General features: G+C 67.2%; 54 protein-coding genes, 1 tRNA gene and 1 pseudogene (1 of these 56 only partly in view). 33 read left to right on the top strand and 23 right to left on the bottom strand.

The window, feature by feature from the left end:
- The 3 genes in view from topA to L0C60_RS09470 are tightly spaced (at most 33 nt apart) and all read right to left on the bottom strand, a layout consistent with a single transcriptional unit that may run on beyond the window.
- On the bottom strand, positions 1–2,406 hold the 5' portion of the coding sequence (topA, locus tag L0C60_RS09480) for a type I DNA topoisomerase (RefSeq protein ID WP_234508412.1). Its footprint begins 66 nt before the window's first position; 2,406 of the gene's 2,472 nt are visible here — the first part of the coding sequence; its start codon is at positions 2,404–2,406; its stop codon lies off the left edge, out of view.
- 33 nt (positions 2,407–2,439) lie between these two features.
- Positions 2,440–3,768, bottom strand: a complete 1,329-nt coding sequence (locus L0C60_RS09475; protein WP_234508410.1) for an acetyl-CoA hydrolase/transferase family protein — start codon at positions 3,766–3,768, stop codon at positions 2,440–2,442.
- On the bottom strand, positions 3,765–4,826 hold the full coding sequence (locus L0C60_RS09470; protein ID WP_243092696.1) for an alanine dehydrogenase: 1,062 nt from the start codon (positions 4,824–4,826) through the stop codon (positions 3,765–3,767). Before L0C60_RS09470 ends, L0C60_RS09475 begins: the two co-directional genes overlap by 4 nt.
- An 86-nt stretch (positions 4,827–4,912) precedes the next feature.
- On the opposite strand from L0C60_RS09470, the gene L0C60_RS09465 reads away from it, so the two are divergent.
- From L0C60_RS09465 to L0C60_RS09415, 11 genes and pseudogenes are all read left to right on the top strand, one after another.
- A complete protein-coding gene (locus L0C60_RS09465; RefSeq protein WP_234508407.1) occupies positions 4,913–5,389 on the top strand; it encodes a DUF456 domain-containing protein in 477 nt (158 codons plus the stop codon).
- Positions 5,390–5,392: 3 nt separating this feature from the next.
- Positions 5,393–5,638 carry a glutaredoxin family protein gene (locus L0C60_RS09460; RefSeq protein WP_234508405.1) on the top strand — a complete coding sequence of 82 codons (246 nt, stop codon included), beginning with the start codon at positions 5,393–5,395 and terminating at the stop codon, positions 5,636–5,638.
- 15 nt (positions 5,639–5,653) lie between these two features.
- A complete protein-coding gene (lgt, locus tag L0C60_RS09455; RefSeq protein ID WP_234508463.1) occupies positions 5,654–6,493 on the top strand; it encodes a prolipoprotein diacylglyceryl transferase in 840 nt (279 codons plus the stop codon).
- A 9-nt stretch (positions 6,494–6,502) separates the two neighbouring features.
- Positions 6,503–7,864, top strand: a complete 1,362-nt coding sequence (gene glmU, locus L0C60_RS09450) for a bifunctional UDP-N-acetylglucosamine diphosphorylase/glucosamine-1-phosphate N-acetyltransferase GlmU (protein WP_234508403.1) — start codon at positions 6,503–6,505, stop codon at positions 7,862–7,864.
- 40 nt (positions 7,865–7,904) lie between these two features.
- Positions 7,905–8,129: a TatA/E family twin arginine-targeting protein translocase gene (locus L0C60_RS09445; protein WP_234508401.1), complete on the top strand. Its 225-nt coding sequence runs from the start codon at positions 7,905–7,907 to the stop codon at positions 8,127–8,129.
- Positions 8,126–8,869 carry a twin-arginine translocase subunit TatC gene (gene tatC / locus L0C60_RS09440; protein WP_234508399.1) on the top strand — a complete coding sequence of 248 codons (744 nt, stop codon included), beginning with the start codon at positions 8,126–8,128 and terminating at the stop codon, positions 8,867–8,869. The genes L0C60_RS09445 and tatC overlap by 4 nt, the downstream gene beginning before the upstream one ends.
- A gap of 33 nt (positions 8,870–8,902) precedes the next feature.
- A complete protein-coding gene (locus tag L0C60_RS09435) occupies positions 8,903–9,970 on the top strand; it encodes a bifunctional 3-deoxy-7-phosphoheptulonate synthase/chorismate mutase (RefSeq protein ID WP_234508397.1) in 1,068 nt (355 codons plus the stop codon).
- Complete coding sequence (locus L0C60_RS09430) at positions 9,970–10,914, top strand: 4Fe-4S binding protein (protein WP_234508395.1); 945 nt, start codon at positions 9,970–9,972, stop codon at positions 10,912–10,914. Before L0C60_RS09435 ends, L0C60_RS09430 begins: the two co-directional genes overlap by 1 nt.
- Before the next feature lie 24 nt (positions 10,915–10,938).
- Positions 10,939–12,575 (top strand): annotated as a pseudogene (locus tag L0C60_RS09425) (FAD-binding dehydrogenase).
- 4 nt (positions 12,576–12,579) lie between these two features.
- Entirely contained in the window at positions 12,580–12,972 is a 393-nt protein-coding gene (gene mce, locus L0C60_RS09420; RefSeq protein WP_234508392.1) for a methylmalonyl-CoA epimerase, read from the top strand.
- A complete protein-coding gene (locus L0C60_RS09415) occupies positions 12,972–13,310 on the top strand; it encodes a VanZ family protein (protein WP_234508390.1) in 339 nt (112 codons plus the stop codon). The genes mce and L0C60_RS09415 overlap by 1 nt, the downstream gene beginning before the upstream one ends.
- Here the strand turns inward: L0C60_RS09415 and L0C60_RS09410 are convergent.
- The 8 genes from L0C60_RS09410 to L0C60_RS09375 form a co-directional block, all read right to left on the bottom strand.
- Positions 13,264–13,947 (bottom strand): SDR family NAD(P)-dependent oxidoreductase, encoded by a 684-nt coding sequence (locus L0C60_RS09410; RefSeq protein ID WP_243092695.1) that lies wholly within the window; start codon positions 13,945–13,947, stop codon positions 13,264–13,266. The genes L0C60_RS09415 and L0C60_RS09410 overlap by 47 nt on opposite strands.
- Positions 13,948–13,951: 4 nt before the next feature.
- A complete protein-coding gene (locus L0C60_RS09405; protein ID WP_234508386.1) occupies positions 13,952–14,929 on the bottom strand; it encodes a hypothetical protein in 978 nt (325 codons plus the stop codon).
- A complete protein-coding gene (locus tag L0C60_RS09400; RefSeq protein WP_234508384.1) occupies positions 14,926–17,394 on the bottom strand; it encodes an LPS-assembly protein LptD in 2,469 nt (822 codons plus the stop codon). The genes L0C60_RS09405 and L0C60_RS09400 overlap by 4 nt, the downstream gene beginning before the upstream one ends.
- Positions 17,391–18,434 (bottom strand): LptF/LptG family permease, encoded by a 1,044-nt coding sequence (locus L0C60_RS09395; protein WP_234508382.1) that lies wholly within the window; start codon positions 18,432–18,434, stop codon positions 17,391–17,393. Before L0C60_RS09395 ends, L0C60_RS09400 begins: the two co-directional genes overlap by 4 nt.
- Positions 18,431–19,441 (bottom strand): LptF/LptG family permease, encoded by a 1,011-nt coding sequence (locus L0C60_RS09390; RefSeq protein WP_234508380.1) that lies wholly within the window; start codon positions 19,439–19,441, stop codon positions 18,431–18,433. Before L0C60_RS09390 ends, L0C60_RS09395 begins: the two co-directional genes overlap by 4 nt.
- Before the next feature lie 45 nt (positions 19,442–19,486).
- Entirely contained in the window at positions 19,487–19,897 is a 411-nt protein-coding gene (locus tag L0C60_RS09385) for a hypothetical protein (protein WP_234508378.1), read from the bottom strand.
- Positions 19,898–20,119: 222 nt separating this feature from the next.
- Positions 20,120–21,154 (bottom strand): alcohol dehydrogenase family protein, encoded by a 1,035-nt coding sequence (locus L0C60_RS12915; protein WP_234508376.1) that lies wholly within the window; start codon positions 21,152–21,154, stop codon positions 20,120–20,122.
- On the bottom strand, positions 21,151–21,543 hold the full coding sequence (locus tag L0C60_RS09375) for an SCP2 sterol-binding domain-containing protein (RefSeq protein WP_234508374.1): 393 nt from the start codon (positions 21,541–21,543) through the stop codon (positions 21,151–21,153). Before L0C60_RS09375 ends, L0C60_RS12915 begins: the two co-directional genes overlap by 4 nt.
- A gap of 53 nt (positions 21,544–21,596) precedes the next feature.
- On the opposite strand from L0C60_RS09375, the gene L0C60_RS09370 reads away from it, so the two are divergent.
- Positions 21,597–22,049: a hypothetical protein gene (locus L0C60_RS09370; RefSeq protein ID WP_234508371.1), complete on the top strand. Its 453-nt coding sequence runs from the start codon at positions 21,597–21,599 to the stop codon at positions 22,047–22,049.
- Here the strand turns inward: L0C60_RS09370 and hrpB are convergent.
- Complete coding sequence (hrpB, locus tag L0C60_RS09365; RefSeq protein ID WP_234508369.1) at positions 22,006–24,288, bottom strand: ATP-dependent helicase HrpB; 2,283 nt, start codon at positions 24,286–24,288, stop codon at positions 22,006–22,008. The genes L0C60_RS09370 and hrpB overlap by 44 nt on opposite strands.
- Positions 24,289–26,196: a DNA topoisomerase subunit B gene (locus L0C60_RS09360; RefSeq protein ID WP_234508366.1), complete on the bottom strand. Its 1,908-nt coding sequence runs from the start codon at positions 26,194–26,196 to the stop codon at positions 24,289–24,291.
- 129 nt (positions 26,197–26,325) lie between these two features.
- On the opposite strand from L0C60_RS09360, the gene L0C60_RS09355 reads away from it, so the two are divergent.
- Positions 26,326–26,712, top strand: coding sequence for a hypothetical protein (locus tag L0C60_RS09355; RefSeq protein ID WP_243092694.1), 387 nt, complete (start codon positions 26,326–26,328; stop codon positions 26,710–26,712).
- Positions 26,713–26,734: 22 nt separating this feature from the next.
- Here L0C60_RS09355 and L0C60_RS09350 read toward each other — a convergent pair whose 3' ends face one another.
- The 3 genes from L0C60_RS09350 to L0C60_RS09340 are packed head-to-tail and all read right to left on the bottom strand — an operon-like array spanning position 26,735 to position 29,903.
- Complete coding sequence (locus L0C60_RS09350; protein WP_235283817.1) at positions 26,735–27,496, bottom strand: TaqI family restriction endonuclease; 762 nt, start codon at positions 27,494–27,496, stop codon at positions 26,735–26,737.
- Positions 27,497–27,509: 13 nt separating this feature from the next.
- A complete protein-coding gene (locus L0C60_RS09345) occupies positions 27,510–28,715 on the bottom strand; it encodes a TaqI-like C-terminal specificity domain-containing protein (RefSeq protein WP_243092693.1) in 1,206 nt (401 codons plus the stop codon).
- Positions 28,716–29,903, bottom strand: a complete 1,188-nt coding sequence (locus L0C60_RS09340; RefSeq protein ID WP_243092692.1) for a glycine C-acetyltransferase — start codon at positions 29,901–29,903, stop codon at positions 28,716–28,718.
- Positions 29,904–30,010: 107 nt separating this feature from the next.
- Between L0C60_RS09340 and L0C60_RS09335 the strand changes: the two genes are divergently transcribed.
- The 9 genes from L0C60_RS09335 to trpD all read left to right on the top strand — a co-directional run bounded on the left by L0C60_RS09335 (position 30,011) and on the right by trpD (position 38,848).
- Positions 30,011–30,913: a DUF4032 domain-containing protein gene (locus tag L0C60_RS09335; RefSeq protein ID WP_243092691.1), complete on the top strand. Its 903-nt coding sequence runs from the start codon at positions 30,011–30,013 to the stop codon at positions 30,911–30,913.
- 186 nt (positions 30,914–31,099) lie between these two features.
- Positions 31,100–31,759, top strand: a complete 660-nt coding sequence (locus L0C60_RS09330; protein ID WP_234508356.1) for a CsgG/HfaB family protein — start codon at positions 31,100–31,102, stop codon at positions 31,757–31,759.
- A complete protein-coding gene (locus L0C60_RS09325; protein WP_234508354.1) occupies positions 31,731–32,537 on the top strand; it encodes a hypothetical protein in 807 nt (268 codons plus the stop codon). Before L0C60_RS09330 ends, L0C60_RS09325 begins: the two co-directional genes overlap by 29 nt.
- Positions 32,538–32,615: 78 nt before the next feature.
- Positions 32,616–33,278: a GntR family transcriptional regulator gene (locus tag L0C60_RS09320; RefSeq protein ID WP_234508352.1), complete on the top strand. Its 663-nt coding sequence runs from the start codon at positions 32,616–32,618 to the stop codon at positions 33,276–33,278.
- On the top strand, positions 33,275–34,198 hold the full coding sequence (locus L0C60_RS09315; RefSeq protein WP_234508351.1) for a proline dehydrogenase: 924 nt from the start codon (positions 33,275–33,277) through the stop codon (positions 34,196–34,198). The genes L0C60_RS09320 and L0C60_RS09315 overlap by 4 nt, the downstream gene beginning before the upstream one ends.
- A gap of 11 nt (positions 34,199–34,209) precedes the next feature.
- Positions 34,210–35,760: an L-glutamate gamma-semialdehyde dehydrogenase gene (gene pruA, locus L0C60_RS09310; RefSeq protein ID WP_234508349.1), complete on the top strand. Its 1,551-nt coding sequence runs from the start codon at positions 34,210–34,212 to the stop codon at positions 35,758–35,760.
- Between the two features lie 140 nt (positions 35,761–35,900).
- The gene (gene trpE / locus L0C60_RS09305; RefSeq protein ID WP_234508346.1) at positions 35,901–37,289 is read left to right on the top strand and encodes an anthranilate synthase component I; all 1,389 of its coding nucleotides are present in this window, start codon (positions 35,901–35,903) and stop codon (positions 37,287–37,289) included.
- Positions 37,290–37,868: an anthranilate synthase component II gene (locus tag L0C60_RS09300; protein ID WP_234508345.1), complete on the top strand. Its 579-nt coding sequence runs from the start codon at positions 37,290–37,292 to the stop codon at positions 37,866–37,868.
- Complete coding sequence (gene trpD, locus L0C60_RS09295) at positions 37,859–38,848, top strand: anthranilate phosphoribosyltransferase (RefSeq protein WP_243092690.1); 990 nt, start codon at positions 37,859–37,861, stop codon at positions 38,846–38,848. The genes L0C60_RS09300 and trpD overlap by 10 nt, the downstream gene beginning before the upstream one ends.
- Here trpD and L0C60_RS09290 read toward each other — a convergent pair.
- The 6 genes from L0C60_RS09290 to L0C60_RS09265 are packed head-to-tail and all read right to left on the bottom strand — an operon-like array spanning position 38,845 to position 43,656.
- Positions 38,845–40,071 (bottom strand): adenylosuccinate synthase, encoded by a 1,227-nt coding sequence (locus L0C60_RS09290; protein WP_243092689.1) that lies wholly within the window; start codon positions 40,069–40,071, stop codon positions 38,845–38,847. The genes trpD and L0C60_RS09290 overlap by 4 nt on opposite strands.
- Positions 40,072–40,081: 10 nt before the next feature.
- Positions 40,082–40,969 (bottom strand): aldo/keto reductase, encoded by an 888-nt coding sequence (locus L0C60_RS09285; protein ID WP_234508341.1) that lies wholly within the window; start codon positions 40,967–40,969, stop codon positions 40,082–40,084.
- Complete coding sequence (locus tag L0C60_RS09280) at positions 40,966–41,634, bottom strand: queuosine precursor transporter (RefSeq protein WP_234508339.1); 669 nt, start codon at positions 41,632–41,634, stop codon at positions 40,966–40,968. Before L0C60_RS09280 ends, L0C60_RS09285 begins: the two co-directional genes overlap by 4 nt.
- Positions 41,631–42,167: a hypoxanthine phosphoribosyltransferase gene (hpt, locus tag L0C60_RS09275; RefSeq protein ID WP_234508337.1), complete on the bottom strand. Its 537-nt coding sequence runs from the start codon at positions 42,165–42,167 to the stop codon at positions 41,631–41,633. The genes L0C60_RS09280 and hpt overlap by 4 nt, the downstream gene beginning before the upstream one ends.
- A gap of 5 nt (positions 42,168–42,172) precedes the next feature.
- Positions 42,173–42,868, bottom strand: coding sequence for a pseudouridine synthase (locus tag L0C60_RS09270; RefSeq protein ID WP_234508461.1), 696 nt, complete (start codon positions 42,866–42,868; stop codon positions 42,173–42,175).
- Entirely contained in the window at positions 42,868–43,656 is a 789-nt protein-coding gene (locus L0C60_RS09265; RefSeq protein WP_234508335.1) for an enoyl-CoA hydratase/isomerase family protein, read from the bottom strand. The genes L0C60_RS09270 and L0C60_RS09265 overlap by 1 nt, the downstream gene beginning before the upstream one ends.
- 45 nt (positions 43,657–43,701) lie before the next feature.
- Between L0C60_RS09265 and truB the strand changes: the two genes are divergently transcribed.
- From truB to L0C60_RS09225, 8 genes are all read left to right on the top strand, one after another.
- Entirely contained in the window at positions 43,702–44,640 is a 939-nt protein-coding gene (gene truB / locus L0C60_RS09260; RefSeq protein WP_234508333.1) for a tRNA pseudouridine(55) synthase TruB, read from the top strand.
- Between the two features lies 1 nt (position 44,641).
- Positions 44,642–45,751, top strand: a complete 1,110-nt coding sequence (gene ald / locus L0C60_RS09255; RefSeq protein WP_234508331.1) for an alanine dehydrogenase — start codon at positions 44,642–44,644, stop codon at positions 45,749–45,751.
- A 1-nt stretch (position 45,752) separates the two neighbouring features.
- Positions 45,753–46,094 (top strand): Asp23/Gls24 family envelope stress response protein, encoded by a 342-nt coding sequence (locus L0C60_RS09250; protein WP_234508329.1) that lies wholly within the window; start codon positions 45,753–45,755, stop codon positions 46,092–46,094.
- Positions 46,087–47,652, top strand: a complete 1,566-nt coding sequence (locus L0C60_RS09245; protein WP_243092688.1) for a DAK2 domain-containing protein — start codon at positions 46,087–46,089, stop codon at positions 47,650–47,652. The genes L0C60_RS09250 and L0C60_RS09245 overlap by 8 nt, the downstream gene beginning before the upstream one ends.
- A 78-nt stretch (positions 47,653–47,730) precedes the next feature.
- Positions 47,731–48,513 carry a hypothetical protein gene (locus tag L0C60_RS09240; RefSeq protein ID WP_234508325.1) on the top strand — a complete coding sequence of 261 codons (783 nt, stop codon included), beginning with the start codon at positions 47,731–47,733 and terminating at the stop codon, positions 48,511–48,513.
- A 195-nt stretch (positions 48,514–48,708) separates the two neighbouring features.
- Positions 48,709–49,134, top strand: coding sequence for a 3D domain-containing protein (locus L0C60_RS09235; RefSeq protein WP_234508323.1), 426 nt, complete (start codon positions 48,709–48,711; stop codon positions 49,132–49,134).
- Positions 49,135–49,147: 13 nt separating this feature from the next.
- Positions 49,148–50,263, top strand: coding sequence for an ABC transporter permease (locus tag L0C60_RS09230; RefSeq protein ID WP_234508321.1), 1,116 nt, complete (start codon positions 49,148–49,150; stop codon positions 50,261–50,263).
- Between the two features lie 40 nt (positions 50,264–50,303).
- A tRNA-Thr gene (locus tag L0C60_RS09225) sits at positions 50,304–50,378 on the top strand.
- Positions 50,379–50,418: 40 nt separating this feature from the next.
- On the opposite strand, the gene L0C60_RS09220 is transcribed toward L0C60_RS09225, so the two are convergent.
- Positions 50,419–51,543 carry a transposase gene (locus L0C60_RS09220; protein ID WP_008632315.1) on the bottom strand — a complete coding sequence of 375 codons (1,125 nt, stop codon included), beginning with the start codon at positions 51,541–51,543 and terminating at the stop codon, positions 50,419–50,421.
- 342 nt (positions 51,544–51,885) lie between these two features.
- Here L0C60_RS09220 and rpsL point away from each other — a divergent pair, with 342 nt between their 5' ends.
- From rpsL to fusA, 3 genes are read left to right on the top strand one after another with little or no spacing between them, the layout of a single operon-like run.
- Positions 51,886–52,299 (top strand): 30S ribosomal protein S12, encoded by a 414-nt coding sequence (gene rpsL, locus L0C60_RS09215; RefSeq protein WP_460414162.1) that lies wholly within the window; start codon positions 51,886–51,888, stop codon positions 52,297–52,299.
- 7 nt (positions 52,300–52,306) lie between these two features.
- Positions 52,307–52,777 carry a 30S ribosomal protein S7 gene (gene rpsG / locus L0C60_RS09210; RefSeq protein WP_234508319.1) on the top strand — a complete coding sequence of 157 codons (471 nt, stop codon included), beginning with the start codon at positions 52,307–52,309 and terminating at the stop codon, positions 52,775–52,777.
- 3 nt (positions 52,778–52,780) lie between these two features.
- Positions 52,781–54,856, top strand: coding sequence for an elongation factor G (gene fusA / locus L0C60_RS09205; protein ID WP_234508316.1), 2,076 nt, complete (start codon positions 52,781–52,783; stop codon positions 54,854–54,856).
- Positions 54,857–54,966: the final 110 nt, after the last annotated feature.

Raw genomic sequence — 54,966 nt, 5'->3', positions numbered from 1 at the left:
GGCCAAGGCGGCTTCCTCTGGGGAAAGCTTCTTCCCCTGGGCTAAGGCCTCCACCGCCTGGCGTTCTTCCTCCTTCAGGCTTGGGAGAAAAGCCTTTAAGGCCTCAAAGTCCTGGGGGAGTTTGGGGGCGCTTGGGGCCTTTCGCTTGCCCTTGGCGGGGCCTGGGGTTTTGGGGGCGGGAAGGAGCTTGGGGTCGTGCGCCGGGCAGCCCGGGTTGATGCAGGCGCCCTCCCCCTTTTTGACCAAAGGCCAGCCGCAGCTTGGGCAGGTTTGGTCCAGGAGGGGATAGAAGGAGAGGAAATCGCAGGCGTTTTCCTCGCACTTGTAGTAGGGCTTGCCCCGCTTGCTCCTTTTTTCCAGTACCCGGCCGCCGCACTTGGGGCAGGTGTGCCCCGTGGGCCGGCCATCGTCCCGGGTGTAGTCGCACGCCGGGTAGCCCGAGCAGGCGATGAAGCTCCCGTAGCGGCCTTCCTTGCGCAGAAGGGGCTTGCCGCACTTGGGGCAGGCTTCCCCTATGGGCTCCGCCTCCCGCTTTTCCAGGGGCTCGGTGTAGGTGCACTCCGGGTAGCCGGTGCAGCCCAGGAACTGCCCGTAGCGGCTCACCTTGAGCTCCAAGGGGCGGCCGCACCGGGGGCAGGTCTTCTTGGGCACCTGGGCCAGTTCCCCCAAGAAGGGCTCGTAGAACTCCCAGACCACCTGGGGCCAAGGGGCCTTGCCCTCCTCCACCTGGTCCAGGCGGTCTTCCATGCGGGCGGTGAACTCGTAGGCCACCACCTGGGGGAAGCGCTCCTTCAGGTAATGGGTCACCTCCCGGCCCAAGGGGGTGGGGAGGAGGGTGCGCCCCCTGCGCTCCACGTACCCACGTTTTTCCAAGGTTTCCAGGGTGGGGGCGTAAGTGGAGGGGCGGCCGATGCCCAGCTCCTCCATGGTCTTCACCAGGCTGGCGTCCGTGTAGCGGGGCGGGGGCTCGGTGAAGCGCTCTTCGGGGGTGATTTCCAGAAGCTGGGCCTCGGAGCCTTCCGGCACCGGGGGCACCGGGGGTTCCTCGTCCTCTTCCTCCTTGCCCCAGGCCTTCAGGTAGCCCTCAAACTTGAGCACCGAGCCCGAGGCACGGAAGAGGAGGCGGGGGGTTCCTTGGCCCTCGAGGACCACCGCCGTCTGCTCGTAGAGGGCGTCCTTCATCTGGCTCGCCAAAAACCGCCGCCAGATGAGGTCGTAGAGGCGGTACTCCTCCTCAGAAAGGTACTTGCGCACGCTTTCCGGGGTGCGCCTTGGGTCGGTGGGACGGATGGCCTCGTGGGCATCCTGCACGCCTTCCTTGCGGTTTTTGTAGACCCGGGGGGCCTCGGGGAGGAAGCTTGGCCCGAAGCGCTCGGCGATGACCTCCCGGGCCAGGGCCAGGGCCTCGGGGGAGATGCGCACCGAGTCCGTGCGCATGTAGGTGATGAGGCCCACGGTGCCCTCGGGGAGGTCCACCCCCTCGTAGAGGCGCTGGGCAATGCGCATGGTGCGGCTTGCCGTGTAGCCCAAGCGGCTGCTTGCCGCTTGCTGGAGGGTGGAGGTGGTGAAGGGGGGCGGGGGGGACTTGCGCCTTTCCTTCACCTCCACCCGGACCACCCGGTAGGGGCGCTTCCGGGCCTCCTCCGCCAGGGCCTTGGCCTCCGCCTCCGTCTTGAGGTGGAGCTTCCCCTCCTTCTCCCCTTGCCCCGCCCAAAGGCGCTTGCCGTCCACCTCGTGGAGGAGGGCGGGGAAGGTCTTTCCCGCCGCCTGGAAGAGGCCTTTGAGGAGCCAGTACGCCTCCCGTTGGAAGGCCTCAATCTCCTCCTCCCGCTCCACCACAAGCCTCAGGGCCACGCTCTGCACCCGGCCGGCGGAGAGGGCCCGCTTGCGGAACTCCAGGGAGAGGAGGGGGGAGAGGTTGTAGCCCAAGAGGCGGTCCAAGACCCGGCGGGCCTGCTGGGCGTCCACCAGGTTCTGGTCAATGGGGCGGGGGTGTTCCACCGCTTGGCGCACCACCTTGGGGGTGATCTCGTGGAACTCCACCCGGATGGGCTCTTGGGGGTTGCGGCCCAAAAGCCTCGCCACGTGCCAGCCGATGGCCTCCCCTTCCCGGTCGGGGTCGGTGGCGATGAGGAGGCGCTTGCCCTGGGCCGCCCGCTTGAGCTCCTCCACCACGGGCTTCTTGTCCTTCTTCACCTCGTAGGTGGGGGCGAAGTCCCGCTCCACGTCCACGCCCAAATCCCGCTCGGGGAGGTCGGCCACGTGGCCGCGGCTTGCCCGCACCTCGTAGGCGGGGCCCAGCATCTTCTGGATGCTCTTGGCCTTGGCGGGGGACTCCACCACCACCAAGGTGGTGGCCCCGCCCTTGGCCGGTGCGCTGGTCCCTTGCGTGCGCTTCTTCGGCATCGCCCCCTATTTAGGGGGGTGGGGGCGGGGTTGTCAAGAGTTGGGCCCGCTTTTGCCCTTCAGGTCGGCGCCGGGGTAGCTCCGGGGAAGGAGCTTCCTTTCCCAGGCGGCCCGGGTGAGCTCTTCCCGGAAGTCGGGGTGGGCGACCTCTATGAGGGCCTTGGCCCTTTCCCGCAAGGAGCGGCCGAAAAGCTCGGCGATACCCCACTCCGTCACCACGTAGTGCACGTCGGCCCGGGTGGTCACCACCCCCGCCCCTGGCCGGAGGTAGGGGACGATGCGGCTATGCCCCTTGGCGGTGGAGGGGAGGGCGATGATGGGCTTGCCCCCCTCGCTCCGGGCCGCTCCCCGGATGAAGTCCAACTGGCCGCCGAAGCCCGAGTAGATGCGGGTGCCGATGGAGTCCGCCACCACCTGGCCCGTGAGGTCCACCTCAATGGCGGAGTTGATGGCCACCATCTTGCGGTTTTGCGCCACCACGAAGGGGTCGTTCACGTAGTCGGCGGGGTGGAGCTCAAAGAGGGGGTTGTCGTGGACGAAGCGGTAAAGCCTTTCCGAGCCCAGGACGAAGGTGCCGATGATCTTGCCCGGGTGGAGGGTCTTCTTGGCCCCGGTGATGAGGCCCTTTTCCCAGGCCTCGAGGACCCCGTCGGAGATCATCTCCGTGTGCACGCCCAAGTCCCGCCGCCCCGAGAGGCTGGCCAAGACGGCGTCGGGGATGGCCCCGATGCCCATCTGCAGGGTGGCCCCGTCCTCAATGAGGCTCGCCACGTGCTCCCCGATTTTCCGCTCCACCTCGCCGAAGCCTTCCCGCTTTAGCTCGGGCAGGGGCCAGTCCACCTCCACGATGGCGGTGAGGCGGGACACGTGGACGAAGGTGTCCCCCAGGGTTCTCGGCATCCTGGGGTTCACCATGGCGATCACGATGGGGGCCGCCTCCACCGCCGCCTTGGTGGCGATCACCTCCACCCCCAAGGAGCAGAAGCCGTGCTCGTCCGGCGGGGATACCTGGATGATGGCGGCGTCCAGGGGCAGGATGCGCCTTTTGAAGAGCCAGGGCACTTGGTGGAGCATGATGGGCACGTAGTCCGCCCGGCCCTGGTTCACCGCTTCCCGGTCCGCCGGGCCCACGAAGAGGGAGCGGCGGCGGAAGTGCCCCTCCATCTCGGGGCTTGCGAAGGGGTCTTCCCCCATCTGGAGGAGGTGGACGAGCTCCACCCCTTCAAGCTCGTCCTTGCGGGCGGCGAGGGCCTTGAGGAGGGGCGTGGGGGTGGCGGCGTTGCCGGAAACGAAGACCCGCATCCCCGAGCGGATGAGGGTCACGGCGTCCTCGGGGGAGGTGAGCTTCTTGCGGTAGCTCATTCTAGGTGGCCTCCTTTCTGGCCCAGGAGGAGGTAGGCCCCTTGGCGCAGGGCGGGGACCTTAAGGGGGTCCTCCTCCACCTGGAGCAGGAAGGGAAGGAGCGTGGCGGTGAGGGCGTGGCTCGCCGTGCGGGGTACCAGGGCGGGGACGTTGGGCAGGCAGAAGTGGGTGACGCCGAGCTCCTGGTAGATGCCAAGTCGGCTCGTTTCCGCCACGCCCCCTTGGTCAATGGCGAAGTCCAAGAGCACCGAGCCCCGGCGCATGCGGGAAAGGAGCTCCCGGCTGAGGAGCACGGGGGCCCTTTCCCCCGGCACCGCCACCGCCCCCACCAGGACGTCGGCGAAGGCCACGTACCGCTCCAGGCGGCTTTGGGTGACCAGGGCGGTGATGGCCCCGGGGGCCTCCCGGCTCGCCTCCTCCAGGGCGGAAAGCTCCTTGTCCAGGAGGTAGACGGAAGCCCCGGCCCCCAGAAAGGCCCGGGCCGCCGCCCGGCCCAGGGTGCCCGCCCCCAGGATGACCACGTCCGCCGGGGGGATGCCGGGGAGGCCGGAGAGGAGCATGCCCGGGCCCAGGGGGGCCTCGAGGAGCCTCCCCGCAATCTGCGGGGCCATGCGCCCGGCGATCTCGCTCATGGCCTTGAGGATGGGGCGCTTGACGCCTTCCCCGATGAGCTCGTAGCCGATGGCGCTAAGGCCCTTTTCCGCCATGGCCTCCAGGAGACCCGTTTCCGCCACCGCCAGGTGCAGGAAGCCCATGAGGGTGGCCCCGGGGCGCAGGAGGGCGATCTCCTCGAGGGTGGGCCGCCCCACCTTGAGCACCACCTCGCCCCGGCCGAAGGCCTCCTCCCGGCTCACCAAGGTGGCCCCTGCCTCCTCGTAGGCCTCGTCCGGGAAGCCCGCCCGTTCCCCGGCCCCCCGCTCCACGTAGACCCGGTGGCCCCGGGCCACGAGCTCCCGCACCCCTTGAGGGGTGAGGGCCACCCGGCCTTCCCGCACCTCCTCCCCAAGCGAAGGGGGGATTTTTAGGCGCGTCCGTTCCTTGGGTAGGCCAAAGTCCATACCGCCTCCTACCCCTGAGCTTACGGCCTTTAGGGGTGGCGGATGTCCCTTGCCCTTCTCATCTCCCCTTGCCCTAGGCTTGGGCCGTGGAGGCCTTTGCGGACTGGCTCTTCGTGGTCCTTTGGGTGGCGGGGGTTCTCCTCACCTTCGTGCCCTTCGTGCCCGCCACCTTGGTGATCCTTTTCGCCGCCTTCGTGCACGAGCTCCTCTTGGGTTTCCGGGAGCTTTCCCTGGGGCTTTGGCTTGGCCTCGGTGCCCTGGCCCTTTTGGCCATGACCCTGGACAACCTGGCGGCCCTCTGGGGGGCCAGGCGCTACGGGGCGGGCCGGGCGGGGTTATGGGGGGCCTTTCTGGGGGGCGTCCTGGGCCTTTTCCTGGGGGTGGTGGGGGTCTTGGTGCTCCCCTTCCTCCTGGCCTTTTTCTTGGAGTACCTGGCGGGCCGAAAGCCGGAGGAGGCCCTGAGGGCCGCCTGGGGCACCCTGGTGGGCCTCATGGGGGGCGTGGTGGCCAAGGTCCTCGTCCACCTGGCCATGGGCCTCTTGGTGGTCCGGGCCGTCTTCTAGCGTATGCTTGAGGGCATGGAGCTTGTCTTCGTCACCCGCCAGGGGTGCGGGCTTTGCGAGAAGGCGGAAAGGGCCCTCTGGACCTTGGGAGTGCCCTACGTCCGCCGGGATGTGGACCAAGACCCGGAGCTTTTCCGCCTCTATACCTTCCGGGTCCCCGTGCTCCTCCTAGGGGATGAGGTGCTTTTGGAGGGGGCTTTTGGGGAAAAGGAGCTCGTGGCCCTGATAAAAGAGCGCCTAAAGGGGTGAGCCATGGACCCCACGATGATCCAGATCGGACCCTTGCGCATCCAGTGGTACGGCTTCCTCCTGACCCTCGCCATCTTTATCGGCTTTGAGCTCGCCAAGCGCCGCCTGAAGGCGTGGGGCTTGGATGCGGAGCGGTTTGAAACCGTGGCCTTTTGGGCGGTGGTCTTTGGGGTGGTGGGGGCCAGGCTCGGCTACGTCCTCACCTCCCCCGGCTACTTCCTGCAAAACCCCCTGGAGGTCCTTTACGTCTGGCATGGGGGGCTTTCCTTCCACGGGGCGGTTTTGGGCGGGGCGCTGGTCTTCTTCTACTACCACCGGAAAAAGGGCTACCCCCTTTGGCCCTACCTGGACGCCGCCACCCCCGGGGTGGCCTTGGGGATCATCGCCGGGCGGATCGGCAACCTCATGAACGGCTCGGACACCGTGGGCCGCCTGACCACCTTGCCCATCGGCTTCACCTGGCCGGAGTGGGCCAAGGGGTTTCCCGGGGTCTGCCCGGGGGTTGACGACATCTCCCAGGTCTACCGGTGCGCCGAGCTCTTAAGGGGGCCCGTCCACCTCACCCAGGTCTACGGGGCCTTGGTGGGGGTTATCCTCCTCCCCCTTTCCCTCTACTGGCTGCGGAAAAACCCCTTCCCCGGCTACGCCTTCTGGAACTTCCTCCTTTGGTATAGCGTCCTCCGCTCCGTCTTGGAAGAGCCTTTCCGCCTGAACCCCCTTTGGCTTCCCGTCTACCGCAACGACGAGCTGGGCATCGGCCTCTTCACCGCCACCCAGGTGGTGAGCCTGCCCCTCATCCTCTTGTCCCTCTACATGCTTAGGCGCCTGGGCCAGGGAAAGGTGGCCTCGGGGTAGCATAGCCTTATGCATGCGCACGTGATCCTGGCCGCAGGGCAGGGGACCAGGATGAAGTCCCGCCTGCCCAAGGTCCTGCACCCCCTTTTGGGCAAGCCCATGCTCCTATACGCCGTGGAAACCGCCTTGGCCCTGGGCCCGGAAAGGCTTGTGGTGGTGGTGGGCCACGGGGCGGAGGAGGTGGAGGCGGCCCTAAGGGGCTACCCGGTGGAGACGGTCCGCCAGGAGGCGCAGCTCGGCACCGCCCACGCTCTCTTGCAGGCGGAGGCTCTCCTTAAGGACTTCGCCGGCCCCTTTTTGGTGACCCAGGGGGATACCCCCCTCCTTTCCCCGGAAACCCTAAAGGCCCTACTGGCCAAGGTGGCGGAAGGGGCGGGGATGGCCCTCCTCACCGTGGAACTGGAAAACCCCACGGGCTATGGCCGCATCCTCAGGGATGGGGAAGACGTGGTGGCCAACGTGGAGGAGAAGGACGCTTCCCCCGAGGTCAGGGCCATCCGGGAGGTGAACGCCGGGGCCTACGCCTTTGACGGCTTCCTCTTCCAGGCCCTCAAGGAGGTGAAAAACGAAAACGCCGCCCAGGAGTACTACCTCCCCGACCTCATCGCCATCTACCGGGCCCACGGCAAGCGGGTGGTGGCGGTGCGGGGCGAGGCGGCGGAGGCTTTGGGGGTGAATACCCGCGAGGAGCTGGCCCGGGTGGAGGGGGTGCTCTTGGCCCGCCTGCGCGCCGAGTGGATGCGAAGGGGCGTGCGCATGGTCCTCCCCGAAACCATCTACCTGGAGCCCTCGGTGGAGCTCGCCCCCGACGTGACCCTCTGGCCTGGGGTGGTGCTTAAGGGGAGGACGCGGATCGGGGAGGGGTGCGAGGTGGGGGCGTACGCCCTCCTGGAGGACACCACCCTGGAACCCGGGGCCAAGGTCCACGCCCACACCGTGGTCCAGGGGGCCCACCTCTTCCCGGGAGCCGACGCCGGGCCCTTGGCCCGGCTCCGCCCCGGGGCGGTGCTCAAGGAGGGGGTCCACGTGGGGAACTTCGTGGAGGTGAAGAATAGCCTCCTCCACCCCGGGGTCAAGGCGGGGCACCTGGCCTACCTGGGGGATGCGGAGGTGGGGGAGGGGACCAACGTGGGGGCGGGGGTCATCACCGCCAACTACGACGGCAAGCGCAAGCACAAGACGCTGATCGGCAAAAACGCCTTCATCGGCTCCAATAGCGTCCTGGTGGCCCCGGTGCGGGTGGGGGATGGGGCCATGGTGGGGGCGGGGAGCGTCATCACCCACGACGTGCCGGAGGACGCCTTGGCCGTGGCCCGGGGGCGGCAGCGGAACCTCGAGGGCTACGCCAAGCGGAAGCGGGAGGAGGGCTAGGGCTTCATTCCTCCTTCAGGAGGGGTGCTAAACTGGGGCTATGAACCTGGGCATGCCGGAAATCCTGGTGATCCTGGTGGTGGCCCTCCTCATCTTCGGGCCCAAGAAGCTTCCTGAGCTGGGCCGCTCCTTGGGCCAGAGCATCCGGGAGTTCAAGCGGGGGGCGCAGGAGATCCGCGAGGAGCTGGAGAAGGCGGTGGACGTGAAGGAAGAGGTGAAGCCTAAGGCGGAGCCCGCCCCGGCCAAGGAGGAGCCCAAAGCTTGAAGGAAGCCCCGTTGGTGGAACACCTGGAGGAGCTTAGGGCCCGGCTCCTCTGGGCGCTTTTGTCCTGGGCGGTGGGCACGGGGGTGGCCTGGTCCTTCCGGGTGCAGCTTTTGGACTGGCTCAAGCGCCCCTTGGACCTGGCGGCCAAGCAGAACGGCATCCAGGTGAACCTCATCGTCCTGGACATCACCGAGCCCTTTTTGGTCTCCTTGAAGGTGGCGGCCTTCGGCGGCCTGGTCCTGGCCTTGCCCTTCATCGTCTACCAGGTCTGGGCCTTCATCGCCCCGGGGCTATACGAGCACGAGAAGCGCTTGGCGGGCCCTTTTCTCTTAGGGGCGGGGTTTAGCTTCGCCCTGGGGGCCCTTTTCGCCTACTACGGCTTCCTGCCCTTCGCCATCCCCTTCCTCTTGGGCTTTCTGGGGGATGTGGTCACCCCCCAGATCTCCATCGGCCGCTACATGGGCCAGGTCCTCATGATGATGACCGTCATGGGCCTGGTCTTTGAGATGCCCGTGGTGAGCTACCTCCTGGCCCGCTTGGGCCTCCTCTCCTCCGCCTTCCTGGCCCGGAACTGGCGGGTGGCCGTGGTCCTCCTCCTCAGCCTGGCGGCGGTCATCACCCCCACGGTGGACGTGGTTTCCCTCTCCATCGTCACCCTGCCCCTTCTCGTCCTCTACTGGGTTTCCGTCCTGGTGGCCCGCTTGGCCGAGCGGCAAAGGCCCAAGGAAGAAGCCGCTTGACACCCGAAGGGGCTTTGCCCCATAGAATAGCCCATGGACGAGCGCATCCTGGCCCTGCGCAAAGAGGTGGACCGGGTGAACCGGGAGTTGCTTCGCCTCCTTTCCGAGCGGGGAAGGCTGGTGCAGGAGATCGGCCGCATCCAGACCGAGCTTGGCCTCCCCCACTACGACCCCAAGCGGGAGGAGGAGATGCTTGCCTACCTCACGGCGGAAAACCCCGGCCCCTTTCCCAACGAAACCATTCGCAAGCTCTTCAAGGAGATCTTCCAGGCGAGCCTGGACCTGGAAGAGCGCCAGGACCAGAAGAAGTTCCTCTACTCCAAAAAGCACAAGCCCGAGCCCACCCGGGTGCGGGTGAAGGGGGTGGTCTTTGGGGAGAGGCCGCTCCTCATCGCCGGGCCCTGCTCCATTGAGTCGGAGGAGCAGATGATGGAAACCGCCCGCTTCCTGGCGGGCCGGGGGGTTAGGGTGCTCCGGGGCGGGGCCTTCAAGCCCAGGACGAGCCCCTACGGCTTCCAGGGCCTGGGCCTCGAGGGCCTAAAGCTTGGCCGCAAGGCGGCGGACGCCTTCGGCATGGTCTTCGTCACCGAGGTCATGGACACCCGGGACGTGGAGCTCGTGGCGGAGTATGCGGACATCCTCCAAGTGGGGGCCCGCAACATGCAGAACTTCGCCCTCCTCAAGGAGGTGGGCCGCGCCGGGAAGCCGGTCCTCCTCAAGCGGGGGCTTTCCGCCACCATGGAGGAGTGGTTCTACGCCGCCGAGTACATCCTTTCCCAAGGAAACGAGCAGGTGATCCTGGCGGAAAGGGGCATCCGCACCTTTGAGCGCTGGACCCGGAACACCCTGGACCTCTCCGCCGTGGCCTTGGCCAAGCAGGAGACCCACCTCCCCGTCGTCGTGGACGTGACCCACGCCGCCGGGCGCACGGACCTCCTCGCCCCCTTGGCCCGGGCGGCCTTGGCCGTGGGGGCGGACGGGGTGCACGTGGAGGTGCACCCGAACCCCAAGGTGGCCCTCTCGGACAACCAGCAGCAGATGGACTTCGCCCAGTTTGACCGCTTCCTGGAGGCCATCCGGGACCTCCTCCCCGAGGGCTAATGGGCCTTTTGGACAACCTCCTCAACGCCTTCCTCAAGGCCACGGACCCCAGGCCCCGCTACACGGAGGCCCGCTGCCTCCTCTACAAGAACAGCGTGGGGGGGTGCGACCGCTGCTACCAGGCCTGTCCCAAGGGGGCGGTGCGTTTGGAGGGGTGGCGGGTGGAGCTGGACGAGGTCCTGTGCACGGGCTGCGGCCTCTGCACGGGGGTCTGCCCCGGCCTCGCCCTGGAGTACCCCTTGGGGGCCATCCAGGAGGCCCTGATCCGAGGGAAGGGACAGCTTCGGTGCTCCAAGGCGGAGGGGAAGGGGGAGGAGGTCCTTTGCCTGGGCCGGCTCACCCCCGGGCTTCTCGCCGAGGCGGGAAGCCGTTTCGGCCGGGTGGTCCTCGCCCGGGGGGACTGCGCCCGTTGCCCCATCGGGGGGCCCTCGGTGCCCGAGCACCTTAGGCGGATGGCGGAAGAGGCCCAGCGCTACTTCCCCGTGGTGGTGGAGGTGCGGGAAGGGGAGCTTCCCGGGGAGAAGGTGGGGAGGCGGGAGCTATTCCAGGCCCTTTTGGGAAGCGCCAAGCGCACCGCCGCTGACCTCGTCCCCGAGCTTCCCCTGCCCCAAGCGCCCGAGGAGGAAAAGGGCCTGCCGGCGGAGCTTCGCCTTCGCCTTCTCGCCGCTTCCCGGGCGGAGGCGGTGGCCTGGCCCAGCATCCGGGTGGAGGAGGGGTGCACCCTCTGCCCGGTCTGCACCAACGTCTGCCCCACGGGGGCGGTCTACCGGGTGCGGGAAGGGGAGGAGTACGTCCTGAGGCTCAGGGTGGAGGCCTGCACCGGGTGCGGGGCCTGCGTGGAAAGCTGCCCGCCCCAGGTGATCCGCCTCGAGGCCGCCCCCAAGGAGGCGCTGGGCCAAGAGCTAGAACTTTTCCGGGGCAAGCCCCCTTGGTACGACCTTTGAACCTGGTATAATCCCCGCCAAGCTATGGATGCGGACGTGGTGGTGGTGGGCGGGGGGCTCGCCGGTCTGGTGGTGGCCACGGAGGTGGCGGCCCGGGGGAAGCGGGTCTTCCTCCTGGAGCAGGAGCCCCACCTGGGGGGGCAGGCCTTCTGGTCCTTTGGGGGGCTTTTCCTCGTGAACTCCCCCGAGCAACGCCGGCTCGGCATCCGGGACTCCGTGGAGCTCGCCTTCCAAGACTGGCTGGGCTCCGCCGGCTACCACCGGGAGGAGGACTACTACGGCCAGCTTTGGGCCCAGGCCTATTTGAGCTTCGCCGCCGGGGAGAAGCGGGCCTGGCTCGCCTCCTTGGGCGTCCGCTTTTTCCCGGTGGTGGGCTGGGCGGAAAGGGGCGGGGGCTTGGCCACGGGGCACGGCAACTCCGTGCCCCGCTTCCACATCGTCTGGGGCACGGGGCCTGGGCTTTTGGAGCCCTTTCTCCGCCGGGTGGAGGCCTTTGCCGCCGAGGGGCGCCTGAGGGTCTTCCTCCGCCACCGGGTGGAGGAGGTCCTGGTGGAAGGGGGGAAGGCGGTGGGGGTGGTGGGGGTGGTCCTGGAGGAGGACCCCAAGCCTCGAGGGGTGCCCACGAGCCGCAAGCCCCTAAGGGACTTCGCCTTCCGCGCCCAGGCGGTGGTCCTGGCCACGGGGGGGATTGGGGCCAACCTGGACCTGGTGCGCCGCTACTGGCCCGAGCGCATGGGGAGGCCCCCAGAGAGGATGCTCGTCGGCGTGCCCGACCACGTGGACGGCTCGGGCCTCTTCCTGGCGGAGCGGGCGGGGGCGCGCCTGGTCAACCTGGACCGCATGTGGCACTACCCCGAGGGGGTGGAGAACCACACCCCCATCTGGACGGGCCACGGCATCCGCATCCTCCCCGGTCCCTCGGCCCTCTGGGTGGACGCCACAGGCAAGCGCCTCCCCCCGCCCCTCTTCCCCGGGTTTGACGCCCTGGAGACCCTGCGCCACCTGCGCCATACCGGTTTTGACTGGAGCTGGTTCATCCTGGACCTGCGCACCCTGAAGAAGGAGTTCGCCCTCTCGGGGTCCGAGCAGAACCCGGACCTCACCGGCAGGCGCTGGCTCCAGGTGATCCAAAACCGCCTTCTGGGCCCCGCCGCCCCCGTGCGGGCCTTTTTGGAGCGGGGAAAGGACTTCCTCGTGGCGGACCACCTTTCCGACCTCCTGCGGAAGATGGACGCCCTGGCTCCCGGGGTTTTGGACCCCGTGCGCCTCGAGAGGGAGGTCAAGGCCCGGGACCTAGAGCTCCTAAACCCCTTCGCCAAGGACAGCCAGATCCTCGCCCTCCACGCCTTCCGCCGCTACCGGGGCGACCGGATTTTCCGGGTGGCCAAGCCCGCCCCCTTCCTTTCGGGGAAAAGCCCCTTGGTGGCGGTGCGCCTTTGGACGCTTACCCGCAAGACCCTGGGGGGCATCCAGACCGACCTCAAGGCCCGGGCCTAACGCCGAGGGGCGAGCCCCTTCCCGGGCTCTTCGCCGTGGGGGAGGCGGCGGGGTTCGGGGGCGGTGGGTTCCACGGCTATAAGGCCTTGGAGGGCACCTTCTTGGGGGGGTGTCTCTTCACGGGGCGCCAGGCGGCCAGGGCGCTTCTGGAGGGGCTAGAATAGCCCCATGCGGCTTCACCACGTGGGCATCGCCGTGGAGGACCTGGAGAAGGCCAAGGGGCGCTACCTCCTTTTGGGCTACCGGGTGGTGGCGGAAGGGGAGGTTCCGGCGCAAGGGGTGCGGGTGGCCCTCCTTAGGGGGGAAGGGGAGGCCCTTTTGGAGCTCCTCGCTCCCCTGGGGCCCGAAACCCCCGTGGGCCGCTTCCTGGCCAAGCGGGGGCCTGGCCTCCACCACCTGGCCTTCGCCACGCCCGATATTGAAGGGGAGCTCGCCCGGCTGAAGGCGGCGGGGGCGAAGCTTATTGACGAGGCGCCTAGGCCCGGCTTTGGGGGGCACAGGGTGGCCTTCCTCCACCCCTCCTTTGGCCTTGGGGTCCTTTGGGAGCTGGTGGAGGCCTAGTGCGCCCCCTTTTCCTCCTCTTGGCTCTCCTCCACATGGGCCTCCTCTGGTGGCTTTCGGACCAGCCCCAAACCGGGCTTGGGCTTCCCCACCCCTGGGACAAGGGGGCCCACTTCCTGGCCTACGCCCTCTTGGGCCTTCTCCTGCGCTTGGGCCTAGGCCGCTTTCCCTGGGCCTTTCTCCTGGGGGCGGCCTACGGGGTGGTGGACGAGTACCACCAAAGCTTCATCCCCGGCCGGGAGGCCTTCGGCCTAGACCTGGTGGCGGACGCCTTGGGGGCCTTTTTCGGGGCTAAAGCGGGGGGTAGATGGGAAGCTCCAAAAACCTCCCGCCCCTAGCCGAGGCGGCCCGCACGATGGCCTCCGCCACCAGTTCGGGGGCGATCCAGCGGCTCGGGTCCGCCTCGGGCATGGCCCGGCGGTTGGCCTCGGTGTCCAGGGTGCCCATGGGGTAGACCACGAGGAAGCGCACCCCCTCCACCTCCCCTTGGAGGGATTTCAGAAGGCTCGCCAGGGCGGTTTTGGCCATGGCGTAGAGGGCCCGGCCGGGGCCCGCCCCCGTCCAGGCGGGGCCGGCGGCGATGGCGGCGAAGAAGCCTTCCCCCCGCCTTTCCATGTAGGGGAGGACGGCCTTTAGGAGGTTGTAGGCGGTGCGGAGGTTGAGGTCTAGCATCCAGTCGTAGAGTCCCGGGTCGGAGTCCAAAAAGCGCCCGGCGGCGAAGCCGCCCACGGTGTGCACCGCGCCGTAGAGGGGGGCTTCCCGCTCCACGAAGCGGGCCAAGGCCTCGGCCTCCTCGAGGCGGGTGAGGTCGGCCACGAAGGTCTTAGCCCCCACCTTCTCCGCCCTCTCCGCCATGCGCTCAAGCCGGGGGTCGGAGAGGAAGAGCCTCGCTCCCGCCTGATGGAGGGCGGGGATAAGGGCCCGGGCCAGGGCCCCGCCCGCTCCCGTGACCAAGAAGGCTTTTCCTTGGAGCATGGCTTCATTCTACGGGGATGAAGGCGAGGGCGTTGGGGCTAAACCCCATGGAGGCGGTCGCTTGGGGATAGGTGGGGAGGGGGTTTTGCTGGAGATCGTAGACCTCCAGGAAGCTCCCCCGGGCCAGGTAGAGGTAGGCGTCCTGGCCCACGGCGGCGGCGGCGTAGGCGGTATAGGCGTTCCGCGCCCCCGAGTCCCGGGGGGAGAGGACCCGGAAGCCTTGGCCATAGGCCACCAGGCCCTGCACGGGGTCCAGGGCCAGGCGGACGGGGCCTGGGAAAAGCCCGAGGCTTTGCGAGGTGGGGTTTTCCACCCCGTTCCAGGCGAGGAAAAGGGTGTCCGTGGCCGTGCGGCCCGCCCCTAAAAGCCTTCCCCCCGGGTCCAGGCGGAGCTCGGTGGGGGTGAGGCTCGGGAGGGAAACCTCTTGGAAGGGGGTGCCCGTGGGATCTGCGGCGGGGCGGTAGCCCAGGGTCCCTTCCGCGAGGTAGGCGAGGAGGTCTAACCCCCCTTGGGGGAAGAGGGCGAGGCGCACCCCAGAAGGAAGCCCCGTGAGGTCGGCCTCCCTTGGGCTTCCCAGGTCGGGGAGGGCGAAGAGGAAGGCCCGGTTGGCCCCTGGGCAGTGGGCCAGGGCCTGGTTCGCCCCCAGGCGCAGGTAGCCCCCGGTGCAGTCCACCCCCAAGGAGGCCGTGGCCGGGGTGCCCTGGGGGGCGGCGCTTTCCGTGAAGCCCGCCGTGGGGTAGGCCTCGAGGCGGTCGGGGAAGAGGAGGAAAAGCCTTCGGAAGGCGTTGCTGTAGGCCAGGTCTTGGAGGTTCGGGGCAGTCCAGGTGGCCACGGGGCTTCCCGTGCCCCGTTGCAGGTCCGAGGCCTTATAGAAGTGCACCTCCCCGCTTCCTCCCGCCGCCACCAGGGCGGGCAAGGGGGGTTCTTGGCTTCCCGTGCAGGCGGCCAGGACCAGGGTTAGGAGGAAGAAAAGCCTTCTCACGGAAGACCTCCCAAGCGCACGCCCTCCTCGCCCATGAGGACCTCCGCCGCCTGGCCCCCGTAGAGGAAGGCCAGGCGCACCTCGCCCTTGGCGGCGTCCAGGGTGTAGCGCAAGGCCCAGCAACACCGGTCTAAGGTAAGGATAAACTTGGGCCTTAGCGTTTCTCCCGGCAGGTCCTGCGTGAGGAGGGCGGTGAGGTGGAGTTTGGTGTTCTCCCGGCCCAGGAAGGTGAGGGTGGGGCCGAAGGCCCTTAAGGCCAGGGTGTACCCTTCGGGCCTAGTGGGCTGGCGGAGGTAGCTTAGGCTTCCCGAGAGGGAAAGCCCCGGAAGCACCCCTTCGTCCAGGGGGATGGGTTGCCAAAGTTCCACGCCCCCGCTAAAGGTGGCGTCCTTCAGGTAAATCTCCCGATCCTGCACCTCCGGGAGGTGAAGGTTCGCCCCAAAGCGAAAGCCTGCTTCAGGCAGGGCCTGGGAGAGGGAAAGCCGGAGGTTGGTCCCTCGAGGCCCCTCCTGGAAGCGGCCCGAAAGGAGAAGGTCCAGAAGGGGCCCCGGGGCCACCCCCGTGCGGAAGCCCAGGGCGTAGCCCAGGGCCTCCCGGTCCAGGGTGGCCTGGAGGGAGAGGCTTTGGGGGCCCAGGATGGCCTGGCCTTGGAGGGAAAGGGTATCCTTCTGCCAGTCCCGCCGGCCCTGGAGGGTGTAGGCGTCCCCGCTTTCCCTGAGGGCGAAGGTGAGGTCGGTGGTGAGGGCTCCTTCCCCGTTTAGGCCGTGGCGGTGGGTGAGGGAGAGGCTTCCCGCCGGCAGGGCGTAGGCCCCCTGGAGGGTGAGGGGGTCAAAGCGGGCCTTGGCATGGTCGTAGCGGAGGCTTGCCCGGAGGGAGAAGGGGTAGGGGGTGAGGCTGGCCTCGGCCTGGGTTTCCAGGGGGCCTTCCTCCTCCAGGCCCCGCTTGTGGTAGAGCCGCAGGGCGTACCCCGGGTCCTGGAGCCTCGCCTCGGCCTCGAGGGGGAGGTACCTGTTCCCCTCCAGGTCCCGCCCCCCCTTGAGGCTTAGGGAAAAGGGCCTTTCCTGGAAGCCCAGGGCCAGGGTGGCCTGGTGGCTTCGCCGGGTGGGGAGGGCGTCAAAGCGGAAGGGGCTTTCCCCCTCCTGGACGCTCCGCCCGTAGGCCCCTTCCAGGCTAAAGCCCCCAAGGGTTTGGCGGAGGCTAACGCTTAGGCTCCAGTCCACCTGCCGCTCGTACTCCCCATCGGGGTTTTGCGTGGTGTAGTAGAAGCCCCGGAAGCGGCCCTCCGCCCGGAGCGCGCCCCCAGGCCAGGGGCTCAAGGCGAGGCTTTCCGCATGGGCAAAAAGGGCCCTCCCCGCCTCGGCGTAGGGCCCTAGGGCGCGGGCCGAGCGGTTTAGGGGGTTGGTCTCCGCCAGGTAGCGGCCCACCGTAAGGCTTGCCTGGAGGCTAAAGGGGCCTTCCCGGAAGGTGGGGGACTGGACCTCGAGCTCGGGGAGGCGTTGCAGGGTGCGGGGGGGCGGGGTGCTTTCGTCGTGGTCCAGGAAGCCCTCGAGCCTTAGGGCGTAGCGGAGGTCCTGGGGGGTAGGGGTGCCGGGAAGGAGGGCTTCTAGGCGGAAGCGGGAAAGCTTCTCCCGGGTGTCGTCCCGCTCCAGGAGGGCCGTGAGGGAAAACTCCCGCTTCTTCAGGGCGTACTCCCCCCGGTACTGGAAGGTGTCCGGTGGGGTGTGGAGGAAGAAGTAGCGCTCCTTGGCCTCCCCCACGCCCTGGTGGTCAAAGCCGAGGCCAAACCCCCGTCCCTGGTAGTAGCGGAAAAGGGTGTACCCGAGGCCGAAGGCGGCCACATAGGGTAGGTCGGCCTTGAAGAAGAACCCCCCCTCGTCCTGGCCCACCTCCAGCCGGGGCCGCCTTTCCGAGAGGTAGAGGAGGAGCACGGGAAGCTCCAAGAGGGGTTCTTCCCGCCAGAGGAGGACCACCCCCCGGGCCACCACCCGGTCCCCCGGGTACAGGACGATCTCCCGGGCGCGGAAGGCGTAGTCCGGCACCTCCTGGCCGCAGGAGGCGCAAGGGGTGGCGTAGCCCCTTTCCAGGAGGATGGCCCCCGCCGCCCGTTGGCAAAGGGGTCCGGTGAGGAGGAGGTCCTTGGCCTCTATGCGCACGGAGAGGGCGTCAAAGCTCTCGTCCTTCAGGTCCACCTGGAGCTCTTCCGCCTCAATGAGCCGGCCCTCCTTGTCCCGGTAGCGCACCTTCCCCGAGAGGTAAAGGAGCCTCCGGGCGCGAAAGTAGGTGACCCGCTCCGCCTCTAAAGCCTCCCCGTTCCGCTCCAGGCGCACGGGGCTTCCTACGAGGACGTAGACCTCCTCTCCCCCTTCTTCCCGTAGCTCCAGCCTCTCCGCCTCCAGGACCTTGAGGACGTTCTCCTCCGCCCAGGCGAAGGGGAGGAGGAAGAGGAGGAGGAGGGCCCACCTCACCTTCTACCCCCGAGGAAAAGGAGGAGCCCGAGGAGGCCGTAGACCAGGATGGGCCCCCAGGCGGCGAGGATGGGGTCCAGGGCGTTCTGCTCCCCCATGATGCGCCCCACGCTCCAGGTGGCGTAGTAGAAGAAGGTGAGGACCGCCACCCCCACGAGCCCCAGGCTCCGGCTCCCCCCGAGGAGGTAGAAGGCGAGCCCCGTGGCGAAGAGGGCGAAGACCAGGGCGGCGGCGGGCTCGGCGAAGCGGCGGTAGTAGGTGGTGGCCTCGAGGCCCGCCCGCACCCCCTGGGCCCGAAGCCTCTGGACCTCCTGCCGGAGCTCGGCCAGGGTCATCCGGTTCGCCGGGTTCTGCCAGGGCTCAAAGGTGAGGTCCTTGAGCACCAGCTCCCCCCGCCGGAAGCGGGTCAGGGTGCGGGGGCGGTCCCCTTCGTAGGTGAGGCGCTTCCCCTCCTCCACCCTTAGCACCCCCCCTTGGAAGCTCCCCTTTTCCGCCAACAGGACCTCCTCCCGGGAAACCACCCGGAGCTTCCCAATCCTATCCCCCGCCACCTCCCCCACGTACACCACCCGGCCCTTTGCGTCCTGGAAGGTGGCCCCGGGGGTGAGGAGGGTGCGGGGCCTTTCCAGGACCTGCCGCCTCAGGAGGTCCTGCCCCTGGGCGAGCGCCCTAGGCACCAGGCTTTCCCCCAGGAGAAAGGTGAAGAGGGCCACGCCGCTTCCCAAAAGCAGAAAGGGTAAGAGCACCCGCTCCCGCCGCACGCCTAGGGCCAGGAGGGCTTTGAGCTCCGAGTCCTCCGCCATACGGGAAAGGAGGAGCAAAAGGGCGAAGAGGTAGGCCACCGGGGCCCCCCGGGCCACGGCCTCCGGGGTGCGGTAGAGGAGGTAGGCAAGGAGGGTGTAGGGGTCAGCCCCCTTGGCCACCAGGGGGGCCAGGACCTCGTAGACCGCCCCCGCCAGGAAGAGGAGGACGATGAAGAGGAGGCCCAGGCCGAAAAGCCCCAAGGCTTCCCGGAGAAGGTAGCGGTCCAGGGTCTTCACCGTAGCCTCCAGGTGAGGAAAAGGGCCAAGGCCCCGTAGAAGAGGTTGGGCAGGTGGGCCAGGAGGGGGCTCACGTCGTAGCGGGCGAGCTGGGCGCTCAGGGTCCAGAGCACGTAGTAGCCGAAGATGAGGAGGACCACGGCCAAAAAGGCCCAGGCCGCCTCCCGGAAGGAAAGGCCCAGAGCCGCTGCCACCCAGCCCAGAAAGAGGGCCCCCAGGGCGTCCGCCAGGCGGCGGTGCAGGGCGAAGCGGGCCGAGGCCTCCACCTTCCCCCGTTCCCAAAGCTCCCTTAGGGTGGTGGTGTCGTAGGGGTCGCGGGAGCCCAGGCTTTCCTTGGGGCGGAAGCTTGCGGGGAAGGGGAGGGTGCCCTGGAAGGCCCGCACCTCCTCGCCCTCCAGCACGTGGCCCTTGAGGTGCCAGCCCGTGTTGTCCCACACGCCTTCGGCGGCGCTATAGACCCTGCCCTCCCCGTCCACCACCCGCACCCCATACAGGCGGTTCGCCGCCCCCTCGGGGTGGATCTCCTCGGTGTAGTACACCCCAAGGCCCGGGGGGGCGTAAAGCTCCTTGCGCAGAACCCCGCTTAGGGCTCCTTCCCCGTAGAGGAGGCGGGAAAGCGCAGCGTCGTAGGCCTCGAGGGCCCTGGGCCTCACCTCCGCCAGGTTCGCCAGGTTCAAAAGGGCGATGAAGAGGGAAAGGAGAAGGAGGGGCCGGAGAAGGGCCCAAGGGGGCACCCCCCCGGCGTAGGCCGCCTTGAGCTCCGACCCCCGGATCAGGCGGGATAGCCCCACCAAGAGGGCGAAGACGAGGCCCAGGGGCAAGGCCAGGCTCAGGGTCCAGGGGAGACGGAAGAGGATGAGGCGGAGGATATCCTCCGCCCCCGCCCCCCGGCTGAGGAGGACCCCCGAGAGGCTGGAGAGGAGGTCAAAGGTGAGGAGGGCGACGAAGAGGAGCACCCCCACCAGGAAGGGGAGGAGCACCTCCCGCAGCACGTAGCGGCCCAACACCCGGCCAAGTATACGGAAAGAGCATGAGAAAGGCGAAAGAGGCCCCTAGGGATGGGCGATCACGTGGATCACGGGGAGGCCAAAGCGCTCAGCCTGGGTGTGCACGTCCAGCCTGAGCCAGCGGGATAGCCCCGGGGGCAAAGTGGCGAGGACGATGGCCTGGTAGGCCCCCGGGTGGGTGGCGAGCTCTTCCTCGAGGGCGAGGAGGGGGGAAACATCCCCCGCCTTGGCCTCGGCGATGGGGATACCCTGGGCTTCCAAGGCCCTTTTGGCCGCCTCCGCTTCGGCCTCCGCCCGCCTTTTCACCTCTTCCTCCTCGTACACCCAGCCCGGCGGGGGCACGGCGGGCACCAACAGGGTGAACTGGGCCTCGGGGTCTTGGGCCAGGATTTCCCGGAGTTTGGCCGCCAACGCAGGGCTTTTGGCCGTGCGGTGGGCCACCACCAAGTACCGCATGGTACCACCCCCTTTCCCTAAGCCTAGCCGGGAAAGCCCGGGGGCGTGGGGCGAAGGCGCACAATGTACCGGGAATGGTTCTCAAAAGCTTCGCCGCACCCCACAGGAACCCCCTCCGGGCCGGGTTTTTCTGCATAGCACTTTACATATCGGCAAAGCGTGGTATACTAAAGGAGTCAGACGAAGAAGGAAGGCCGCCCGCAAAGGCAGCGGGTTTGTTTTTTAGGGCACCAGGGCCACCTTGGTGGCTTGGCGCTCGTGGAAGAGCCGGTAACCCTCCGCCGCCTCCGCCAGGGGAAGGCGGTGGCTGAAGACGAAGCTTCCCTTTAGCCTCCCTGCCCTTTGCAGGGCCAAGACCTCGCCGATGTAGCGGGGGATGTTGGCCAGGGCGCTCCGGAAGGTGATGCCCCGGCTGAAGGCGGAAAGCCAAGGGTACTCCACCTTCTCCGCCGTGGGTACCCCGAGGCTGGACACAGTCCCTCCAGGCCCCGCCAGGCGGAAGGCGAGGCGCAACGCCTCCCCATCCCCTCCCACCGCCTCCACCACCAGGTCGGCCCCCTGGCCCTCCGTGTCCTTGCGCAGGCGGGCCACGGGGTCTTCCGCCTTGGGGTTTAGGGGGAGGCTTCCCAGGGCCTTGGCCTTTTCCAGGCGGCTTTCCTCGGGGTCTATGGCGTAGACCACCCCCGCCCCCAGGGCGTGGGCCACCATCTGGGCCATGAGGCCCACGGGCCCCGAGCCCACCACCGCCACCACCATCCCCGGCTCCAAGAAGGGCCTCACCCCCCCGTAGGCGGTGGTGAGGATGTCCCCCGCCAGGATGGCCTCCTCCGCCGGGAGGTCCCCGATGGGAAAGAGGCTTGTCCGGGCGAAGGGGACCCTTACCCGCTCGGCCTGGGCCCCTTGCAGGTTGCCCAGGGCCAGGCCGAAGCCGTAGACGCCGCCCTTCAGGCAGGCGAAGAAGCGCCCCTTGCGGCAGGCCACGCAGTCCCCGCAGGCCACCTGGAAGCTCCCCACCACCCTTTCCCCTAGGGCGAAGGGCACCAAAGGCCCCTTCTCCACCACCCGGCCCACGAACTCGTGGCCGAGGACGGTGCCCGGCAGGACCCCGGCGATCTTGCCGTGGTAGATGTGGAGGTCCGAGCCGCAGATGGCGGCGAGTTCCACCTCCACGATGGCGTCGGTTTCCGCCTCCAGCTTGGGCTCCGGGACCTCTTCCACCGCCACCTGGAAGGGCCCCTGGTACACCACCCCTTTCACGCTACCTCCTGGGCCACCTTTACCAGCTCCTGGGCCGCTTGGGCGTAAGGGGCCAAGGCGGCGAGGGAGCCTTTTTTGAGCTCCAAGAACCCCCGCATGAGGGCGGTGAGGGGCTCAAGCCTCCCCTCCAAGACCTCCTGCCAGGTGGCGAGGTCGGCCTCTATGACGAAGTCCGCCTCCGGTTCGCCCTCCACCACCCTCGCCCCCCGGCAGGCCCCGTGCCAGAGGTCCAGGACCACGGCGACCCCCTGGGGCAGGCCCGCCCCTGGGTCGGGGCGGACGCTAAGGGCCAGGCTCCCCTCCCAGGTGGCCGCCGCCTTGCGGTAGGCCTCGCTTTGGGAAAGCTTCTCGCAGTACGCCTTCGCCCACGCCTCGCTAAAAAGCTCCATGCCCTACCTCCGTTTGCACCGAGTATAACCCTAGAAGGCTTAGGCTAGGAGGCGTGGTCTACCTCTTGGACCTCTCGGGGGTGTACTGCGAGCCGGTGGAGCCCCGCCTCATCCGGCTCCTGGCCGAGGCGGGCGGGGAAAGCCCCTTTTACGTGTCCCAGGCCTTCTATGACCTCCTCCCCCGCCTAAAGGAGGAAGGCCCAGGGGTCCTGGACACCCTTTTCCCGGGGGCCTCGAGGCTCTACCCCCGGGCCTTCGTCCCCCGGCCCCTGGCCTTCCCCACGCCCTTTTACCTGGTTTCCGACCTGCCTCCTCCGGAAGGGCTTGCCGCCTTCTTCCACCCAAACAAGCTAGAGGCTTTGGCCCAGGCGGTGGCCGTTTTGGGCGAGGAGGCCCTTTACCTGGACGATAACCCCCTCCTGGTGGAGCGGGCGAGGGAACGGGGCTTTCGGGCGGAGCTTTTTAGGGGTTTTCCGGCCACGGGTGCTTGGGGTAGCGGCGCATGAGCTCCCGCCGCACCTCGGGGTAGCGTTTTTCCCAGAAGGACTGGAGGTCCTGGGTCACCTGCACCGGGCGCCGGGCGGGGGAGAGGAGCTCCACCGCCACGGGGACCTTCCCCCCCAGGACCCTGGGGGTTTCCCTGAGGCCGAAGGCCTCTTGGATGAGGAGGGAGAGGAGGGGTGGGGCGCTCTCCCGGTATTGGAGGCGCTTTCGCTTGCCGGAAGGGAGGGTGAGGGTTTCGGGGGCCAGGGCCTCGAGGGCTTTCCTCGCCTCCCCTAGAAGGCTAAGGAGGATCTCCTTCCAGGGGAGTTCCCGAAGCTCTTCCACCCGCCTAACCCCTTGCGTCCAGGGGAGGAGCCAGGTGAGGTCCTGAAGGAGGGTTTCTTCCGTGAGCTCGGGCACCTCCACCCCGTGGTCCCTAAGGAAGGCGAGGCGGAGGAGGACCTGCCGGGCCTCCTCGGGGAGGGGGAGGCCCTCTTTGAAGACCTCCCTTAGCTGCGCTGGGGTGGGGGGGCCGGGGTCGGTGGGAAGCCTCTCCAGGAGAAGGGCCCCGTACCGCCTCTCCAGGTACCCCCGTAGCCGCCCCTCCTCCCATCCCGTCCAGGCGCCCACCTCCGCCCGCTCCAGGAGGTCTTCCCGGGCCAAGGGGGCGTGGAGGAGGACCCGTCCCGGTAGCTCCGCCCCCACCGCCACCAGGTACGGGGGGCCGTCCCCTTCCAGGTGGAGGAGGGGGCCGGTGCACAGGCGGTAGCGCCCGGGGCCTACCCGCATGGCCGCCCGGTCGGGGTAGGCGAAGAGGAGAAGCCGCCCCACCGCTTCCGGGTGGGGGAGGCTTTCCAAAGGTTGGGTGCCGAGCCGCCTTCGCCAAAGGGCCGAGGCCCGCTCCACCCCCAGGAAAGCCCCCCGCCCCTCCTTACGGGCCAGGAGGAGGGCTTCCAGTTTGGCGAGGAGGTCCCTTTCCCCTTCCAGGGGGTCCCGCTCCTCCAGGAGGGCCATGAGGTCCGCCGCCAAGGGGAGGAGGCCGAGCTCCTCGGCCGCCAGGGCCATCCGGGCCAGGCGGGGGTGGGTGGGGAGGCGGAGCATCCGCTGGCCCAAGGGGGTGAGGCGGCCTTCCCGCACCGCCCCCAGGAGGTGGAGGAGGGCATGGGCCGCCTCCAGGGCCCCCTTAGGGGGCGGGGTGGGGAGGGGGAGGTCTTCTAGCCTTTCCCCGAAGGCCAAGGCCAGGAGGACCGCCCGGGAGAGGTCGGCCTCGAGGATCTCGGGCCGCTTGGGGGGGAAGGGGCCCATGGGGTAGAGGCGGTACACCTTCCCCGGGCCAAGCCGCCCCGCCCGCCCCGCCCGCTGCCGGGCGGAGTCCTCGGGGATGGGGGCGAGGGCCAGGCGGGTGAGGCCCGTCCTCGGGTCAAAGCGGGGTTTCTTGGCCAGGCCCGTGTCCACCACCGCCCGCACCCCGGGCAGGGTGAGGCTCGTTTCCGCCACGTCCGTGGCCAGGACGATCCTCCGGGGCCCCGGCCTGAGGAGGGCCGCCTGCTCCGCCAAGGGAAGCCCCCCGTGGAGGGGAAAGGCGGGAAGGTCCAGGAGGAGCTTGCGCGTCCTCTCTATCTCCGCCTTCCCCGGCAGGAAGACCAGGACATCCCCTTCCCCTTCCAGGAAGGCTTTCCGGGCGTAGCGGGCTACCAGGGCCTCTAGGGGGCCTTCCGGCACCCTTTCCAGGTGAAGGATCTCCACGGGGTGGCTTTCCCCTTCCACCGCCAAGGTGGCCCCGGCCAGGGTCCTTTCCAGGTCGGGGTCGGGGGTGGCGGTGAGGAGGGCGAGCTTGAGGTCGGGCCTTAGGGTTTCCTGCACCCTTAGGAGGAGGGCGAGGGCCAGGTCCCCTTCCAGGTGGCGCTCGTGGGCCTCGTCCAGGAGGACGGCGGAAACCCCTTCCAGGGTGGGGTCCTCCAGGAGGAGCCGGGTGAGGAGGCCCTCCGTCATGACGAGGAGCCGGGTTTCCGGGCTCTCCCTGGCCTCGAGGCGCACCCGGTAGCCCACGGTCTTGCCCAAGGGTTCCCCCAGGTTTTCCGCAAGCCTCGCCGCCACCGCCCGGGCCGCCACCCGCCTGGGCTCAAAGAGGAGGATCCGCCCGGGTAGGGCTTTGAGAAGCCTCAGGGGGAAGAGGGTGCTCTTCCCCGCCCCAGGGTAGGCCTTGAGGAGAAGGCGGCCCCTTTGGAGGAGCAGGGCCACCGCCTCGTCCAGCCACGCCATCTAGATGTCCAGCTCGGCGTAGCGGGCGTGCTCTTCAATGAAGTCCCGCCTGGGGGCCACGTCCTGGCCCATGAGCTTCTCAAAGAGCTCGCTGGCCTCCAGGGCGTCTTGGAGCTCCACCCGCTTGAGAACCCGCTTTTCCGGGTTCATGGTGGTTTCCCAAAGCTGCTCGGGGTTCATCTCCCCCAGGCCCTTGAAGCGCTGCACCTCGTAGCTTTTGCCCTCTAGCTCCTTGAGGCGCTCTGCTAGCTCCTCCTCGGAGTAGAGGTACTCCACCTTCTTCCCCACCTGGAGGCGGTAAAGGGGCGGCTGGGCGATGTAGACGTGCCCCCGCTCAATCAGGGGGCGCATGTAGCGGTAGAAGAAGGTGAGGAGGAGGGTGCGGATGTGGCTCCCGTCCACGTCGGCGTCGGTCATGATGATGATCTTGTGGTAGCGGAGGCCTTCCAGGTCAAAGTGGGCCTCGTCCCCCGTGCCCCCAATCCCCGCCCCGATGGCCGCCACCATGGCCCTGACCTCGGCGTTCTTTAGGGCCTTGGAGAGCCCCGCCTTCTCCACGTTGAGGATCTTCCCCCGAAGGGGCAGGATGGCCTGGAAGCGCCTATCCCGGCCCTGCTTGGCGCTTCCCCCGGCGGAGTCCCCCTCCACGATGAAAAGCTCCGCCTCCTCGGGGTTTTCCGTCTGGCAGTCGGCGAGCTTCCCCGGGAGGTCGTCCGACTCCAGGGGGTTCTGCCGCCGCACCAGTTCCCGGGCCTTCCGGGCCGCCTCCCGGGCCTGGGCCGCCCGCAGGGCCTTCTCGTAAAGGGTCTTGGCAATGCGGGGGTTCTCCTCCAGGAGCTCTAAGAGCTTCTCGTAGACCACCTGGCTCACGGCGCTTCCCGCCTCGGGGTTTAAGAGCTTCCCCTTGGTCTGCCCTTCAAACTGGGGCTGGGGGAGCTTCACGCTCACCACGGCGTAGAGGCCCTCCAGGAGGTCGTCCCCCGTGGGCTGGGGGCCTTTCTCCTTGTTGAGGCCCGCTTTTTTGGCGTACTGGTTTAGCGCCCGGCTATAGGCGGTCTTGAAGGCGGTGAGGTGGGTGCCCCCGTCCCGGGTGGGGATCATGTTGGCGTAGGTGAGGATTTCCGCCGTGTAGCCCTTGGTGTGGATGAGGCCCACCTCCACCTCCACGTCCCCTTCCTGGCCCCGGATGAGGAAGGGCTTCTCGTAAAGGAGTTCCTCCCCTTCCGCCAAGGCCTTGGCGAAGGAGGCCACGCCCCCCTTGTCCAGGAAGACCTCCTCTTTGCCGTGCTGGAGGTCTTTGAAGACGAGCTTGAGCCCCGCCACCAAATAGCTCACCTCCCGCAGGCGGGTCCGGATTTTGCTCGGGTCAAAGGCGAGGGCGCCGAAGATCTCGGGGTCGGGCTTGAAGGTGACCCGGGTCCCCGTCTTGCCCTTGGGGGCCTCGCCCACCACCCGGAGGGGTTCGGTCACCTCGCCCCGGCTAAAGGCGATGCGGTGGTGCAGGCCGTTTCGGAAGACCTCCACCACGGTCCACTCGGAAAGGGCGTTCACCACACTCGCCCCCACCCCGTGGAGGCCGCCCGAGACCTTGTAGGCCCCGCTTTCAAACTTCCCCCCGGAGTGCAAGGTGGTGTAGATGACCTCCACGGCGGGCTTCCCCTCCTCGGGCATGAGGTCCACGGGGATGCCCCGACCGTTGTCCTCCACGGTGAGGGAGCCGTCGGGGTTCAGGGTGGTGACGATCTCCGTGGCGTAGCCCGCCAGGGCCTCGTCCACGGCGTTGTCCAGGATTTCCTTAAAGAGGTGGTGGTACCCCTCCACCCCCGTGCCGCCGATGTACATGGCGGGGCGGTGGCGCACCCCTTCTAGCCCTTTGAGCACCTTAATGGCGGAAGCGTCGTAGCTCACCCCTCCAGTATACCACACCTAGCCGGGCGGGGATTTTGCCCTTGCGCATGGGCAGGACGGCGGCCTTGGGGTAGGGGTGTTTATGGAGGGAATATAACTAGCTCCCTCTTTCCCCGGTATGATGCGGCCATGCCGGTCCTGCTCTTCCTCCACGCCCTTTTGGGCCTCCTTTTGCTGGTAGCGGTGCCCGCTTTGGCCCTGGTGGGGCTAGCGGGGTTTTTCCGCCCCTTGCCTTCCCGCTTTTATGCGGCGCTCCGGGGGGTGGCCTGGGTGGCTATCCTCCAGGTGGCCTTGGGTTTTTGCCTTCTCCTCTTGGGCCTGAGGCCCAAGGAGGGGCTCCACCTCCTCTATGGCCTTCTCTTGGCGGCGGGGCTCCACTACCTGGGGGGCCTCGAGCCCGGGGGGTGGTTTTACCGGGGCCTCAAGGACCCTCCTAAGCGGCCCGAGGTCTTCGTGGCCCTGGGGCTTCTTTTCGCCGTGGGCCTCGTGGTGCGGGTTTACGTCACGGGACGGTAGGGTGAGGCCAAAAGGGGCCGCTTTAGGCGAGAGCTTCTCGGGCCACCTGTTCCCAGGGGATGTGGCCTGATAGCGCATGGTGGTTTTTTTGAAGGAAGTCTTCAATGCACAGGACATAGCTTTCCTTGAAAATCACGAATCCATTAGGAAGGTGTTCCAAATGGCTAGCTACCTTAGCCCAAAGGCGATAGAGTTCTCCCCGGGATCGGGCCCTTTCTGCTCTTTTCAGAAGCTCTGCCTCCGTTTCAAGCGTGTAGGGAACTTCGAGGAGCGCATGGGCTCGTTTCTGCTTCAAGAAGCGGTTTTCTCCGCGAGCTTCTGAGCGGTAGGTTTCCTTTTTGACTTGAAGGCCTATGGAGGTGCCTGGAGGTAATCTGACGAGAATGTCTACTCCCTTCAGGTCTAGCTCGGGAGAGGCGTCTATGGATAGACTACAGGAAGTCAACCAACGATAACCAAAGTGGAATTGAGTCCATATGGAGATTGCGGTTCGGTAGAGCCTGGCCTCGAGTCCTAAGCGGACAAACTGATAGGAGCATCCCCAAAAGTATTTCTGTATGAATCTGTCTAGAGCCTCAAGCCGTTGATTCCACCATGTGGCAAAGAAGTCTTCATAGCTTGGAAAGGAGGGGTTTGGGTGAGTTGGTTTCCAATAGTCTCGGTAAAGGTCTGGCAACGGGTTAAGATCGCTGGGAAGGTCCTGCTCCACCGTTTTTATGGAACGGTACTTCTCTTCGTATCCCCTTAGGTCCAGCGTTCCGAGAAATGCCTCAAAAGCTTTCAAAGCATTACGCATCCTATACCTCCCTGGTAAGGATAGGTACCCGCTCCAGCATCCTTAAGGTGAGATGGGGAACAAAATCCCGATAAAGGGTAGCTACGTACTCCTGGACGGTTGCGGAGTTGAGGTAAGCGACGATATCCTCCGGGGCCTTGGCCTTGGGGATCAGGTGGAACTCCTCCCGCCAAGGATAAGCCTTTTCATCCCATGCGGCCACCACTCGAACCCCCTTGGTGTGGCCTACCACGAGGTGGGGCGTGGCGTAGAAGTCCCGAAGCTCCTTGGCCCGCTCCCGAGGCATCCAGAGGCCCGAGTAGTTGGTCTCGTAGTCGATAAATCCCGATTTGAGGTTACGCCCGGTAAGGACGGGCACTAATCCGGGGCCCGGTTCTTTTCGCACGGCTTCATGCTTTCGGAACTCGGGGCTACGAGCCGCAAAGCGGATATGGAAGATGTGCCCTACTGGTGTTCCCTTGGCCTCCATCTCCCTGGTTTTGGGGGTTTCGAAGCGGATCATTTCCCCTTTCCACTCCGGGTAGGTGTCCCAGAGGAAGGGGCTTCTAGAACTTGCGTCCCAGAGCTTTAGGCCCCGCCCTCCCTTTCGGAAGCGGAGGACTACGGCGCTTACGTTCCGTTTGGGAAAGACAGAGCCCAGGTAGAAAACCTCGGTCTCTCCTGTTCGGGCAAGGAAGGACCGGAGCAAAGCGAAGTCGTCGAGAACGAGCCAAGTTGTTGGGATTACGAAAAGGAGGAGCCCCCCTGGTTTAAGGAGGTAGACGGCCTTCTCGGTAAAGGCCCCGTAGAGGTTGTACTTGCCTTTCCAGGTGGAGAAAAGCTTTTTATAAAGAGCTTTTACCTCTTTGAGGATATGGATGGGATACTTAGAGGCGTCCCCTACGATCCCATAGGGCGGATTTCCCAGGATGAGGTCAAAATCCCCCTCCCCCTCCCAAAGGAGAAAGTCCGCCAGGATGCCCTCCGCCCACGGGGGAAGATCCAAGGCCTTGGGGTCTATCTCCACCCCGTAGAAGCGAAAGCCCCCGCCGTGGGCCTCCCGGAAGGCCCGAAGGAAAGGCCCCTCGGCGCAGGCGGGCTCCAGGACCTTTCCTCCCCGGGGGGCCTCGGCGAGGCCCACCATGAAGTCCACCACCTCGGGAGGGGTTTCCACCCGGCCCAGGCTCTTTTCCGTGGCTCCTTGGGGTAGGGGCGGGGGAAAGAGCATTTAGCGGATTATACCGAGCTTCCGCCCTACCTTGGCGTAGGCCTCGAGGGCCTTGTCCAGCATCTCCTTGGTGTGGGCGGCGGTGACGATGTTCCGGATCCTGGCCTTCCCCCGGGGCACCGTGGGAAAGCCGATGCCCACGGCGAAGACCCCTTCTTCCAAAAGCAGGCGGCTCGCCTCAAAGGCCACGGGGGCCTCCCCGAAGAGGACGGGGGTGATGGGGGTCTGGCTCCCCAAGGTGTCGTAGCCCAGGCGGGCCAGTTCCGCCTTGAAGTAGCGGGTGTTTTCCCAAAGCCTTTCCACCCGCTCGGGCTCCTTCTCAATGAGCTCCAAGGCCCCCAAAAGGGCCCCCACCACCGCCGGGGGGTGGCTCGTGGAGAAGAGGAAAGGCCGGGCCTTGTTGATGAGGAGGTCTTTAAGCTCCAAGGCCCCCGCGGCGTAGCCCCCCACCACGGCCCAGGCCTTGGAGAGGGTGGCCACCTGGATGACGTCGGGGTCTTGGTGGAAGCCGAAGTGGTGCACCGTGCCCTTGCCCTTCTCCCCCAGGACGCCGGAGCCGTGGGCGTCGTCCACGTAGACCACCGCCCCGTACCGCTTGGCCAGGGGCACGATCCGGTCCAGGGGGGCGATGTCCCCGTCCATGGAGAAGACCCCGTCGGTGACGATGAGCTTCAGGCCCTCGGTGTCGTGGGTCTTCAGGAGCTCTTCCAGATGCTCCACGTCGGCGTGGCGGTAGACCAGGCGGGTGGCCTTGGTGAGGCGGAGCCCGTCAATGATGGAGGCGTGGTTGAGCTCGTCGGAGAAGACCAGGTCGCCTTCCTGTAGGAGCGCCCCCAAAACCCCCTGGTTGGCGGTGAAGCCCGACTGGAGCACCAAGGCGCTTTCCGTGCCCTTGAACCGGGCTAAGGCCTCCTCCAACTCCAGGTGGTAGGTGAAGGTGCCGGCGATGGTGCGCACCGCCCCGCTTCCCGCCCCCCACATTTCCAGGTACGCTTTGGCCTTTTCCTTGAGGTAGGGGTGGTTGGCGAAGCCCAGGTAGTTGTTGGAGGCCAGGTTGACTACCTCTTTCCCCTCCACCCGGGTCACGGGCTCCTGGGGGGCCTCGAGGACCTTGGGGCGAATGTAAAGCCCCTCGCGCTTTAGCCGCTCCAGCTCGCTTTGCACCCTGGCACGCAGGGAAAGGCTCATGTCCCTATCTAAACCCCTGAGTTTCGCCTTTGTCCAGGCCTTGGGCTTTTTTTCACCTTCTTCTGACCCAAAGGGGCTACCCTGAAGGAGGGAGTGGTAGCGGTTCCATGCGGGGCTACCTGCAGGCGGAAACCGAGGCGGAGCGCTTAGAGCGCCGGGCTAGGCTTTTAGAACTCCTGGACCGCTTCCGGGGGGAACCCTCGGAGCTTTTGCCCTTCCACCAGGTCCTGGCGCTCAGGCCCAAGGGGGAGCACCACCTGGGCCTAAAGGCCATTGAGGTGGACAAGGTGGTGGGCTCGGTGGACCGCTACGAGGACTTTGACCGCCGTTTCCTGCCCAAGACCCCGCACACCCTGGAACGCTGGAAGCGGCTTAGGGCCTTGCAGCTAGAGGGGTACGAGTTTCCCCCCATAGAGGTCTACCAGGTGGGGGAGGTCTACTTTGTCAAGGACGGCAACCACCGGGTGGCCCTGGCCAAGGCCACGGGGCAGAAGTACATAGACGCCTACGTGATCGCCCTGGATGTCCCCGTGCCCGTGGAGGCCAAGGACACCTTGAAGGACCTGATCCTGAAGGCGGAGTATGCCAACTTCCTAGAGAAGACCCGCCTGAAAGCGCTCGTGCCCGAGGCGGAAGACATCCTCTTTTCCACCCTGGGCCGCTATGACATCCTCCTGGACCACATCGCCACCCGGCGGTATTTCCGGGGCCTCGAGGAGGGCCGGGAGATCCCGTGGGAGGAGGCGGTGGTGGACTGGTACCAAAACCTCTATAGGCCAACCCTAGAGGCCATCCGGAAGCTTGGGCTCCTGGCGGAGTTCCCTGGGCGCACGGGGGCGGACCTCTACCTCTGGATCATGGACCACCGGTACTTCCTGGCCCAGGAACTTGGGGTGGAGCTATCCCCCGAGGAGGCGGCCCGAAGCTACGGGGCCCGGTTTGGGCCCTGGTGGAAGCGGATGGGGAGCGGGCTCAAGGCCTGGTTAAGCCATAGGGGGAAAAACCCTTAAGCTTAGCCTCAGGCAGTTGTAAGCCGCGTGCATTTGCACTTGACCCTATTTGTTCCGTGGCAATAAGTTAGGATCGGGCGCCTAGAGACCCCTTAGGTGCCTAGAAGTGAGGTGAAACCTATGAGAAAAAGCTTTGCTCTGCTTGCTCTTGCCCTATTGGCGTCTTTGACAGCGTGTGCCCCCAGCGTGACCACCAAGACCTCTTCGGGTTTGGAGGGGGAAAACCCCTATGCCAACTACACGGGGCCACGGGCTAAGGCGGTGGTGGCCAACTTTATCTGCGCTGCTGCCCAGTGCCCTGCGGGGGTGGGGGCTTCCATTTCGGAGCTTTTGATGACCGCCCTCATCAACACCAACCACTTCATCCTTTACGACCGTTCTGTGTTGGCGCAGATCCAACAGGAGGCTTACCTCGGGGGTAAACCCCTCAACCTCCAGGGGGCTGAGCTTCTGGTTGTAGGCTCCATTACAGCCTTTGAGCCCGATGCCGGTGGTACCCGGGGAGGGGGCGGAGGGATTTTGGGAGGCCTCCTGGGTGCCTTTGGCGGGGGGCAGAAGCGCTCTTACGTGGCGGTGGATATGCGCATCGTGGATGCCCAAAGCGGCGCCATCATTTCCGCTTTCCGCGTGGAGGGGGAGGCTACGGATGTGGACTACGGGGGGCTCCTAGGCATTCTGGGGCCGGGGGCTGCCCTTGTGGGTGGGTTGAAGCAATACGAGAAGACCCCCATGGGTAAGGCGTTGGCTGTGATGACCTCCAAGGCGGTGGAGGAGATCATCAAGCGCACGCCTAGGAGTTACTTCAAGTATGCTCCGGATGGGAAGCCTTACCAGCAGCAGCCTTAGGCGCTTCGTTCTTCTCCTGATCCCCCTTGTTCTAGGGGTCACCCTTGGCCAAGGGCCCAAAACCCTAATCCTGGTGAGCCAGGGAGAGTACTGGTGGGATGAAGAGGCGGGTCTTTACGAGGCGGCCTTGCGGGAGGAGCTTCTCCAGGGGGGGTTTCGGGTGCTGGACGCTGCGCAGGTGCAAAAGGTAGCGGACCGCCAGCTCCTCACCCGCTTGGTGCAGGGGGATGCTTTGGCAGCCATTACCCTGGCCACCAACTTTAAGGCCGATGCCGTGGTGGTGAGCCGCGTCTTCACCTCCCGCGTCCTGGCCACCCGCACCAACGTGGCCACCTTCTACACCTATAAGGCCACGGCGGACGTGCGGTTGGTGATGGCCAGCACGGGCCAGGTGGTGGGGAGTTGGAGCCCTTCGCAGACGGGGACAGGCACCTCTGAGCGGGAAGCGGCCTTTGCGGCCCTGCGCAACCTGGGCAAGCAGGTGGGGCAGGAATTGCGCAAGCAGAACTTCGCTGCCGCCGGGGCTAGCCCCGTGGTCCGCCTGACGGTGACCGGCCTTAAGAGCTTTACGGACGCTTCGGTGTTGCTAAGGGAACTGGGAGCCCAAAAGGGTGTGGTTTCGGCGGAGCGCAAGAGCTTCGCCAACGGCGTCCTCGAGGCCGAGGTGGTTTTCCAGGGGTCCGTGGACGAGCTTGCGGCGCTTTTAGAGGGCCTTCGGCTTCTTCCCTTGGAGGTTACGGAGGTGAGCGGTTTTGCCATAGAGGCGCGGGTCCGTTAGGCCGATCCAGCCTAGGGCCGGGGGCGGGGGAAACCCCGCCCTTGATTGTGGCCCTGGGTCCCCTATATTGTATACAGGATGCAGACCTTGGGCTTCCGCCGACCCAACCAGGTGCGCGAGGCGGTCTACAGCCACCTCAAAGACCTCCTCCTCTCCGGGCGTTTCGCCCCTGGGGAAAGGCTTTCCGAGCCCCTTCTGGCCCAGGAGCTCGGGGTTTCCCGCACCCCGGTGCGGGAGGCCCTGATGCGTCTCGCCGAGGAGGGCCTTGTAGAGCTGGTGCCGGGCAAGGGGGCGAGGGTCAAGGCCTTCACCCCGGAGGAGGTGGAGGAGGTCTACGGGGTGCGGGCCCTTCTGGAGGGGGAGGCAGCGCGGGAAGCGGCCCTACGGGCCGCGCCTTGGGAGCTGGATGCCCTGGAAGAAAGCCTCCGGGCCATTGACGAGGCCCTCCCCGAGGACTACCCCGAGCAGATGCGCCGGGATTTGGAGTTCCATCGGGCCTTGGTGCGCCTTTCCGGGAACCGGACCCTGTACCGGCTTTACGAGGACCTGCTCTCCACACTGGCCCTGGCCCGGAGCGCCCTCCCCACCCTTTCCCAGGACGAGGCCACAAGGCGGGAGCACCGGGCCATCCTCTCGGCCCTGAGGCGGAAGGACCCCGAAGGCGCCAAGCGGGCGGTGGAGGCCCACGTGTACCGCTTCCGCGACCTGGTGGTGGCGAAGCTTCGGAAAGGAGGCGTATGAACCTGGACCTCATCTATCGGCAGACGGTGCTCTCCGTGGCGGGAAACCCCCGGGTGGAGGCCCTCATCAAGGGGCGGGCGAGAAGCCTGGTGCGCCGCTATGTGGCGGGGGAGACCCTGGAGGAGGCGCTTGAGGTGGCGGAGGCCCTCGAGGCCCAAGGGGTCCACGCCATCCTGGACCTCTTGGGCGAGATGGTGCGCTCGGAGGAGGAGGCCCGGGCCTTCCAGGAGGGGATTCTGGGCCTGGTCCGGGCCCTTGCCGAAAAGCCCTGGCCCAAGTACGTTTCCGTCAAGCCCACGCAGCTCGGCCTGGACCTTTCGGAGGGCCTCGCCCTGGAGCTTCTAAGGGGCATCCTGCGGGAAGCGGAGCCCAAAGGGGTCTTCGTCCGCCTGGACATGGAGGACTCCCCCCGGGTGGAGGCCACCTTGCGCCTCTACAAGGCCTTAAGGGAGGAGGGGTTTAGCGGGGTGGGGGTTGTGCTCCAAAGCTACCTTTTCCGCACGGAGAAGGACCTTTGGGACCTCCTGCCCTACCGCCCCAACCTGCGCCTTGTCAAAGGAGCCTACCGGGAGCCCAAGGAGGTGGCCTTCCAGGACAAGCGCCTCATTGACGCCGAGTACCTGCACCTGGGGAAGCTCGCCCTAAGGGAGGGGCTATACGTGGCCTTCGCCACCCACGACCCCAGGCTCATCGCCGAGGTGAAGCGCTACACCGAGGCCTTCGGTATCCCCAGGACCGCCTTTGAGTTCCAGCTCCTCTACGGGGTGCGCCCGGAGGCGCAGCGGCGCCTGGCCCAGGAGGGCTATACCGTGCGGGCCTACGTGCCCTACGGGAAGGACTGGTACCCCTACCTAAGCCGGCGCATCGCCGAGAGGCCGGAGAACCTCTTCTTGGTGCTAAGGAGCCTCTTGGGAGGCTAAAGGAGGAAGCCATGACGGTGGAGCCTTTCCGCAACCAACCCATAGAAACCTTCCAGACCGAGGAAGCCAAGCGGGAGATGAAGGAGGCCCTAAAGCGGGTCCGGGCCGAGTTTGGCCGCCACTGGGGCCTCTACATTGACGGGGCTTGGGTGGACACCCCGGCGAGGATCCTCTCCCTAAACCCCTCGGCCCCGAGCGAGGTGGTGGGGAGCACCGCCAAGGCGGGGCGGGCGGAGGCGGAGGCTGCCCTCGAGGCCGCCTGGCGGGCCTTCCGCGCCTGGAAGGACTGGCCCCAGGAGGACCGGAGCCGCCTCCTCCTCAAGGCCGCCGCCCTCATGAAAAGGCGCAGGCGGGAACTGGAGGCCACCTTGGTCTACGAGATCGGCAAGAACTGGGTGGAGGCCAGCGCCGAGGTGGCGGAGGCCATTGACTTCCTGGAGTACTACGCCCGCCAGGCCCTCAAGTACAAGTACCCCTCCGTGGAGGTGGTGCCCTACCCTGGGGAGGACAACGAGAGCTTCTACATCCCCTTGGGGGCCGGGGTGGTCATCGCCCCCTGGAACTTCCCCATCGCCATCTTCACCGGGATGATCGCCGGGCCCGTGGCGGTGGGGAACACCGTGGTGGCCAAGCCCGCCGAGGACACCGTGGTCATCGCCGCCAAGGTCTTTGAGATCTTCCACGAGGCGGGCTTCCCCCCGGGGGTGGTGAACTTCCTGCCCGGGGAAGGGAAGGAGGTGGGGGCCTACCTGGTGGAGCACCCCAGGACCCGGTTCATCAACTTCACGGGGAGCCTCGAGGTGGGGCTTTGGATCCAGGAGGCGGCGGCCAAACTGGCCCCTGGGCAGCGGTGGATCAAGCGGGTCTTCCTGGAGCTCGGCGGCAAGGACGCCATCATCGTGGACGAGACCGCCGACCTGGAGGCGGCCACGGAGGGCATCCTGGTTTCCGCCTACGGCTTCCAGGGGCAGAAGTGCTCGGCGGCAAGCCGCCTCATCGTCACGGAGAAGGCCTTTGAGCCTTTGATGGAGCGGGTCTTGGCGCGGGCGAGCCGCTTGGTGGTGGGCCCGGCGGAGGAGAACCCCGACCTCGGCCCCGTGGCCTCCAAGGCCCAGGAGGAGAAAATCCTTTCCTACATTGAAATCGGCAAGGGGGAAGGCCAGCTCGTCCTCGGGGGTAAGCGCCTGGAGGGGGAGGGCTACTTCATCGCCCCCACGGTCTTCACCGAGGTGCCGCCCAAGGCCAGGATCGCCCAGGAGGAGATCTTCGGCCCGGTGCTCTCCGTGATCCGGGTGAAGGACTTCGGCGAGGCCCTGGAGGTGGCGAACGATACCGTCTACGGCCTCACGGGCGGGGTCTACTCCCGCAAGCGGGAGCACCTGGAAAGGGCCAGGCGGGAGTTCCACGTGGGGAACCTCTACCTCAACCGCAAGATCACGGGGGCCCTGGTGGGGGTGCAGCCCTTCGGCGGCTTCAACCTCTCGGGCACGGACACCAAGGCCGGGGGGCCCGATTACCTCCTCCACTTCCTGCAGATGAAGACGGTGGCCGAGCGCTTCTAGCCCCCTAGACCCCAAGGGGCCCTTTGGGCTATCCTTGGGGCATGACCCTTCCCTCCGTCCTCTGGTGGCCCGGCTAGGCCCCGGGGCGGAGGCGGTCTTTCCCCCGGGGTACACCCGGGGGGCTTTTTGTAGGAGGTGGGATGGAGACCCTAAGGCCCTTTCGCAAAACCCTGCTCGCCGACCTGGAAACCCCCGTGACCGCCTACCTCAAGCTCGCCGAGAAGGCCCCGGTGAGCTTCCTCCTGGAGTCCGTGGAACGGGGGCGGCAAAGCCGCTTCTCCATCGTGGGGGTAGGGGCGAGGCGCACCTTCCGCCTGAAGGACGGGGTCTTTACCGTAAACGGGAAGCCCTTGCCCACCCGAGACCCCTTGCGCACCCTCTACGAGGCGGTGCACGCCCCCCTGGAGCGCCACCCGGACCTTCCCCCCTTCTTCGGGGGGGTGGTGGGGTACGCCGCCTACGACCTCATCCGCTACTACGAGCGCCTTCCCGCCCTCAAGCCCGACGACCTGGGCCTGCCCGACCTCCTCTTCGTGGAGCCCGAGGTGGTGGCGGTCTTTGACCACCTGAAAAACCTCCTCCACCTGGTGGCCCCGGGGGTGGACCCCGAGGAGGCGGAGGCCCGCCTAGCCTGGGCCGAGGGGCGGCTTAAGGGGCCCTTGCCCGGGGTCCCGGGGGAAAGGCCCGGGGGGCGGGCCCGGTTCCAGGCGGACATGACGGAGGCGGCGTACCTAGAGGCGGTGGGGCAGGCTCTGGAGTACATCCGGGCCGGGGATATCTTCCAGGTGGTCCTCTCCCTACGGCTTTCCTCCCCCCTTACCGTCCACCCCTTTGCCCTCTACCGGGCCCTGAGGAGCGTGAACCCAAGCCCCTACATGGGCTATCTGGACCTGGGGGAGGTGGTTCTGGTTTCCGCCAGCCCCGAAAGCCTCCTGCGCTCCGATGGCCGCAAGGTGGTGACCCGGCCCATCGCCGGCACCCGGCCCCGGGGCAGGGACGAGGAGGAGGACCGGCGGCTTGCGGAGGAGCTTCTACAGGACGAAAAGGAGCGGGCGGAGCACGTGATGCTTCTGGACCTTTCCCGCAACGACATCGGCCGGGTGGCGGCCTTTGGCAGCGTGCGGGTGGTGGAGCCTTTGCACGTGGAGTATTACTCCCACGTGATGCACCTGGTGTCCACGGTGGAGGGGGTCTTGGCGGAGGGGAAGACCCCCTTGGACGCCCTGGCCAGCGTCCTCCCCATGGGCACGGTTTCCGGGGCCCCCAAGATTAGGGCCATGGAGATCATTGAGGAACTGGAACCCCACCGCCGGGGGCCCTACGGGGGGAGTTTCGGCTATCTGGCCTACGATGGGGTCTTGGACGTGGCCCTCACCTTGCGCACCTTCGTCATCGCCCACGGGCGGATGCACGTGCAGGCGGGGGCGGGGATCGTGGCGGATTCCGTGCCGGAGAGGGAGTACCAGGAGTGCCTGAACAAGGCCAAGGCGCTATTGAAAGCGGTGGAGATGGCGGAGGAGGGGCTTTAGATGCGGGTTTTGGTGGTGGACAACTACGATAGCTTCACCTACAACCTGGTGCAGTACCTGGGGGAGCTTGGGGCGAGCCCCGTGGTCTGGCGGAACGACCAGTTCGCCCTCGAGGACGTGGAGGCCCTGGACCCGGACCGCATCCTGATTAGCCCCGGGCCCTGCACCCCGTTGGAGGCGGGGCTTTCCCTGCCCCTCATCGCCCGCTACGCCCCCCGCTACCCCATCCTCGGGGTCTGCCTGGGCCACCAGGCCATCGGCATGGCCTTCGGGGGGAAGGTGGTGCCGGCTCCCCTCATCATGCACGGCAAGGTGAGCGAGATCCACCACGACGGCACCGGGGTCTTCCGGGGGCTCCATAGCCCCTTCCCCGCCACCCGCTACCACTCCCTGGTAGTGGTGGAGGTGCCCGAGGAGCTTCGGGTGAACGCCTGGGTGGAGGAGGCGGGGGGGCGCACGGTGATGGGCTTTCGGCACCGGGCCTACCCCACCCACGGGGTGCAGTTTCACCCGGAAAGCTACCTCACCGAGGCGGGTAAACTCATCCTCAAGAACTTTTTGGAGGACCCATGGAAGTAGTGCGGAAGGCGCTTCTGGGCGAGGTGTTGGAGGAGGAGGAGGCCTATCGCCTCATGCAGGCCCTGATGCGGGGGGAGGTTTCCCCGGTGCGGGCGGCGGGGGTGCTCACCGCCATGGCCCTAAGGGGGGAAAGGCCCCACGAGATCGCCGCTATGGCCCGGGCCATGCGGGAGGCGGCGAGGCCCTTGAGGGTGGGCCGGAGGCCCCTTCTGGACATCGTGGGCACCGGGGGGGACCACAAGGGGCTCTTGAACCTCTCCACCCTGGCCGCCCTGGTGGCGGCGGCGGGGGGGGTGGCGGTGGCCAAGCACGGGAACCGGGCGGCGAGCTCCCAGGCGGGGAGCGCCGACCTCTTGGAGGCCTTGGGGGTGGACCTGGAGGCCCCGCCCGAAAGGGTGGGGGAGGCCATAGAGGCCTTAGGCTTCGGCTTCCTCTTCGCCCGGGTCTTCCACCCCGCCATGCGCCACGTGGCCCCGGTGCGGGCGGAGCTTGGCATCCGCACTGTCTTCAACCTCTTGGGCCCCCTCACCAACCCCGCCGGGGCGGAGGCCTACGTCCTCGGGGTCTATAGCGAAAGGTGGCTTTCCCCCATGGCCGAGGCCTTGGAGCGGCTTGGGGCCCGGGGGCTCGTGGTGCACGGGGAAGGGGCGGACGAGCTCGTCCTCGGGGAGAACCGGGTGGCGGAGGTGGGGAAGGGGGTCTACACCCTCACCCCGGAGGCGGTGGGCTTGGAGCGGGCCCCCCTCGAGGCCCTCAAGGGGGGCACCCCCAAGGAGAACGCCGAGCGGGCCCGGCGCCTCCTGAAGGGGGAGGAAAGGGGCCCTGCGGCCCAGGCGGTGGCCCTAGCGGCGGGGGCGGGGTTGTACGCCGCCGGCGCGGTGGGGAGCCTCGAGGCGGGCGTGCGCCGGGCCCAGGAGGTCCTGGCAAGCGGCGAGGCCTACCTCCTCCTGGAGCGGTACGTGGCCTTCCTTAAGGCCTAGACCCAGCTCACCGCCCCGAAGGTATCCTCCCGGCGGGGGCTCGTGGAGAAGAGGACCACGGGCACCCCCGTGTGCTCCTCAATGAGCTCCAGGTAGCGGAGGAGGCTTCCCGGGAGGTCCTCCCGCCCCTTGACCCCCGAAAGCTCCCCCCAGCCGGGAAGCTCCAGGTAGCGCACCGCTTCCGGCCTCGCCTCCCCAGGGCGGGCCCCGTCCAGGTACTCCACGGCCACCTTCACCTTTTCCAGGCCCGAGAGCACGTCCAGCTTGGTGAGGGCCAGGCCGTCAAAGCCGTTCACCTCGCAGGCGTACTTCAGGGCCACCAGGTCCAGCCAGCCCACCCTGCGGGGCCTGCCCGTGGTGGTGCCGTACTCCCCCCCCTTTTCCCGCAGGTGGTGGGCCAACTCCCCGTGGATCTCCGTGGGGAAGGGGCCTTCCCCCACCCGGGTGGCGTAGGCCTTGGCCACCCCGTAGACCTTGGTGATGGCCTTGTGGGGGAGGCCGGTGCCCACCAGGATGCCCCCCACCGTGGGGTGGGAGCTCGTCACGTAGGGGTAGGTGCCGTAGTTCAGGTCCAAGAGGGTGGCCTGGGCCCCTTCAAAGAGGAGGCGCTTCCCCTTGCGCCAGGCCTCCCGCAGGAGGGCCCCGGTGTCGGCGATGTAGGGCCTCAGGATCTCCCGCATGCGGTGGAGGTCGGCGAGGGCCTTCTCCTCCGTGTCCCAGCCCGCCTCCCGGGTGGAGTTGGGCTTCTCGTGGAGGAGGCGGCGCACCCTCTCCCGCAAGACCTCCTCGTCCAAAAGGTCCCCCGCCCTAATCCCCACCCGCCTGGCCCGGTCCGAGTAGGCGGGGCCGATGCCCCGGCCCGTGGTGCCCACGAAGTTGTGGCGGCTTTCCACGTACTTGTGGTGGGGTAGGACCAGGTGGGCCCTTTCCGATACCAGGACCTTGGGGTCAAACCCTTCTTTCCGCAGGCCTTCCAGCTCTTCCTGGAAGCGGAAGGGGTCTATGACCATCCCGTCCCCCAGGACGTTCACCGCATGGGGGTGGATGACCCCGGAGGGCAGGAGGTTGAGCTTGAAAACCCGGCCCTCCGCCACCACGGTGTGCCCGGCGTTGGCCCCGCCCTGGTAGCGGACCACGTAGTCCGCGTCCCGGGCCAAGGCGTCCACCACCTTGCCCTTGCCCTCGTCCCCCCACTGCGCCCCGATGATGGCGATCCCCGGCATCCCCTTAAGCTTACGATGCCCCCTCCAAAAGGGCCATCTCCTCCGGGGTTAGGGAGATCCGCAGGGCGTCGGCGTTTTGCCGGGCCTGGTGGGCGTTTTTGGCCCCGGGGATGGGGAGGGCCCCCTTCTCCATCAGGTAGCGGAGGGCGATGGCGGCGGGGCTTGTCCCCTTGGCCTCGGCAAGCCCCTTGAGCACGGGAAGAAGGCGGCGCACCCGGCCCAGGATGGGGCGGTACTTGCTTCCCCGGTAGCCCCTTGGGGGGCGGTCGGGGTCCAGCTTGCCCGTGAGCCAGCCCATGGCCAGGGGGCTATAGGCCATGAGGGCGATGCCCTCCCGCCGGAGGGCGGGCAGGTGGGCCTCCCAGTCCCGCTTGAGGAGGCTAAACTCCACCTGGTTGGCCCAAAGGGGTACCCGGTGGCGCTCCAAGACCCCCTTCACCGCCTCCAGTTGGGCCAAGGAGCAGTTCGCCACCCCCACCCCCCGGGCGAGGCCCCGCTCGTAGGCCTCCGCCAGGGCCTCGGCCCAGACCCTGAGGGGCACGGGGGGCCAGGGCCAGTGGAGGAGGTAGAGGTCCACCGCCTCCACCCCAAGCCGCCCTAGGCTTCCCTTCAGGGCCTTTAGGAGGCTCTTTCTGGAAAGGCGCCAGGGGTAGGGGAAGAACTTGGTGACGAGAAAAGGCCTTTCCCCCGTCTCGGCCATGAAGCGGCCCAAGAGCCTTTCCGAAAGGCCGAACCCGTAGAACTCGGCGGTGTCAAAGAGGCGGAGGCCTGCCCTTAAGCTTTCCCGGAAGGCCTCCTTGAGCTCGGCTTCCCCATAGGCCTCGCCGTAGCCCCAGAAAAGCCGGTCCCCCCAGGCCCAAGTGCCCACGCCCATGGGGTGTTCCCAAAGGGGGTTCATGCCAGGCGGAAGGGGTTGAAGTCCGTGTCCTTGTCGTAAACGTCCAGCCCTTCGGCCCGCTTGAGGAAGCCCACCACGCCGTAGGTTATGGGGAGCATCAGGGCCTCCACCCCCACCTTGAAGACGTAGTTGGAGAGGAAGACGGCGAGGAGCACCTCGCTTGGGAGGACGCCGTAGAAGGCCACGAGGAGGAAGAGCCCCGTGTCCAGCCCCTGGCCCACCAGGGTGGAGCTTAGGGCGCGCAGCCAGAAGAAGCGCCCCCCCGTGCGCACCTTGAGCTTGGCCAGGACGTAGGCGTTGGCGAACTCCCCGGCGAAGTAGGCGAGGAGGCTTCCCAGGACGATCCTGGGGGTGAGGCCGAGGAGGAGGCCGAAGGCTTCGCCAAAGCGGCGGCTTTCCCCGTCCTCTGGGGTGGGGAGGGCGGCCACCCATTGGAAGGTGAGGGTGGCGAGGACCAGGGCCAAGAACCCGATCCAGATGACCCGCCGGCTTTTGCGGTAGCCGTAGACCTCCGTGAGGACGTCCCCGAAGATGTAGGCCAAGGGGAAGAGGAGGGTTCCCCCGTCAAAGGTGAAAGGCCCCAGGACCACGAGCTTGGTGGAGGCCACGTTGGAGACGAGGAGCACCGTGGCGAACAGGGCGGTGATGAGGTCCAGGTACCTCATTCCTCCTCCGGGCGGATGGACGTGATGAAGGGCAGGTTCCGGTCAAACTGGGCCCGGTCCAGGCCGTAGCCGTAGACGTAGGCGTCCTCAATCTCAAAGCCCAGGTAGTGGATGGGGACCTCCACCTGGCGGCGGGAGGGCTTGGAGAGGAGGGCGGCCACGCGGATGGAGTTGGGCTTGCGGGCCTCGAGGTAGTCCAAAAGATAGGAAAGGGTAAGCCCCGTGTCCACGATGTCCTCCACCACGATGACGTCCCGGCCGTGGATGGGTAGCCTCAGGTCCTTGATGAGCTCCACCTCCCCGCTGGAGCGGTAGGCGTTGCCGTAGGAGCTGATGGAGATGAAGTCCAGGGTGAGGGGGAGGGGGATGGCCCGCACCAGGTCGGCCATGAAGATGAAGGCCCCGTTGAGCACGCAGATGAGGTGGGGGGTCTTCCCCTGGTAGTCCTGGGCGATCTGGGCCCCTAGCTCCGCCACCCGTTGGCGTATGGCCTCGGCGCTGATCTGCACGGGTCCGTTCCCCGGCGCGAACATGCCCCTTATTCTAGCCCCACCTGGCGCAAGAGGGCCTTCTCCTCCTCTGGGGAAAGCCTGCGCCACTTGCCCGGGGGCAGGTCCCCGAGCCGGATGGGCCCCACCTGGACCCGGAGAAGCCGCCGCACCGGGTAGCCCACGGCCTTGAGCATCCGGCGCACCTCCCGCTTCCGCCCCTCCCCTAGGGTGAGGAGGGCGCCGCCCGGGGCGGGGCGGCAGGCGAGGGCCTTGGCGGGGCCGTCCTCCAAAAGGACCCCCTTCAAGAGCCTCCGGCAGACGGCTTCCGGCAGGGTGCCCCTTTCCGTCCAGACCCGGTAGACCTTTTTCACCCCATGGCGGGGATGGGTGAGGCGGAAGGTGAGCTCGCCGTCGTTGGTAAAGAGGAGAAGCCCCTCGGAGTCCCGGTCCAGGCGGCCCACGGGGTGGAGGCCGGGGATCTCCGGTAGGAGCTCGTACACGGTCTTTTCCGCATGGGGGTCAAAGCGGGTGGTGGCGTAGCCCTTGGGCTTGTGCAGGGCGAGGACCACCCGCTCGGGCAGGGCCACCCGCCGGCCCGCCACCTCCACGAGGTCCTCGGGCCCCACCTTCTGTCCCAGGCGAGCCACCTCCCCATTCACCCGGACGAGGCCCTGTTGGATCAGGGCCTCCGCCTTCCGGCGGCTCGCCACCCCGGCCCGGGCCAGAAAAGCCTGTAGCCGCATCATGGAAAGTGGGGTTCCCGTTTTTCCTTCAGAGCCTTCAGGCCTTCTTCCAGTTCCTTTCCGGAAAAGCCCAAAAACTCCAAGGCCAAGGAGAGCTCAAAGTGGGGGAGGAAGGTGCGGAGCCAGTGGTTGAGGGCCCGCTTGGTGTGGCTTAGGGCTTCCTTGGGCCCCTTGGCCAGGCGCTCCGCCACCTCAAGCGCCTTTGCGTAGACCGCCTCGTCCTCCACCGCCAGGGCCACCAGGCCAAGCCTTTCCGCCTCCTCCCCGGTGAGGGGCTCGTTGAGGAAGAGGTGGTACTTGGCCTTGGCCAGGCCCACCAGAAGGGGCCAGAGGAGGACCGCATGGTCCCCCGCCGCCACCCCGAGGCGGAGGTGGCCGTCCAGGAGGCGGGCTTGCTTTCCCACCACGGCGATGTCCGCCGCAAGGGCCAGGGCGAGCCCCGCCCCCACCGCCACCTTCTCCACCGCCGCCACCACGGGCCTGGGGAAGTTGAGGGGGCCTAGGACCAGGTCCCGCGCCTCCTCTAGAACGCGCATCAGGGCCTCGTGGGAGGCGCGCATCTCCTCAATGAGGGCAAAGGACCCCCCGGCGGAGAAGACGCCCCCTTCGCCGCGAAGGAGGACGGCGCGGAGGTGGGGGAGGGCCTCGAGGTCCCGCCATACCTGGGAGAGGGCCCGGTGAAGGGGAGGGTCCATGGCGTTGAGCTTTTCCCCTCGGAAGGAGATCTCCAGGACCCCGGGCCTGGGCCAGGCGAAGCGCAGGGAGGGGTACCGTTCGGCTAGGTCCATACGTCCATTCTTCCCGCCCCTTTCCGGTGATACAATCCCCTAGGCATGGCCCTCTACGCGGTGGACAAGCCCCTCCACCTCACCTCGCACGATGCGGTGGAGGAGGCGAGAAAGCGCCTCGGCACCCGCCGGGTGGGGCACACCGGCACCCTGGATCCCTTGGCCACGGGGCTTTTGCTCCTGGTATCCGAGGAGAGCACCAAACTGGTGCCCTTCCTCTCCGGGGAGGACAAGGAGTACATCGCCTGGGTTTCCTTCGGGGCCACCACGCCCACCTTGGATGCGGAAGGCCCCGTGAGCGAGGAGGCCCCGGTGCGCTTTGACCGCAAGGACCTGGAAAGCGCCCTCCCTTCCTTCCTGGCCCTAAAGGAGCAGGTGCCGCCCCTCTACTCCGCCATCAAGGTGGGGGGCAAGCGGGCCTACGAGGCGGCCCGGGAGGGGAAACCCCTGGAGCTCGGCCCGAGACCGGTGCGGTATGTGGAGGTGGAGCTCCTCGCCTTTGACCCCAAGCCCATTCCCCACCCCATCGCCCCCTCGGCCAAGGGGTGGCGGCTTGCGGAGAAGGGCGGGCGCAAGGTGGAGCTCCCGAAGCCCCTTGGGGACTATCCCACGGCGGTCATCCGCCTGGTGGTGGGCCCGGGCACCTACGTGCGGGCCTTCGCCCGGGACCTGGGGGAAAAGCTCAGGACCAAGGCCTTCCTCTCGGGGCTCGTGCGCACCCGCATCGGCAAGGTGGGCCTGGAACGGGCGGTGCGGCTTTCGGAGCTTTCCCCGGAGAAGGCCATCCCCGAGGTGGACGTCCTGCCCTTCCCCGTGGTGGAGCTTTCCCACACCGAGGCCAGGCGGGTCTTGGAAGGGGTGCCCCTTCCCATCCCCGCCCTGGGATACGTGACCCTGGTAGACTCCCGCAGGCGGCTTCTGGCCATCGCGGAGGGCGACGGCTTCAAGCTTAAGATCAAACGGGTGTTCGTAAAGGAGGCGTGAGATGACCATCGGCGTACCCAAGGAGATCAAGACCCTGGAGAACCGCGTGGCCCTGACCCCGGGCGGGGTGGAGAGCCTGGTGAAGCGGGGGCATACCGTTTTGGTGGAGCGGGGGGCGGGGGTAGGCTCGGGCCTATCCGACGCCGAGTACGAGCGGGCCGGGGCCCACCTGGTAAGCCGCGAGGAGGCCTGGAAGGCGGAGATGGTGGTGAAGGTGAAAGAGCCCCTGCCCGAGGAGTACCCCTTTTTGCGGGAGGGGCTCATCCTCTTCACCTACCTCCACCTGGCGGCGGACCGCGCCCTCACCGAGGCCATGCTCCGAAGCGGGGTCACGGGCATCGCCTACGAAACGGTGCAGCTTCCCGATGGCTCCTTGCCCCTTCTCGTTCCCATGAGCGAGGTGGCGGGGCGCATGGCTCCCCAGGTGGGGGCGCAGTTCCTGGAGAAGCCCCACGGGGGGCGGGGGGTGCTTTTGGGTGGGGTGCCCGGGGTGGCCCCGGCCAGCGTGGTCATCCTGGGGGGCGGCACCGTGGGCACCAACGCCGCCAAGATCGCCTTGGGGATGGGGGCGCAGGTGACCATCCTGGACGTGAACCACAAGCGCCTCCAGTACCTGGACGACGTGTTTGGCGGGCGGGTGGTGACCCTCACCGCCACCGAGGCCAACATCAAGAAGAGCATCCAGCACGCCGACCTCCTCATCGGGGCGGTCTTGGTGCCGGGGGCCAAGGCGCCCAAGCTGGTCACCCGGGACATGCTCCCCCTGATGAAGGAGGGTTCGGTCATCGTGGACGTGGCCGTGGACCAGGGGGGGTGCGTGGAGACCATCCGCCCCACCACCCACGCCGAGCCCACCTACGTGGTGGACGGGGTGGTGCACTACGGGGTGGCCAACATGCCCGGGGCGGTGCCCCGCACCTCCACCTTTGCCCTCACCAACCAGACCCTGCCCTACGTGCTCAAGCTGGCGGAGAAGGGCTTGGAGGCCCTCTGGGAAGACGGGGCCCTCCTCAAGGGGTTAAACACCCACAAGGGCCTCCTCACCCACCCGGGGGTGGCGGAGGCCTTTGGCCTCCCTTACACGCCTCCCGAGGAGGCCTTAAGGAGGTAGCGTGCAAGGGCGCGTGACGGTGACGGAAGCCGCCTTGGCCTCCCTTCTGGCCCTGGCGGCCCACGAGGTGCCGGGGGTGGTGGGCATGGCCCCGGCGGGCCTTAAGGAGCAGGTGGTGCGCATCCTGGGGCGGCAGGAGGCGAGCGAGGGGGTGGTGGTGCGCCCGGACCCGGCGAACCCGGGGAAGTACGCCGCCGACTTCTACGTGGTGGTGGCTTTGGGGGCCCGCATCCCCACGGTGGTGGAGTCCTTGGCGGAACGGGTGGCCTTCGCCGCCAAGCATCTGGCGGGGGTGGAGCTTTCCCAGGTGCGGGTGCACGTGGTGGGGGTGGGGCGTGCGTAGCTGGGCCCCGGGCGAGCTGGCTGAGGCCTTCCGCTACGCCACGGACTGGTTCCGGGTGTACGTGGAAGAGCTCAACGCCTTGAACGTCTACCCGGTGCCCGATGGGGACACAGGCACCAACATGCACCTAACCCTGCAGTCCGCCCGGCGGGAGCTGGACCTGGCCGACACCTCCCAGATGGCGGAGGTGGCCCGGGCCATCGCCTATGGGAGCCTCTTGGGGGCCCGGGGGAATAGCGGGGTCATCCTTTCCCAGATCCTCAAGGGCTTCGCCGAGGCCCTTCGCAAAAAGGAGGCCCTGGACCCTCCCACCCTGGTGGAAGCCCTGCGCCTGGGGGCGGAAACGGGCTACAAGGCGGTGATGAAGCCCGTGGAGGGGACCATCCTCACCGTGGCCCGGGCGGCGGGGGAGGGGGCCAGGGGGGATACCCTCGAGGCCGTCCTCACCTCCGCCCTTCAGGCGGCCCGGGAAGCCTTGGCCCGCACCCCAGAGCTCCTTCCCGTGCTCAAGCAGGCGGGGGTGGTGGACGCCGGGGGGGCGGGGTACGTGCGCTTTTTGGAGGGCATTCAAGGCTATGCCCTAAAGCTCCCCCTCCCCGAGCCCCCCAAGGTGGAGCGCTACGCCCAGACCGCCTTCGCCACGGAGGTGTTCGGCTACTGCACCGAGTTCCTCATGGAGGGGGTAGAGGTCCCCATAGAGAAGATCCGGGAGGTGGTGGCGCCCTTTGGGGACTCCCTCTTGGTGGTGGGGGCGGAGGGCTACGTGAAGGGGCACATCCACACCGACGACCCCGATGGCCTTCTCTCCGCCGTGGCCCGCTTTGGCCGCATGGTGCGGACCAAGGTGGAGGACATGACCGAGCAACACACGGAGATCCTGGCCATGGCCGGGGCCTCCGAGGTGCCCCCGCCCCCCACGGGCCTGGTGGCCGTGGCCTTGGGCCATGGGGTGGCCCGGGTCTTCCGCAGCCTAGGGGCGCGGGTGGTGGCGGGGGGGCAGACGCAAAACCCTAGCGTGGAGGACCTGCTTTCCGCCATCAGGAGCGTGCCGAGCCCCAAGGTGATCCTCCTGCCCAACAACCCCAACGTCTTCCTGGCGGCGGAGGAGGCGGCCAAGCTAGCGAAGGAGGCGGGCAAGGAGGTGTACGTCCTCAAGACCCGTACCCTGGGCCAGGGGTTGGCGGCGGCGGTGCGCTACCTCCCTGAGGCGGAGCCCGAGGAGCTCCTTCCCGAGATGGAGGAGGCGGCCAAGGGGGCTACTACCCTCGAGGTCACCTGGGCGAGCCGGGATGCGGAGGTGGATGGGGTTAGGGTCCTCAAGGACAAGCCCATCGGCCTTCTGGACGGGAAGCTCGTCCTGGTGGGGGAAACGCCGGAGGAGGTCTTGGAGGGCCTCGTGCGCCTGGCCCAGGAGGGGAAGGAGGTCCTCACCCTCTTCCTCGGCCCCAACACCCCCAAGGAGAAGGCGGAGGAGGTGGCCCAGAGGTTCCCCGAGCTTGCGGTGGAGATCCTGCCGGGGGGGCCGGACCTCTACGCCTACCTGGGGGTCTTAGAGTAGCTAAAGGAAGCCCTAAGCCTTCCCCCTTTTCCTCGGGTTATCCTGAAGGGAAAGGGGGTTTCTAGGTTGCGTACCGGTTTGGGACTCCTCTTGTTGCTGGCCTTGGCGGGGTGTGGCCTCGAGGCCGCACCCCCGGTGAGCGGGGACCTTCCGGTGGGCGGCTACGCCATGGCCGACCTGCCCCCGGCCCAGGAAAGCGGGAGCACCTTAAGGCCCGGGGTAAAGGTGTACCGCATCGCCCCTTCCGCCACCCAGGCCCTCCAGATAGCGGCGGTTTCCTCCACCTTGGGGCTTAGCGCTCGCCTCCGCCTCGTCCTTCTGGACGATAGGGGCGTGTTCCAGGCGGTGAGCGTAGCCCGGAACTGGTTCGCCGCCTCTTCTGAGCTTACCCCCCTGGCCCTCCGCCCCCAGATTACCCTGGACCCCGGCTACCGCCTGAACTTTAAGGGCGAGGGGGGGCGGTTCTACTACCTCCGGGTGGAGAACTACGCCCTAAGCGGGGACCGGGTGACCCTTTACGCCCAAGCCTTCACCCCCAATCCCGCAGGGCAGGGGGAGGCTTTCTCTTCGGGAACGAAAACGGGGGCCATAGAGTTCGTGGGCGAGTTTGACCGCTACAACGTGAACTCGGCCACGGGCTACCTGCGCTTCGCCTACGCGGGCCCCTTGGACCTGGTGGCCCTTCTCTATAACGGCCACGGGGACCTGTACCCCAGGGTCCTGGACCCGGTGGTGAACTGCGCCCCCGTTTCCCCGGCCACGCTTTTGGTGGTGCGGGACCGGGGGTGGGCGCGGGCGGGGTTTGACGAGGAGGGAAGCGGGCGGTACACCCTCACCCTCTCCGACACCCCCTGCCCTTAGGCTGTTTGAAGGGAATGAGGCTAAGCTAAAGGTCCTTTAGCGATTTCTAATCGCACCCCGCCAGAACTTGTCCCTGTCTGGCGGGGTTTTTAAGACATTAGAGCTACCCTAAAGTGCTCAGCGCCGCGCTCCATGAGGGAAGCCCCTCATGGTTCTCAGAGACCTCCTGGCTTTCCACGCATACTTGGGGGCGCTATGCGGGGTTTAGCCATGACGCTCCTCCTCGCCCTCGCCATTGCGGGGGGCTTCGCCCAGGAGGCGAAAAAGGTCCTGGTCCTCCAGGCCACGGCCTACACGTCCAGCGTTCGGGAAACCGACGCCACCCCCTTCGTCACCGCCACGGGGATGCGCACCCGGCTTGGGGTGTTGGCGGTGAGCCGGGACCTCCTCAAGGTGCTCCCCTACGGGACCAAGGTGCGCCTACGGGATCTGGGGAGCGTGTACGGGAGGGGGAAGGGCCAGTTTGATTACCTCTTCCAAGGCCGCATCTTCGTGGTGGCGGACGTGATGCACCCCAGGATGCGGGAAAAGGTGGACGTCTGGCTTCCCGACCGGGCCACGGCGGTGCGCTTCGGCCGCCGCTGGGTGGCGCTGGAGGTGGTGGAGTACCCCCGGCGCTAGGTATCCTGGCCTCGTGCGCTTCGCCCTCTTCCTCGCCTGGGCCCACCTAAAGCGAAGACCGCTTCAGACGGCCTTGGCCCTTCTCGGTATAGGGGTGGGGGTGGCGGTGCTCCTCGCCGCCCTTTCCCTCACCAATGGCTTCGTGAGCGGCCTGGTCCGGGCCACGCTCAAGGCGTACCCCCACCTCGTCCTCTTTAGCCTAGGGGAGGCGCTTCCGCCCCTCCCTCCCCACCCCGAGGTGGAGAGGGCGGCGCCCTTCGCCGCCACCAAGGCCCTCCTCACCCGCCCGGCGGAAGGGGCCCGGGGGCCTGGGGTGGACTTCGCCACCTTGGTGGGCCTAGGGGAAGGGGGGGAGGCCCTCTATCCCGAGCTCGGCCTGAGGCTGGAGCCGGGGGGCATCTACCTGGGCTCGGCCCTGATGCAGTCCTTGGGGGCGGTGGTGGGGGACCGGATCTATGCCCTCTCCGCCACCCAGGAGCGGGTGGCGCTTCGGGTCCTGGGGTCCTTTCGCACAGGGAACTATCTCCTGGACTCCGGTTACGCCTTCGTGGACCTGGGCGCCGTGGAAAAGCTTTCGGGCCTAAAGGCCCAGGGCTACCAGGTGCGGCTTAAGGACCCCTGGCGGGCCAAAGAGGTGGGGCTCGCCCTGGCGGGTACCCGCTTCTTCCCCCAGGCCTGGCAGGACACCCAGCGCACCCTCCTGGAGCAGCTTTCCCTGCAAAAGCGGGTTTTGGGCATCCTGGTCTTCCTCATCGTGGCCGTGGCCGCCCTGGGGGTGGCGAACCTCTTGGTGCTCAAGGTGGTGGAGAAGACCCCGGAGATCGCCCTCCTGCGGGCCATGGGCGCCTCGAGGGCCACCGTGGGCTTGGTCTTCGCCCTGGAGGGGGTCTTTTTGGGGGCGGGGGGCGTTCTCCTGGGCAACCTTCTCGGCTACCTCCTCTGCCTCTACCTGGCCCTTCGGCCCTTGGACCTCCCGGGGGAGCTATACTTCCTCACCCACCTGCCGGTGGAGATGCGCCCAGGGGATTTCCTGGTGGTGAGCGGGGCGAGCCTTCTCGCCACCTTCCTCTCCTCCCTCCTTCCCCTTTTCCGCGCCCTCCGGGTCCAGCCCGGGGTGGTCCTAAGGTAGTTGCACAAGCGGGGCCTGTGCCCTAAACTCTTCTGGGCGGGCCGGTGTAGCTCAGCGGTAGAGCAACCGCCTCGTAAGCGGTAGGCCGCCGGTTCAAATCCGGCCACCGGCTCCAAACCTCCCCGCCTGCGGGCGGGGGTCTTTTTTGCAGGGCTTTACCCAAAACTCCTTCCTCGCCCTCCCTTAGCCTGCTTCAAGAGTTCTTGGGTGACTTCATAGTTGAGCAGGCGAACCAGGCCCCTCAGGAGCAGGTACGGACCATCCCTCTCGCTGGGCAGCCCCAGCTTGCCCCCGAGCTGCAAAAGAAACCCCTTGAACGGATCCCCCAACCGCTCAACTTCCCAAAGGAACACCGCCAGCCCCAGCAAAACCGCCACCACCTTCCGGATCCGGGCAAGCCCCCGCACCTGGAAGGTCTCAAGCCCCAGCCCCGTCTTCAAAAGCCGGAAGAACCGCTCCACCTCCCACCGCCTGCGGTACGCCTCCACCACCTGCGCCGCCTCCTCCCTCCCCCTCACCGGCAAGCTGGTCAGTAGCCACCACTCCCCACGCCGCCCCAGGGCTGGCACCCGGCAGACCACCAGGTGGAGCCGCCTCCCCTCCACCTCCACCTCCCTCCATCCGAAGTGGAGCCGCACCCGCTGGTACCTGCCCCCTACCCTCAGCTCCACCTCCTCCCCACAGGGAAGGGCCAGGGAAGAAGCCACCTTCGCCAGAGAACCCCCCTCCCCAAGCTTCCGGTCCCGGTAGACCCGCACCACGAACTCCTCCCCCAGGGCCAGCACCTGCCCAAACACCTTCCGGTCGTCAAACCCCCGGTCCGCCACATACACCAGCCTCCTGCCCACGCCCCCCAATCGCTCCCGGGCCGCCTCAATGGCTCCCTCCACCTCCTTGGGCAGGCTGGCAAACCCCCTCTCCCCGTAGGCCACCAGGTGGGCGTACCCCAGGGCCAGCCGCCCCGCGGGGTCCAACCCCAGGGCGGTGAGGAGCTCGTACCCGGGCCGCCTATCCTTCCCCACCCGGGCTATCCCCTCCAGGGCCCGGGCATAGGGCTTGGCCACCGGGCTCAGGTCCAGGAGGACCAGAACCTCCTCACCCTCCAGGGCAGTCGCGCTCTCCTGATAGACCCGGTCAAGGAGGGCTTCTGCCTCCACCCGTGGGTTGGACAGGAAGCGGTAAAGGGCTTTGGCCTGGTGGAAGCGGTTCTGGAGGGGAGAAGGGAGCGAGGCCACCATCTCGCTCACCCGGGCTGAGCCTGCGGCCAAGGCGCCCCGCACCACCTCTTCAAACCGTCGGTGGAGGCGCTTATCGGGGGAAAACGCTCGCAAAACGGCCCGTGAACTCCTGGAGCCTGGCCTCGGCCACCTTGAGCATGTCCATGGATCACCCCCGGTACCAGATACGGGCTGCGCCCGCAAGGGGAGATTTACCACGAAACGGAGATGTGGGTAAAGTCCTGTTTTTTGCGCTTGCCAAAAGGTCCAAGGCCCTGTACACTAGGCAAGTTGAGGGCCCTCAGGGCCAGCCCCTGGTCCTGAGGGTGGTGCCCTGTGCGGGCTAAACCGGGAACCTTCCCGGGTGGATCTTGAGAACACGGGGGCAAGTCCAAGAAGAAGGGAGTGGTGGCACTGCCGACGATCAACCAGCTAGTCAGAAAGGGCCGCGAGAAGGTCCAAAAGAAGAGCAAGGTTCCGGCCTTGAAGGGCTCGCCCTTCCGCCGGGGAGTGTGCACGGTGGTGCGTACGGTCACCCCCAAGAAGCCCAACTCCGCCTTGCGGAAGGTGGCCAAGGTGCGCCTGACCTCGGGCTACGAGGTCACCGCCTACATTCCCGGCGAGGGGCACAACCTCCAGGAGCACTCCGTGGTCCTCGTCCGGGGCGGCCGTGTGAAGGACCTTCCGGGTGTGCGCTACCACATCGTCCGTGGGGTTTACGACGCCCAGGGCGTGAAGGACCGGAAGAAGAGCCGCTCCAAGTACGGGACCAAGAAGCCCAAGGAGACCAAGGGCGCGGCCCCGGCCAAGAAGAAGTAGGTGAACTATGGCGCGGAGAAGAAGAGCAGAGGTACGCCAACTCCAGCCCGACCTGGTCTACGGGGATGTGGTGGTGTCGGCCTTCATCAACAAAATCATGCGGGATGGGAAGAAGAACCTGGCCGCCCGCATCTTCTACGAGGCCTGCCGCATCATCCAGGAAAAGACCGGGCAGGAGCCTTTGAAGGTCTTTAAGCAGGCGGTGGAGAACGTGAAGCCCCGCATGGAGGTGCGTTCCCGCCGCGTGGGTGGGGCCAACTACCAGGTGCCCATGGAGGTTCCTCCCCGCAGGCAGCAGTCCTTGGCCCTGCGCTGGCTGGTGCAGGCGGCCAACCAACGCCCCGAACGCGGCGCTGCGGTGCGCATCGCCCACGAGCTCATGGACGCTGCCGAGGGCAAGGGCGGGGCGGTCAAGAAGAAGGAGGACGTGGAGCGCATGGCCGAGGCCAACCGCGCCTACGCCCATTACCGGTGGTAAGCCATGGCGGTTAAGGTAGCTTACGATCTAAAGAGGCTCCGCAACATCGGCATCGCCGCGCACATTGACGCCGGCAAGACCACCACCACCGAGCGCATCCTCTACTACACCGGCAAGATCCACAAGATCGGTGAGGTCCACGAGGGCGCGGCCACCATGGACTTCATGGAGCAGGAGCGGGAACGGGGCATCACCATCACCGCCGCCGTGACCACCTGCTTCTGGAAGGACCACCGGATCAACATCATTGATACCCCAGGCCACGTGGACTTCACCATTGAGGTGGAGCGCTCCATGCGGGTGCTGGACGGGGCCATCGTGGTCTTTGACTCCAGCCAAGGGGTGGAGCCCCAGTCGGAAACCGTCTGGCGCCAGGCGGAAAAGTACAGGGTGCCTCGCATCGCCTTCGCCAACAAGATGGACAAGACGGGGGCCGACCTTTGGCTGGTGATCCGCACCATGCAGGAGCGCCTGGGGGCGCGCCCGGTGGTGATGCAGCTTCCCATCGGCCGGGAGGACACGTTCTCGGGGATCATTGACGTGCTCCGGATGAAGGCCTACACCTACGGCAACGACCTGGGCACGGACATTCGGGAGATCCCCATCCCCGAGGAGTACCTGGACCAGGCCCGGGAGTACCACGAGAAGCTCATTGAGACCGCCGCCGACTTTGACGAGAACGTCATGCTCAAGTACCTCGAGGGCGAAGAGCCCACGGAGGAAGAGCTGGTGGCGGCCATCCGCAAGGGCACCATTGACATCAAGATCACCCCGGTGTTCCTGGGCTCGGCCCTGAAGAACAAGGGGGTCCAGCTCCTCCTGGATGCGGTGGTGGATTACCTGCCCTCCCCCTTGGACATCCCCCCCATCAAGGGGACCACACCGGAAGGGGAGGAGGTGGAGATCCACCCCGACCCCGATGGCCCTCTGGCGGCCCTGGCCTTCAAGATCATGGCCGATCCCTATGTGGGCCGGCTTACCTTTATCCGCGTCTACTCTGGCACCCTTACCTCCGGCTCCTACGTGTACAACACCACCAAGGGGCGCAAGGAGCGGGTGGCCCGGCTCCTGAGGATGCACGCCAACCACCGGGAAGAGGTGGAGGAGCTCAAGGCCGGTGACCTGGGGGCGGTGGTGGGCCTGAAGGAAACCATCACCGGGGACACCCTGGTGGGCGAGGACGCCCCCCGGATTGTCCTGGAGTCCATTGAGGTGCCTGAGCCGGTCATTGACGTGGCCATTGAGCCCAAGACCAAGGCGGACCAGGACAAGCTCTCCCAGGCCTTGGCCCGCTTGGCGGAGGAGGACCCCACCTTCCGCGTGTCCACCCACCCCGAAACCGGCCAGACCATCATCTCCGGGATGGGGGAGCTCCACCTGGAGATCATCGTGGACCGGCTCAAGCGGGAGTTTAAGGTGGACGCCAACGTGGGCAAGCCCCAGGTGGCCTACCGGGAGACCATCACCCGCCCCGTGGACGTGGAGGGCAAGTTCATCCGCCAAACCGGCGGCCGCGGCCAGTACGGCCACGTGAAGATCAAGGTCGAGCCCTTGCCTCGAGGCTCCGGCTTTGAGTTCGTCAACGCCATCGTGGGCGGCGTGATCCCCAAGGAATACATCCCCGCCGTGCAGAAGGGCATTGAGGAGGCCATGCAGTCGGGTCCCCTCATCGGCTTCCCCGTGGTGGACGTCAAGGTCACCCTCTACGACGGCTCCTACCACGAGGTGGACTCCTCGGAAATGGCCTTCAAGATCGCCGGCTCCATGGCCATCAAGGAGGCGGTGCAGAAGGGGGACCCGGTGATCCTCGAGCCCATCATGCGGGTGGAGGTCACCACGCCCGAGGAGTACATGGGGGACGTCATCGGCGACCTGAACTCCCGCCGGGGCCAGATCCTGGGGATGGAACCCCGGGGCAACGCCCAGGTGATCCGGGCCTACGTCCCCCTGGCGGAGATGTTCGGCTACGCCACCGATCTAAGGTCCAAGACCCAAGGACGGGGCTCCTTCGTCATGTTCTTTGACCACTACCAGGAGGTCCCCAAGCAGGTGCAGGAGAAGCTCATCAAGGGGCAGTAAGGACGCTTTAGGGGTGGGCCCTGGGGCCCACCCGTGTTTGCCGAAAGGAGAGCGAAGATGGCCAAGGGCGAGTTTATCCGGACGAAGCCTCACGTGAACGTGGGGACGAT

The organism is Thermus hydrothermalis, assembly GCF_022760925.1.
Classification (GTDB): domain Bacteria; phylum Deinococcota; class Deinococci; order Deinococcales; family Thermaceae; genus Thermus; species Thermus hydrothermalis.
The sequence above is the reverse complement of the archived record's forward strand: the minus strand, read 5'-3'. Positions and strand labels throughout refer to the sequence as shown.

Coding starts and splice junctions, on each gene's coding strand:
- trpE (WP_234508346.1), top strand. CDS start 35,901: ATGGAGACCCTAAGGCCCTTTCGCAAAACCCTGCTCGCCGACCTGGAA.
- L0C60_RS09290 (WP_243092689.1), bottom strand. CDS start 40,071: ATGCCGGGGATCGCCATCATCGGGGCGCAGTGGGGGGACGAGGGCAAG.
- L0C60_RS09435 (WP_234508397.1), top strand. CDS start 8,903: ATGGACGAGCGCATCCTGGCCCTGCGCAAAGAGGTGGACCGGGTGAAC.
- L0C60_RS09445 (WP_234508401.1), top strand. CDS start 7,905: ATGAACCTGGGCATGCCGGAAATCCTGGTGATCCTGGTGGTGGCCCTC.
- hpt (WP_234508337.1), bottom strand. CDS start 42,167: ATGTTCGCGCCGGGGAACGGACCCGTGCAGATCAGCGCCGAGGCCATA.
- L0C60_RS09235 (WP_234508323.1), top strand. CDS start 48,709: ATGCGGGGTTTAGCCATGACGCTCCTCCTCGCCCTCGCCATTGCGGGG.
- L0C60_RS09355 (WP_243092694.1), top strand. CDS start 26,326: ATGCCGGTCCTGCTCTTCCTCCACGCCCTTTTGGGCCTCCTTTTGCTG.
- L0C60_RS09315 (WP_234508351.1), top strand. CDS start 33,275: ATGAACCTGGACCTCATCTATCGGCAGACGGTGCTCTCCGTGGCGGGA.
- L0C60_RS09460 (WP_234508405.1), top strand. CDS start 5,393: ATGCTTGAGGGCATGGAGCTTGTCTTCGTCACCCGCCAGGGGTGCGGG.
- mce (WP_234508392.1), top strand. CDS start 12,580: ATGCGGCTTCACCACGTGGGCATCGCCGTGGAGGACCTGGAGAAGGCC.
- truB (WP_234508333.1), top strand. CDS start 43,702: ATGGCCCTCTACGCGGTGGACAAGCCCCTCCACCTCACCTCGCACGAT.
- L0C60_RS09320 (WP_234508352.1), top strand. CDS start 32,616: ATGCAGACCTTGGGCTTCCGCCGACCCAACCAGGTGCGCGAGGCGGTC.
- trpD (WP_243092690.1), top strand. CDS start 37,859: ATGGAAGTAGTGCGGAAGGCGCTTCTGGGCGAGGTGTTGGAGGAGGAG.
- L0C60_RS09475 (WP_234508410.1), bottom strand. CDS start 3,768: ATGAGCTACCGCAAGAAGCTCACCTCCCCCGAGGACGCCGTGACCCTC.
- L0C60_RS09375 (WP_234508374.1), bottom strand. CDS start 21,543: ATGGAGCTTTTTAGCGAGGCGTGGGCGAAGGCGTACTGCGAGAAGCTT.
- hrpB (WP_234508369.1), bottom strand. CDS start 24,288: ATGGCGTGGCTGGACGAGGCGGTGGCCCTGCTCCTCCAAAGGGGCCGC.
- L0C60_RS09385 (WP_234508378.1), bottom strand. CDS start 19,897: ATGCGGTACTTGGTGGTGGCCCACCGCACGGCCAAAAGCCCTGCGTTG.
- glmU (WP_234508403.1), top strand. CDS start 6,503: ATGCATGCGCACGTGATCCTGGCCGCAGGGCAGGGGACCAGGATGAAG.
- L0C60_RS09470 (WP_243092696.1), bottom strand. CDS start 4,826: ATGGACTTTGGCCTACCCAAGGAACGGACGCGCCTAAAAATCCCCCCT.
- L0C60_RS09345 (WP_243092693.1), bottom strand. CDS start 28,715: ATGCTCTTTCCCCCGCCCCTACCCCAAGGAGCCACGGAAAAGAGCCTG.
- L0C60_RS09265 (WP_234508335.1), bottom strand. CDS start 43,656: ATGGACCTAGCCGAACGGTACCCCTCCCTGCGCTTCGCCTGGCCCAGG.
- L0C60_RS09410 (WP_243092695.1), bottom strand. CDS start 13,947: ATGCTCCAAGGAAAAGCCTTCTTGGTCACGGGAGCGGGCGGGGCCCTG.
- L0C60_RS09285 (WP_234508341.1), bottom strand. CDS start 40,969: ATGAACCCCCTTTGGGAACACCCCATGGGCGTGGGCACTTGGGCCTGG.
- L0C60_RS09325 (WP_234508354.1), top strand. CDS start 31,731: ATGGGAAGCCTTACCAGCAGCAGCCTTAGGCGCTTCGTTCTTCTCCTG.
- L0C60_RS09300 (WP_234508345.1), top strand. CDS start 37,290: ATGCGGGTTTTGGTGGTGGACAACTACGATAGCTTCACCTACAACCTG.
- lgt (WP_234508463.1), top strand. CDS start 5,654: ATGATCCAGATCGGACCCTTGCGCATCCAGTGGTACGGCTTCCTCCTG.
- L0C60_RS09280 (WP_234508339.1), bottom strand. CDS start 41,634: ATGAGGTACCTGGACCTCATCACCGCCCTGTTCGCCACGGTGCTCCTC.
- fusA (WP_234508316.1), top strand. CDS start 52,781: ATGGCGGTTAAGGTAGCTTACGATCTAAAGAGGCTCCGCAACATCGGC.
- L0C60_RS09340 (WP_243092692.1), bottom strand. CDS start 29,903: ATGAGCCTTTCCCTGCGTGCCAGGGTGCAAAGCGAGCTGGAGCGGCTA.
- L0C60_RS09430 (WP_234508395.1), top strand. CDS start 9,970: ATGGGCCTTTTGGACAACCTCCTCAACGCCTTCCTCAAGGCCACGGAC.
- ald (WP_234508331.1), top strand. CDS start 44,642: ATGACCATCGGCGTACCCAAGGAGATCAAGACCCTGGAGAACCGCGTG.
- pruA (WP_234508349.1), top strand. CDS start 34,210: ATGACGGTGGAGCCTTTCCGCAACCAACCCATAGAAACCTTCCAGACC.
- L0C60_RS09270 (WP_234508461.1), bottom strand. CDS start 42,868: ATGCGGCTACAGGCTTTTCTGGCCCGGGCCGGGGTGGCGAGCCGCCGG.
- rpsG (WP_234508319.1), top strand. CDS start 52,307: ATGGCGCGGAGAAGAAGAGCAGAGGTACGCCAACTCCAGCCCGACCTG.
- L0C60_RS09335 (WP_243092691.1), top strand. CDS start 30,011: ATGCGGGGCTACCTGCAGGCGGAAACCGAGGCGGAGCGCTTAGAGCGC.